The sequence below is a fragment of the Stenotrophomonas sp. STEN018 genome (genome assembly GCF_056760235.1).
On the sequence record NZ_JBRREK010000024.1, the window covers coordinates 1 to 56,800 of the forward strand.

Genomic DNA, 56,800 nt, shown 5'->3' on the forward strand with positions numbered 1-56,800 from the left:
CACTCGATGTGGCAAAAGCCGATGTGTTTGAATACATTGAGCGGTTCCACAACCGCCGGATGCGACGGAGGACCGCCAAGCGCGATCTGAAGTTCTCAACCCTTTCATAACCGTCCGTGATTTCGGGGGTGAACCCCCGGATACGGGCAGGCGGTAAAGGACTTCGCGGTAGCGAACGGAGTGCTAACGCTAACGGCACTAGTGGCTGGTCCTGGGGACGGGACGTGTTGTCCGTCGTTAGAGCAGGTTCGGCGCCTTGCACTTGTAGAAGGAGAGTGGAAGGAAGTCAGTCCGCCAATGTGAATCCGTCCTAGAGAGCCACTGGATAGATTCATGCGCTTGCTGCTGTAAATCTCTACGCTGAGATGCATAAGGTATGAGAGAAGGCAAGTTGCACAGAGTGTTCAAAGTGATCCCAGCTGGTAGTGACGAAGTGGCTAGTAGTAGGGGGGGAATGCAGAACGCGCACTTACCGTTTCTCAAAAGCAGCTATCTAAGCGGCTATCAAGCCAAACCATAGAGGCTAGTGACTGAAGTCACTGGCCTTTTTCTTTTCCGAAACTGAGGTCAACCATGGCAATCTTCCATCTACAGCTCAAATCTGGTTCCAAAGGCAAAGCGGCTGGGCATGGTGCTTACATTCGCCGAGATGGCAAGCACGGGTACCGGGAAGACCTCGTCGATACGGGGTACGGAAACTTGCCCGACTGGGCGGAGGACGACATAGGAAGATTCTGGTCAGCGGCAGACGAAAATGAGCGCATAAATGGAGCCGCGTACAGGGAGTTCATCGTTGCGCTCCCAAATGAGCTTATCGAGTCCAGATCAAGAGACCTGGTGAAGGATCTCATTCGTTTCTTGGCAGGTGCTAAGCCCTTTGAGTTCGCAATCCATGCACCTGTCGCATCACTCGAAGGAGGAGTGAACTTGCACCTGCACTTGATGGTGTCAGATCGCTTGCCCGATGGAATCAACCGATCAGCATCGCAGATGTTCCGCAGGTACAACTCCGCTAGGCCTGAAGCGGGCGGGTGCAGAAAGGACGCATGCGGAAGAACGAGCGTGCAGGTACGTGAAAGTTTGATCGAGACACGGCATATGGTTGCTAGCGTCATTAACGAGCACCTGCAGCGCAATGGTATCGCAGATCGTGTTGATCATCGGAGACTAGAGGAACAGGGCATTGGACGCAGGCCGGAGCGACACTTGGGGGCGTTTCGTATCCAGGAGATGGCACAACGCGAAAGAACTGCCTATGTTGATGCAAGGCGATCAATGCGATCCAGGGATTGGCTTTGAACGATTGGTTGGTCGGGGACAGGAGAAAGCATGGATTTTTTCCCGGTTGCTTTGTGTACGAGTTGCGTTGAAGGTCACCACAACAATTGGACAACGATGGATCACTGCTGAAGCAAGAGCTTCGGGAATCTGGAGCGAGGGAAGAGGGAGGCTTGGCGCATCCTTGGTCTTGCTCATTAGGGTAGATCGCCTTCCCTGCAACGAGGGGGGCGGCTACTGGGAGAGTGATGCTCCGCTGCCCCCCCTCTCTAGATTGTGCTAATGGTGCAAACCCTTTGCACCATTAGCACGTTTACGCCCCCCCCTCTCTCCTGTCGATCCTACTGGGGCGGCGGGGTGAGGAGGCGGATCTTCTCGGCTGTCTGGCCACGGCCAGCTGGACAGAAGTGGACCGAAATCAATTCCTTGCGAACCAGAATGGCAAGCAGTGGATGGATTTTCTGGCCGCGCATCCGTCGAAACGGTACGTACTGAGACGCAGTGCTTACGTACTCAAAATCGCACTGCCGTGCGACCCGGCCACCCTCTCGAGCTGGCTCGCTGCGGAGCTTCTCCTCCAACCAAGCATGCAAAAGCATCGCATCAGCCTCGTCCGGGTCAACCTGAGTGAACGTTTCCGCATAGTCTTTCGATGATTCGTCCCACATCAAGATGGAGGTCATCAGACACTCCATGCCGATCTCATCACCTTCGAACCGCTCCGTCACGTGAAATGCCGCGGCCATTCGTGCAACGTTGTCAGGCAGCTTGTTCGCGAAGTCGCCAATCTTGTAATAGCGACCGTCGACGCCTCGTTGCTCTTCCACGTAGTTGTAGTACAGCTTCCACATGTGATTGGCCTCATCATTGAACCGCAGTACCTTGCGCTGACAATCAGTGGCGCGCATGGCAGTGACGCCCTCCAGAAGCAGCTCCCTGATGTTGCGGTTGAACACGTCGCGATGATTGCTTCCGACGGATGTGCTATCCACTTCAAGATCCAGGAAGCGAGTACCCTGAGTGGTTCCTGCATTGCAGAAAAACGTTCGGCCGAAATACCCTGAGTCCATTGCGCCCTTACCATTCTTAGATTTCAAGATCGGCTTCAATGTTTCCGGCTGAATCATAAGGAGGCAGGCGAGGCGCGGTTGCTCGCAGTAGTAGCTAGCAACCGTGATGCGCGGGTCATCAATTTTTTCGCCACTCCAGGTGTCACAGAACATGGTGTCGTTGGGCAGGATCACATCGCGCAAGTAGGTCGCGCAGTCACCCGAGATGATTGAAATGCACGGAAAGTTGCTCATTGCACGCTTGAGGGGTGCCATTCCTGGCTCCTTCAGTGAGGCACGCATTTCAACTGGGGCAACTGGCTTGCGCATATCGTGATCATCCATTTGCTGAAGCACCCCGTCCTTGTCGGGATCTTTTGCCGACTTCAGCTCGTAAGCGAGTGCTTTTTCAATGCGGTGCCAGCTGCGCAGGTGAGCGTCGTACTCGGTACTTTCCCGTGCGAACTGAGCCTTGAGCTCAATGTCGATCTGGTCGAAAGCACCAAAAAGGTCGCGCCGGACATCTGTCTTACGCTCACCAGAGGCTGCAGTGATCAAGGTATACACGTTGGTGCCGACAGTTCCCCCCTCAGGTTTGGTGACGTCCACCAGCGCCTGCGCTGCTGCGCAGCACGCTGCTGCTGCGGTGAAATAGGCCAGTTTGCAAGGCACTTGACGAGCAATAGTGCACTCTTCCGCTGCCGCATCGAAGCGGCGCAACGGTAGTTTCCGGGGCTTAGGCAGCAGGTGGAATGGGAAATGGTGTTTGAAGTTGGTCATTGAATTTCTTCCGCATATATGTGCCCCCGGCCCTGAGGCCGAGGGATTGAGGTAGTTGGACTTTGGACAGGCGCGAAGTGCGCGTCCGTTGGCACTTGCGCCGGATCGGGCGACTAGCGATGCGTGAGAGCCATAGACGATGCTTCCGAAGCCACTTCGTCACTGCGAGCAGCGTCTGCAGATTTGCCGATGCTGCTGGAGCGGGTGGACGCTGTAAGTGACAGACTCTGGCCACAGAGCTTGCAACGGGGCTGCTCTTCGTTATGCTCCATCGCCTTCATCAGCTTCTCGAAGAGGCCTGGGTAAAGCTTCATACCGCCGTCTGCCAAGATCTTGATGATCTGCTTGGTCTTCATTCCTTTCTGGCGAGCGACTACTACTGCCGGATAGAACGCATGGAATTCCTGCAGTTTCGCTTGGAAGGGGGCAACGGCAGTCGTTTCAAGCAGGCGGATCACACGCTCTACGCGCGTCTCGCGGGTTTCAGTACCCTTTGGGGTGATCTTTTCGTTCTTCATGGATTCCCCCTCAGGCGCTTGCTGCATTCGATTCGCACAGCTGCAGCCAAGCGACAAGAGCGCCCAGCTTCCAGCGACGCGGACCAGTTCCCTTGGTGGAGGACGGGATCGGGCGAGGAAACAGCGGGTCGTAGTTGGGGTCTTTCGGGTTCTGGCGTGCGTAGAAAGTGCTGCGGCTTTCATCCAGGAATTCCCAAGTGTGGCGTGCGCTCAGGCGCTTCTCCATGCACGGGTCTTGGGTATCAACTTGCATGCTAGTGGTGCCAAGACCCTCTGCGTAAACGAGGGCCTTGACCTTTTCGCCTGCCTTACGGCGGGTGCCGTTTGCAGTCTCGGAGGACGAAATGAAATTAGTGCGGTAGTTCATTGCTCTTGCTCCTGAATTGAAAGGGCGTTGCGAGTGCGTTTGCAACCCTGACGATTCTTCGGATTCGGAGCATTTCTGCATTGGTTAGCGCATTAACGCTTGATTTTTCTTGTGGCGTGCGGTAGGTGCGACGATCTCCGCCTATGGACGATCACGCCGCATGGACGCATGGAGTCTCTCGTGGAACGTTGCCAACTGTGCCCCTGTCTTCAGCTCTGCTTTGCGGGGGCGGTTCTTTGGCTGAGTTGATATGGCGTCTTCCGGGCGTATCAACGTTGCTGCGCTGCTAGCATTGTTGCCTGTAGTTAGCCCCATTGTCCGCAGAAAGTGGATGACGTCTTCTCGTTGAGGATCGGTTGCTTGGGTGTATCCCCTTGCTAGGTGTGGCGACCAAAACAGCTTCGCTGCTGCGAGCAAGACTAGAAGCTCAGGAGTGGCGGTGTTGTGGTCGATCTGCCGTCTTTTCGAGTCAGTCATCAGCGACGGGTCGCATACATCCAACGCGAGTTCTAACAATGACTTCTTTTTTGATTTCTTATCGCAAGCCTGCAAAAATGCTCCCTTCAGGAACTCGTTGACTTCGTTGCGCCGATCGATCCTTTGGAGGATATCTAGCTTCTGGTAGTTGGACCAAAACCTTCTATTGGCTTCTGCAACTTGGGCGAGTTTGATTGAGATGTAGGCAGGAAAGTTGTTAGTGATTTCGTCATTCGAAGATAGTTCACCCAAGAAGTGAGTGGTTGTGAGGCTTCGGAGAAACAGTGTGATGTCTCTGCTGCGAACACGCAGGGTTGATGGGTTAATTCTTACGTCGAGAGGAGTGCGAAAGTAGTCGTAGTCGTCTTCTCTCTGTGCGGAATTTTGATACGCGGCAATGAACCATTCACCCATTTCGAGGGGGTTGACGAATTTTCTGGGTAGCGGATACACCGTCTGCGTCCAGCTCGGGGTCCAGTCAGCGTCCCACTGGATTAATGAACAAAACAGGGATCGTTTGATCTCCTCGCCTGAAGCCAGTCGATCTATGTCGTCATTGGATACCGCTAAACCGGCAACCTCGCCAAGCTGCATAAGTCCGGGTAATAGATCGGGTGATGTTGGCTGATGTTCTTCGAAGAAATGATTGTGCACGGCGTAGTATGTGATGCCACGATGCGGCGGCATCACGTAAAGCGGGAGATGGCCTTGTGAGCTGTGGTGAAGCAACGTTCTTACTGGGATGCGTAACTCTCTCGATACTTTTGCCAGTGATTTAACTTCCTCGGCGCGCTCCATGGTGCCTCAACGATATGCTGGAAAATGGGAAGATATTTTAACTGCTTGCATTGGCTTTGAATCCGTGGATGAAGTTCACGGGGAGGCGACATCGCGATCTCTTAGAAGGACGCGAGCAGGAGAAAAATTGCAGGACATCAAGAAGCTGCTAAGCTTGCTCAGGAGGGCTTGGCGCTTCGCTCGAATCGCTTTTTACCCTAGTTCTTTTGCTATTGCTTCGATCGTCGGTCGAACTCGTCGAGGCTGCGCACGTATCGGCGAGTAAAAAATTTTAAGCGCCGATGTCCCTACGGAAAACGGCGCCAATACCTCGGCCAACCGACCAACCGACCAGCATCCAGATCCCCCTGGACATGCCACACAGGCTTGTAACAGAGCCCCCAACCTTGCAGGCACCAGCGTCTGACTAGCTCGCCGCTGTTTGCGATTCTTCGTCCAGTTACCCGGACTGTGTAGGCTTCGCCGTCGACACGGAAGGGGCACGTGCGATCGCTATTGAGGCCAAATCGCATTGCGGTGCAGTCATTTTGCGATAGATCATCACGTTGCTTTGGTGTGCTATTGCACTTCAGATAGTCCGGAGAAGCGCAGACTACACGGTGATTCATGCCAATTGACTTGGCTTTGAGGCTGCTGTCAGCAAGTGGCCGATAGCGGACATGTGGTAGGGCAGGAGTTTAACCCGCGTAATCAAGGGTAGTTTAGGTGCGGGATGCTTGACCGGACCATCAGCGTCCAGCTTTCGTTTACGTTGATGTCGCTGGTTGCAACGCCTCAAGCACCCGACAGTCGGCGACGCGACCTCCAGGGCAGTTCCCGAGCATGCGTTGCAGCTCGGTCTGCAGTGCAAGCAAGTCGACTACCTTCCGTTTGATCTCGGCGATGTGTTCCTTCACCACATCGTCCACGGAACTGCACTCGTGTTCGCGTTGCTCGCCAAAGGTGATCAACTCTCGAATCTGCTCGATCGAGAAGCCAAGCTCACGCGCACGACGGACGAACGACAGTCTGCGCCGTGCCTGCTCTCCATAGTGCCGGTAGTTGCCTTCCGATCGCTGCGGCTCCTCCAGTAGCCCGATTTTCTCGTAGTACCGGATCGTCTCCGCCTTGGTTCCCGTATGCCGGGCCAATTGGCCAATGGTAAAAAATTCATTCATGACTTGACCTTGTAGTAGCTACAGGGTTCATAAAGGCGCCTGATTCGTTTTTCAAGTCCGGGCAGGCCCCGGCGGAGGCCCCCGTGGATCATTGTTGCGGAAACAAGCGCCAAGAATTGGAAAGTCTCGCCCTGCATAGCGCTCAACGGAGGGTGCTGATCGCGGTTCTGATCATCAATCTGGCGATGTTCTTCATTGAGTTCGGGGCTGGCCTCATTGCCCGGTCCAGCGCACTGCAGGCGGACGCGGTCGATATGCTCGGCGATGCCATTGTCTATGGGCTGAGCCTATGGGCGGTCAAACGGGGCGCTCGTTGGGAAGCTGGTGCCGCGCTCGCCAAGGGCTTGCTGATCCTTGGCTTCTTCGTATTCATCGTGATCGAGGTCATCAACAAGCTGATCAACGGCGTGCCGCCGTCGAGCTCACTGATGCTCATCTTCGGTGCAGTCGCCCTTGTCGCAAACCTCAGTTGCCTTGCGCTGCTGTGGCGGTTCCGCAAGCTGAACATCAACATGAAAAGCACCTTCGAATGCTCGCGCAACGATGTCGCGGCAAATCTGGGGGTCCTGGTCGCTGCGGGCGGCGTTGCGCTGACGGGCCAGGGTTGGCCGGATGTGCTTGCCGGCGTGGTCATCGGCCTGCTGTTCCTGCGATCGGCCATCAGCGTGATCGCTGAAGCATGGCCTGCCTGGAAGGCCTCGCGCATTCCCTGATCTCCCACTTTCTCACTGGATCTACCGGCATGAAGCCTCGTCTAACCTCGCTTTTCCTTTGCCTGGGACTCGTCTGTGCGCCAGCGTGGGCGGAAAACAACCAGCAATTAACGCTGGACGCAGCCATCGAACGCGTCGCTCAGGGGCATCCAGAACTCCGCCTTATTGAAGGCCAGCGGCGTGTGCTGGATGCCCGCGCCGAGATCGCCGCCCAACGCCCGCAGATGACCGCGGCATTGGAACTGGAGAACGTCCTTGGCAGCGGAAGCTACAAGGGGGCCGATCAAGCCGAACTGAGCGTCAGCCTGGCGGGTACGCTGGAGCGTGGTGGGAAGCTGGATGCTCGCCGAGTTTTGGCGAGTGCAAATATCGACCACCTTGCTCCCCAGCGCGAGATGGCGCGATTGGATCTACTGGCAGAGACGGCACGCCGCTATCTCGTTATCGCCGGGGCTGTGCAGCAGCAACGCATCGCCGCGCTGGACATCACCCAGCGCCAACGTGCGGTGGATGCAGCGCGGCGTAGACACCAGGCGGGTGGTGCGCCGGAGTCGGTCGTGCTGACTGCGCAATCTTCGTTGGCCGAAGCAGAACTTGACCGTGATAGTGCAGCTCAAGCCGAACGGGCCGCGCGTCAAAGCCTCTCAGCCTTGTGGAACAGCACCTCACCTGCTGCGGGAGACGTGACCGGTGATCCGCTGGTATTACCGGCAGCAGGCGAGTTCGCAGCTTTCTCCGAGCAACTCACCCGATCCCCTGAACTGGCGCTCCTGCAGGGAGAGGCAAGGGTACGAGAGTCCGAATTGCGGCTGGCCCGCACTGCGTCCCGCGCGGACGTCGGCTGGCAGCTCGGTGCACGCCGGTTTCAGGACAGTGACGACACCGCCTTGTTTGCCGGCATTTCATTGGGGCTTGGAAGCAGTGCTCGCGCGGCTCCGGGCATTCGCGCCGCGGAAGCAGAGCTGGCTTTGATCCCGTTGCAGCGTGAGGCATTGCAAGTCCGCTTGCACGCTGCCGCAGCACAGGCATTTGGCGAGTACCAGACATCGCGGTTGGAAGCTGCGCGTTTGGGTAGCGATGTGTTGCCGCGCCTGGCGCGCGCAGAGAAGTCTGCAGCGGCAGCTTGGGCAGCGGGTGCAACCAGTTACCTGGAGTGGGCGCAACTGCAGGACCAGCAGGCACAAGCCATGCGCCGGCAGCTACAAGCTGCGCTGGCGGCACAGAGTGCACTGATCGAACTGCAGCGTCTGACCGGCCAACCAATCCTTGATTCCACGAAATCTCCTTCATCCGCACAGGACCCGACCTCGCCATGACCCTCCTTATGACGCATGCTCCCCGCTGGCTGCTGCTTGCGACGCTGGCCTCCGCGATGGCTGGCTGTGGTGGCAAACAGGCAGGCGAGGACAGTCAGCAGCCAACCGATCCCCATGGTCATGCGGAAGGAGAAGACTCCGGCAGCCACGAGGAGGGACACACGGACGCTCATGCTGACGATCATGAAGATGGTGCACTTGAAAGCACCACCATCTCCGCGCAGGACGCCAAGGACAACGGCGTTGAGGTTGCGGCTGTTGCGCCCGGCGCAATTCGCACCCAACTCGAAGTGCAGGGGATGATCACCGCTGGCGACAGCGCCCAGTCGCAGGTCACGGCACGGTTTCCCGGCACGGTGCGAGCGCTGATGGCCAACGTGGGCGACAACGTAAAGGCGGGTCAGGTGCTGGCGACGGTCGACAGCAACCTGAGCTTGAGTGCCTACAGCATCAACGCACCGCGTAGTGGGGTGGTGGTGACACGCGCGGCTCAGGTGGGTGGGGGCGCTGCGGAAGGGCAGGTGCTGTTCGAGATAGCCGATCTTTCACAGGTGTGGGTCGATGTGCACGTATTCGGTGCAGAAGCCGCATCACTGCGGCCTGGAGATGAGATCGAAGTGGCCGACCTCTATGGCGGTGAGCCTTCGGTTGGCCGCTTGCAGCGCATTCTCCCCGGGACAGCAATTGCCAGCCAGAGTGTGGTGGGGAGGGCGGTCCTGGAGAACCCGGCCAGCAACTGGCGCCCCGGTGCGGGAGTTAACGTCAGGATCACCACTGCAAGTGAGAACGCCGACCTGGTCGTTCCGCAATCTGCAGTGCAAAGCATGGATGGACGCGACGCTGTCTTTGTTCGCACTGGAGATACCTACACCTCTCATCCGGTGACGCTGGGCAAGCGCGACGCGACGCATGTACAGGTACTCGAAGGTGTTGCTGCCGGTGACGAGGTCGTGGTGGAACAGAGTTACCTGATCAAGGCAGATATCGAGAAGTCGGCGGCTGGCCATGACCACTGAGGATTCCCGAATGCTGGAACGTTTGATCCGGGCCTCCATCAGCCACCGCTGGCTGGTCATGGCATTGACACTTGTACTCGTTGCCGTGGGGGTCTGGAGTTTCCGCCACCTGCCCATCGACGTAACGCCCGACATCACCAATGTCCAGGTGCAGATCAACACTGCTGCTCCTGGCTATTCCCCGCTGGAGGTTGAGCAACGCATAACCTTCCCGGTCGAAACGGCGATGGCCGGCCTGCCGAAGATGGAGTCGTTCCGCTCGTTCTCACGCTACGGTCTTTCCCAGATCACGGTGGTTTTCAAGGACGGCACCGACATCTACTTCGCCCGCCAGCAGGTGGCTGAGCGCTTGCAGCAAGCCAAGTCGCAGATTCCCCAGGGAATGGAGCCCATGCTCGGGCCTATCGCCACGGGAATGGGGGAGATCTTTTCATACACGATCGACGCTGACCCCAAAGCGCGCAAGCCCGATGGTAGTCCTTACAACGCCACGGACCTGCGAACCCTGCAGGACTGGGTGATCCGTCCCCAGCTGCGAAATGTTCCCGGTGTTGCCGAGGTGAACACCCTAGGTGGCTTCAAGCGTGAGTTCCACGTCACGCCTGATCCCGCTCGTCTGCGTGCGTTGAATCTGACGCTGGAAGACGTGGTTCGTTCTCTGCAGGCAGCCAACCAGAACATAGGTGCCGGCTACATTGAACGCAGCGGTCAGCAGTATCTGGTACGGGTCCCGGCTCAGGCAGATCCCGGGCAGATCGGCGACATCCTGGTTACGCGTCGCGAGGGGGTTTCGATCCGGGTCCGCGATGTGGCCACAGTCGGTGAAGGGCAGGAGCTGCGCAGTGGTGCGGCTTCACAGAATGGCCATGAAGTGGTGCTGGGCACCGCCATCATGCTGATGGGCTCGAACAGCCGTGAGGTCTCGCAAGCGGTCGCCAAACGGTTGGAGGAGGCCTCCCGTAGCCTGCCTGCAGGCGTCACGGTGACACCTGTCTATGACCGGACCTTGCTGGTGGACCGGACCATCACGACGGTTGCCAAGAACCTGACGGAAGGCGCACTGCTTGTCATCGTCATCCTCTTCCTGTTGCTTGGGAACTTCCGTGCAGCGCTCATCACGGCGCTGGTCATCCCGCTTGCCATGCTGTTCACGCTGACCGGCATGGCGCGTGGCGGCGTCTCAGCCAATCTGATGAGCTTGGGCGCATTGGACTTCGGTTTGATCGTGGACGGTGCGGTAATCATCATCGAGAACTGCCTGCGCCGTTTCGCCGAACGTCAGCACGAGCTCGGCAGGACGCTTTCGCTTGAAGAGCGCTTCGAGTTGACTGCCGCTGCTACCGCGGAAGTTATCCGTCCAAGCCTGTTCGGGCTCGGCATCATCACTGCTGTCTACCTTCCAATCTTTGCCCTCACCGGCGTCGAAGGGAAGATGTTCCACCCGATGGCAATTACCGTTGTTCTGGCGCTGACCGGTGCAATGGTGCTGGCGCTCACCTTCGTGCCCGCAGCCATCGCACTCATGCTCGGAGGACGCGTCCAGGAAAAAGAGAATCGCCTGATGTCCTGGATGCGCAGGCGTTATGAACCGCTTCTTGATACCAGCTTCCGACATGCGCGGATTGTAGGTGGCTTGGCTATCCTGCTGGTTGCAGGTAGCGGTGTGATCGCATCGCGGATGGGCAGCGAGTTCGTCCCCAGTCTGGATGAAGGCGACATCACGATCGGAACCATGCGCATTCCCGGCACCAGTCTTACGCAATCCGTGCAGATGCAGAAAATTCTGGAGACGCGACTTCTCGAAGTTCCGGAGGTCGAGCGGGTCTTCTCAAAGGTGGGCACTGCGGAGGTAGCATCAGACCCGATGCCGCCGTCTGTGGCTGACACGCTTGTGATGATCAAGCCGCGTTCGCAATGGCCTGATCCACGTAAGACCAAGACAGTGCTTGTAGAGGATATTGAAGCGGTCGTTGCACGCGTGCCTGGCAACAACTACGAGTTCACCCAGCCGATCCAGATGCGGATGAACGAGCTCATCTCCGGTGTTCGTGCAGATGTGGCAATCAATCTGTACGGCGATGACCTGGAGGTACTGGCGCGTACCGGCAAATCCATCGAGGCCGTGGTCAAGACAGTGCAGGGTGCCTCTGATGTGCGGATGGAGCAGGCGAGCGGGTTGCCGTTCCTGTCCGTCATCCCTGACCGTGCCGCCCTGAATCGCCTGGGTCTTACCCCAGAGGATGTCCAACGGGTTGTCGCAACGGCAGTTGGGGGTGAAGTTGCGGGGCAGATATTCGAGGGTGATCGACGGTTCGACATCGTGGTTCGTCTGCCCGAACCTCTACGGCAGGATCCAGATGCATTGGCGCGGTTGCCAATTGCACTCCCTATCGACGCGGAGGCAGGTGCAGGTAAGTCTCCCAGCGCGGCCCGAAGCGTACCGTTGTCGGCAGTCGCACGCATCGAGATGAGCGAGGGCGCCAATCAGATCAATCGCGAGAACGGAAAGCGTCGTATGGTCGTGACCGCCAACGTTCGTGATCGCGATCTGGGGAGCTTCGTGGACGAGCTTCGCACCTCGCTCGATGCACAGGTAAAGGTGCCGACGGGCTACTGGATCGAGTTTGGCGGAAGCTTCGAGCAACTCGCGTCGGCCAGTCAGCGCCTCGCGATCGTAGTGCCGGTCACCTTGCTGTTGATCGTTGCACTGCTGTATTGGGCCATTGGGTCCTTCAAGGACGCCATGGTTGTGTTCAGTGGAGTGCCGTTGGCACTGACCGGCGGCGTGCTGCTGCTTGTGCTGCGCAATATCCCGCTTTCGATCTCCGCAGGCATCGGATTTATTGCTCTGTCAGGCGTAGCCGTCTTGAATGGACTGGTAATGATCAGCTTCATCCGTGATCTTCGCCAGCGCGGGGTGGGCGTCGATCAGGCCGTGCGGCAAGGCGCGCTCAGCAGACTGCGTCCGGTGCTGATGACGGCATTGGTGGCGTCATTGGGCTTTGTTCCAATGGCACTCAATGTCGGACCAGGGTCGGAGGTGCAAAGGCCGTTGGCAACCGTGGTGATCGGCGGCATTGTGTCGTCCACGTTGCTGACCTTGATGGTTCTGCCAGTGCTCTATCGCTGGGTTCATCGAGGACGCGATTGATCGACGAACTGTATCGACGAACTGTATAGAAGTGTGGAAGCCTGCCTCGAAGGAGGCTTCCACAGCTGGTTACGGTAGATCATCGTCTTATCACAGGACCTGGGAGACTGCTGCGGCATTCCGTCCCACTATCCCGAGGCGGTGCTTGATCCGTTTGGTCTACACGAACCTCGCGTATCCACTTCACACGCGGCAGCACTATGCCGACTCTGCAACGGCCGTGCGTCTCTGCCTCAATCCAAGCCAGCTGAGCGCAGCGACGGCCATGAGCAACCAGGGAAGCAGAACAAGATTCATTTTCTGCCAGCCCATTGCGTCGAGCAGCCCACCGGCACTGAACGAGCACGCCAGCCCTACGAAGAAGATCGTCATGTCATTGACGGCCTGCGCTCGCGCTTTTTCGGCGACTGTGTAGGTGTTGGTCAGCAGGGTGGTGCCTCCGACGTACATGAAGTTCCAACCGACGCCGAGGAGGACTAGTGCGGTCGCAAAGGAACCGAAACTCGTTCCTGTCAACGTCGTGAGGACATGGCCAATGAAAATTACCGCGCCGGCGAGCATGATCGGAATTGCACCGAATCGGGCGATCAGTGAGCCTGTAAAGAAGGAGGGGAGGAACATGCCCAACGTATGTAACTGGATAACGGTAGCTGCATTCGCCAGCTCATGATGGTGGTGGATCATTGCAATGGGCGTAGCTGTCATTGCCAGGATCATGATGCCGTAGCCAGTCGCCGCACCAAACAAGGCCACAAGATAGGTAGGCTGCAGCACGATCTCACGCAAGGGCCGTCTATTCTCTGGCTCCACGAGGTGGCCCACAGCAGGGGGAATCCTCAAGCCGAGCAGGACGCCGCTCGCTACCACGGATACAACCGCCAGAATCAGGAACGATCCCAGGTACTCGGGCGCCAAGAGTGGTCCGCCAGCACGAGCGAGCGTCGGTCCTACCAAAGCTGCGACGATGCCGCCGGCCAGTACCAAAGATATCGCGCGCGGTCGAAATGCATCGTCAGCCACTTCGCCGGCGGCGAAACGATAGAACTGCGCAAAGGCTTGATAGGCACCAATGAAGAAGGTGCCGAACACCAGAATCGGCAACGATTGCTTCCATATGCCGAAAGCCGCGATGAGACCTCCAACGAGGCCCATCGCAGTGCCGCACAGAAAGCCGGTTCTGCGTCCGACGCGAGCCATCCACATCGAAGCGGGAAAGGTCACGAGGGCCGTGCCGAGGAACATGGTGGCGATCGGAAGCGTCGCCCACTTGGGCGAATCAGCCAATTGTGCGCCGGCCAGCCCACCGATCGTCATCACCATCACGGAAACGATCTGGAACAAGGCCTGGGCACTAGCCAGGATCAGCACTTGGCGGTGTGCGTGGTTCTTCATGTGTGCGTACTTATGCTCGTGCAAAATAGACGGATTCGGATGTCAAAGCGTGGCGATTTATCGTTGCTTCAACGGGATAGGCAGCTGACGTGGTGGCGTCGTAATCGAGATGCATCTGAGACACGTCAGAACACCAAGACCTTGTCTGCGGCAAGGGTGACGGTTGTCAGTTCCTCCATCGTGCTGCGTCGAGCGCCTTGCATGACTTCATTGTCAGTGATCCCCCTGGCATCCATGCATGTACCGCAAAGCAGAACCTCACCACGTGCCAACACAATCTGGCGGACCATGCGCTCGATGTTGTAGTACCCGTTAGGCGTCTTCTGCCCCGCTTTCGCTCCAAGTACGGCATCGGCCATCAGGAACACATTCACTATGGTTTTTCCACTCTTCAGGATTGACCCGGCGAGTCGAAGGGCGTTGTACATGCGCTCTGTGCCGTAGGGCGGATCATTGATGATGAAAAGAACACTCATGGCTCACCCGTAGTTATGGATGTAACAGTTTCACGGCCAGCAGAGTTTTCGCGCATTGCGAAAGCCACCACCAGGCCAGACAGGAAGGTCAACACTGCAATTGAGTAGATCGCTGTCGCGAAACCAAAACGATCAGCAATGAGTCCTGCCGACAGCGCGCCGATCGCGTAGCCCATGTCACGCCAGAAGCGATAGACACTAAGCGATCGCGCCCTCCAGGAGGGGGCAGAGGCATCGGATACTGCTGCAATCAGGCTCGGGTAGACCATGGCCGTGCCAAGGCCCAGTAGCACGCTGGCGACGAACCACCACCGAAATTGCCCGGTAGCGGCCGTCAGCACCAGACCTACTGCCTGCACCCACATGCCGGCTACGATCAGACCCTTGCGTCCCCAGCGATCACTCAGTGGCCCAGTCACAACCTGGCCTGCGCCCCAGACGATTGGATAAATAGCCTTCAGAAGCCCGATACGCTCCACACCCAAACCCAGTGTGGTGAAGAAAAGCGGGAATATGCCCCAGCTCATGCCATCGTTGAGGTTGTTCACCAGTCCGGCTTGCGATGCGGCGAACAGGTTCCGATCCTTGAACGACGTAAGCGCGAATACCTGCCGAAAGCTCAATGTTGGCGAGTTGGTCTCAGTGGCGGCCGCTTCCGCATGTACGTGACCGCGAGTGTCTCGAACAACGAGAATCGACAGCAACGTGCCTGCGATCGCATAGATGACACCGAGGTAGATTGGCGCCGGACGCAGGCCATAGCGGCTGGCGAGATAGCCAGTGAGGAAGGCGGTAATGCCAACGGCGAGATAGCCTGCGAACTCGTTCAAGCCAACCGCCAGTCCGCGTCCCTTCGGCCCAACAAGGTCGATCTTCATGATCACCGTCATAGACCATGCAAATCCTTGGCTCAAGCCAAGAAACACGTTCGCGGCAATAATCCATTCCCAGGTGGGTGCAGCGATGATCATGAAGGGCACAGGCAAGCCCAATAGCCAACCAAGAACCAGAACGCGTTTGCGACCCCAAGTGTCCGCAAGGTGACCGGAGATCAGGTTGGCGAACGCCTTGACCAGGCCAAAGCTGACGATGAAGGAGGTGACCAGCGTTGTCGACGCGACGCGGAATTCTTCTGTGCCAATCAAAGGCACGACGGTGCGCTCGATACCAACCATGCCACCAACAAACGCATTGATAAGTACAAGCAAAGAAAACTGCCGCCAGTTCTCCTTGAGGCCAAGCCGAACGGGAGCCGCCACCGACGTCGCACTCATATCGTTTCGGCTTCCGGATGACCGGCGTTACCGGCACTGGTAGCCATGCGGTAATGCCTTTCGAAACCGGGCGCGGACAGGCGCTTGCCGTGCAAGCGACGCGCCGGGTTTGCTTGCAGGTGCTGTCCAAGGACCATGGCTTGCCACCCTCTTTATGCAATGGCATCATTCAATCAATGAATTGAATGATTGTTTGGAGGGGTAGGGAATGTCAAGCACTCCGAAGCACGCGATCTACGAGCATTTGGCCGAAGTGGCTCAGGCACTCGGGCACGCCAATCGTCTCGAACTGCTCGAGCACCTTGCCCAAGGCCACCGTAGTGTCGACCTTCTAGCGGAATTGACGGGCATGAGTGTTGCCAACACGTCCCGCCATTTGCAGCTGCTACGCCGTGCCCGTTTGGTGGACGCCGAGCGTCGAGGTAAGCAGGTCTTCTATCGTTTGGCCGGCGATGCTGAAGTAGTGGCCGTCCTTCAAACGCTGCGCCATCTCGCTGAACGCAATGTCGCGGAAGTTGACCGAATCGTTCGTGACTATTTCGACGCGCGCGACGCGCTGGAGCCGGTGTCTCGGGAGGAGCTCATCACGAGGATGCATAGCGGGATGGTCACCGTGCTTGACGTGCGTCCAGAAGCTGAATTCGCGCTCGGCCATCTACCTGGAGCCGTCAGCATGCCTATCGAGGCGCTGGAGGACCGCCTGGCGGAGCTGCCCAAGGATCAGGAGATCATCGCCTATTGCCGAGGCCCGTACTGCGTCATGTCCTTCGAGGTCGTGTCCGCATTGCGGATGAAGGGTTACCGCATTCGTCGTTTGGAGGAGGGGTTTCCCGAGTGGAAGGCAGCGGGACTCGAGGTCGTCACAGGCTAGATCTGGCGTATCGGCCCCCCCCCAGGCCTGATAGACGCGAGGTAGTCTGCCGCACGATGTTACTGAAATATGCTGTAGAGAGGTGTTTTGATGATCACGGTCAACAGCTTACCGGTTCCTTACCAATCAGAAGTCAGCAACGAGACTCAGGTTATTGTCTGCGATGCACCCGCCGCGAAAGGTGGACGCGGAACTGGATTCGGCGCCCATCAGTTGCTGGAGGCAGCCTTCGCCACCTGCATCAACATGGCAATCCGGATGTACGCCGATCAGCATTCGATAGCAGTTGAACACGTTTCCACAACGGTGTGGATCAGCAAGCCTGATCAGACGAGAACATGCTTCAACTACGAAATCGAAATTGTCGGTGACATCAGTGACGCAGAGCGCATTAAGTTGGAGGCTGTTGCTGATAGCTGCCCAGTGCGCGAGACCCTCTCTCGAGATCTAGAGTTCGCACGACAGCGGTAGCAAATCCCTCTGGGCATATGCCGGCCGCTAGCTTATTCCAACTGCCTGAAGTCGCTAGCCATCCAAGACGTAAGCGCTATGTGGCACCGGCGTGCGTTCATCATGATGGCCATCGACGGTGCAGTTCATCGATGACGAATCGATGTGAATGCGTCTTTTCGTTCCCGTCCAGATTCGTCAAATGTGGGTGTTCGCCTGGTAGATCATCGTGACGATGTTCTATCTCATCAGGATCAAGTTGCGGCCACGAATACCAGGCAGCGATCAGCCCGGAAACAGCCAGGCCGGTCAGCGCGCTGATCGCCACGGGGATTCCCCAGCGAGCTCCAACCATGCCAGCAAGTGGATATGCGATTAGCCAGCAAACATGAGACAGCGAAAACTGCGCAGCGAACAAAAATGGTAGATCAGCAGAATCAGCGGAACGGCGAAGCAAGCGACCTCCGGGGGTGACAAGTCCTGCATAAGCCATCCCGAGAAGTACCCAGCCTGGAATGACTACGGCCCAGGTGACGACTCCGTTCAATCCAATCCAGGTGCCGAGCAGGCCCGCTAGTACTGTGCACATCAGGCCAGCTGCTGCGAGCATGACCAGTCGGTCCGAGATTTTTCCCAGGATTTTCGGTAGAAGCATGGCGATCGTCATCGATCCGATACCGAACGCAGCCAGGGCCCAGGCCACTTCACGCTCACCGCCATGAAGGACGCTGCGCACCACAACCACGGTATTGACGAATACCAGCGATCCGCCCGCAGCAGCGACCAAGTTTAGCGCCAGCAAACCACGCAGACGCGGTGTGTGCAGGTAGATGCGCATTCCTCGAATGGCTCGCGTGTACGGTCCCTCATTTCCTCGCTTGTCCGCGATCAAGGGAAAGACGGTTGAGAAAACTAGTATCGCGGAGAGTACGAAGCCAACAGAAGTCCCGGCAAATAACCCATGGAAACTGATCATAGTAAGCAACGCCGCAGCCAACGCAGGGCTCAACAGACTTTCAAGGTCATACGCCAAGCGGGAGAGCGATAGTGCCTTGGTGTAGTCCTTCTCATCCTTGAGAATCTCTGGAATGAGTGACTGGAAAAGGGGAGTGAAACATGCGGAGGCGGATTGCAACAGTGCAATCAGGATGTAGACCTGCCAGATTTCGGTGACGAACGGCAGGGTAAGAGCAGCCGCGGCTCGGGCCAGGTCAAGTGCGATCAAGACGGTCTTTCGCAATGCTGGAGGTACTACGGCCGCTGAGACTGGGGCGAGTGTCACATAGACGATCATCTTGATCGCCAGTGCTGTCCCCAGCACGGCGCCAGCTTCGGCACCGGCCAGGTCGTAGGCCAACAAGGCCAATGCAACCGTCGCCAGACCTGTGCCCACCAGAGCTACGACCTGGGCGGCAAACAGGTTCCGGAAGCTTGAGTTCTTCAGAACGTCGATCATGGAAGGAATCTCGAGAAGTGCATGCAAGGAGATAGAGCGGGACCAGTTGGGTCCCGCTCGCTCTTTCAAACAGATTACTTCTTCGCCGCACCCGCCTTCTGAGCATCACAGGAGGTCTTCAGCGCCTTGGTGGCCGAGTCATTGTGATTGACGTCATACTTGGATGCATCAGCCAACTGCTCGCAGGTGGTGGGCTTGGGCTTCTTCACTACCGCTGCGGGAGCCGGGGTGGGCTCATGCAGGGCAGGGTCATGCGCGACTGCAGCTCCGGAGGTGGAGGCTGCTGCGAGGAAGCAAGCTACGAGAACATTGCGGATCTTCATGGGTAACACTCCGGAAAATGCGGTGTACACACCGCGGGTTGAAATCAAGTGTGGGGAGATCAAGGGCGATACAGGTCAGCTTGGAAACCGACGACTTCGACCGAAACGTCCACCGGTGTGGTGCCACGGTTCTGCCAGTACCAGCCGTGCGTCCCATCGAAGGGGGCAATGAAAGTGCCTTCGGCTTGGGTCTGCGCGGCCTCGACTGAATAACTGGTCCAAGCGCCCTTCACCTCCGGGCGCTCACCGTGCATATCCACCGCCACGTCGCCGGTAGCTTTCCAGCGGTAGATAGCGCCGGCACCCTGCTTAAGATGTGCTTTTACTTCAGCGCCCTTGCCCGGCTCCAATGTCACGGTAAGTGCGTCTGTACGCATTGGACCTGCGGTAAGTGAGTTTGCAGCGGCATCCAACGTCTGCCCCTTGTTCTCACCAAAAGCGGCTTTGGCTTTTTCGGCCAAGGTCTGGTTGGCCTGGTTGTTGGAACCCGTGACCGGAGCCGCGGCATCTGGCGCATTGTCCTCAGTAGTCTCGGCCAGCTTGGTCAGGCCCAACGCCCGACCGACACCGGTCGGGTCAATGCCGTACTCGGCAGGCATGACGGTAGTGACCAGCAGCACAGATGCTACGGCTGCGGCGATGAAGGTGGCGCGGACCAGGCGGCCGGTGCTGGGAAGAGGCTGATTTGCAGTAATGGACATTGAATTATCTCGATCAGGAAACGAAGTAGCCGGTGAGCTGGTAGCCGATGAGCAGGAAACCAGCGGTCATCAACACGGCGTTGGCACCAAAGGCTTGGCGGGCAAACATCGGCGAGCGGCGCCAGAAGCCCATGACGATCAGGATGAGCGCCAGAGCAAGGATCTGGCCGATCTCCACGCCAACGTTGAACGCCAACATGTTGGCGACGAGACCTTCCGGGGACAGTGAAAAGTCCTGCAGCTTGGTGGCAAGGCCGAGGCCGTGGAACAGACCAAAAATCATCACTGCAGCCTTCGTGTTGGGCTGAAAGCCGAACCAACGCCGGAAAGCACCCATGTTGTCTAACGCCTTGTAGACAACAGAAAAGCCGATGAGGGCGTCCACAATGTATGGATTGACGTGGAAGCCGCCCAACACGCCGAGCAGCAGCGTGATGCTGTGCCCTATGGCAAAGAGCGTGACGTAGATGCCCACATCCTTCATGCGGTACAGGAAGAACACCACCCCCAGCAGGAACAGGATGTGGTCGTATCCGGTGAACATGTGCTTGGCACCCAGATAGGTGAATGCCAGCAGATTGCGGCCGGAACTTTCTTCGAGGAAGGCGGCGTCCCCCTCGCTGACGCCATGGGCCACCGCAGCTGCTGTTGTGGTCAGCAGCGCAAGGCCTGCGAGTGCGGCCGCAGGTAGCTTGATGTTGCGCAAGAAACTCTCCTTTACTTTCGGAATTGAAGGAGCGCTCATGCGCGCTCCGTGTTGTTGAGGTTCCCATCGCGATGGATGAGGCGATAGAGCGCCGGTAGCACCAGCAGGGTCAGCAAAGTGGATGACACGATTCCGCCAATAACGACTGTGGCCAGCGGGCGCTGCACTTCTGCGCCAGCGCCGACGTTCAGGGCCATGGGCAGGAATCCAAGGCTAGCCACCAGCGCCGTCATCAGCACCGGCCGCAAGCGGGTAATCGCCCCCTTATGGACGGCGTGTTCCAGAGAGGCGCCGTCCTCGCGCAACTTTTTGATGAAGCTGATCATCACCAAGCCGTTGAGCACCGCGACGCCGGATAGAGCGATGAAGCCAACGCCCGCTGAGATGGATAGCGGGATTCCCCGCATTGCCAGTGCCAGTACGCCGCCTGTGAGTGCCAATGGCACACCGCTGAAGACGATCGCGGCATCCTTGCCCGAGCCGAAGGCCATGAACAGCAGGCCAAAGATGAGCACCAGCACGACCGGCACCACGACCGAAAGGCGCTTGCTGGCAGAGATCAGCTGCTCGAACGTGCCGCCATACTCCACCCAGTAGCCCTCCGGCATCGCCACCTCCGTATCCACGCGTTCGCGCAGCTCCTCCACGAACGAGCCAAGATCCCGACCGCGAACATTGCTGGTGATGACCACCCGTCGTTTGCCGTTCTCCCGGCTGACCTGATTCGGACCTGGGGCGACTTCCACCTTGGCCAGTTGGCCCAGCGGCACATAGCCACGTGCCGCTTCCTCACTAACTGGCAACGCGACGGGTAGTGACGCCAAGGTCCTCGGGTTTTCGCGCATGCTCTCTGGCAGGCGAACCACGATGTCGAAGCGGCGATCCCCCTCGAACACTTGGCCGGCTGTTTCGCCACCCAATGCCATGGAGATCGTTTTCTGCACGGCGTCGATCGATACGCCATAGCGGGCCAAGGCATCCAGATCGGGCGTGATGGTCATCAGGGGCAGGCCGGTGACTTGTTCCAGCTTCACGTCGGCATTGCCCTCGATGCTACTGGCAACCTTCTCGATCTGCCCACCGATGGCTGCCAGCTGGTCCAGGTCATCGCCATACAGCTTGATCGCCACCTCGGCGCGAACACCCGCGATGAGCTCGTTCATGCGCATCTGAACCGGCTGGGTGAACTCATAGTTGTTGCCGGGAATGGCGCGCACGGCCTTTTCCAGCTCGGCAATGAGTTCAGCCTTGGGTTTACGTGGGTTTGGCCATTCGCTGCGGTCCTTCAACATGATGAAGGTGTCAGCCACCGAAGGCGGCATCGGATCGGTGGCCACCTCGGCGGTACCGATCTTGGCTACAACTTCATCCACCTCCGGGAACTCCTTGATCCGAGCTTCCAGTTGCCGCTGCATGCCAATCGCTTGGGTCAGGCTCGTGCCTGGAATACGCAGGGCATGCAGAGCGATATCACCCTCATCCAGGTTCGGGATGAACTCAGTGCCCAGACGGGTCGCTAGTGTGCCTGAGAGAACAATGAGAACAACTGCAGCCGCCACCACCAACTTGCGTGCAGACATGACCTTGTCCAGCAAGGGACCGTAGAAACGGCTTACCTCACGCATCGCTCGGGTTTCCTTCTCCGAGACCTTCCCGGTCACGAACTGGGCCACTGCCGCCGGCACGAACGTCAGCGATAGCGCCATCGCTCCGGTTAACGCGATGATCACCGTCAACGCCATCGGGTGGAACATCTTTCCTTCCACCCCGGACAGGGCGAAGATCGGGATGTAGACGGCGGCGATGATGAACAAGCCGAACAAGCTTGGCTTGATCACTTCAGCGCTCGCACTAGCAGCAAGCTCAAATCGCTCTTGACGGGTGAGAAGGCGTCCCAATGCATGCTGTTGCTCGCCGAAACGACGCAGGCAGTTCTCCACGATGATTACTGCACCATCAACGATCAGGCCGAAGTCCAACGCACCCAGGCTCATCAGGTTCGCCGAGACGCGGTTCTGCACCATTCCACTGATCGTCAACAACATGGTCAACGGGATCACCGCGGCGGTGATCAACGCTGCGCGCAAGTTCCCTAGCAGCAGGAACAGCACAGCGATGACGAGCAGGGCACCTTCCAGCAGGTTCTTGCGAACGGTTTCGATGGTGCGGTCAACCAGTTCAGTGCGGTCGTATACAGCGTGTACACGAACCCCCTCAGGCAGTGTCTTGTCAATTTCCATGAGCTTCGCAGCGCTTCGCTGTGCGACTTCCCGGCTGTTTTCCCCGATCAGCATGAACACGGTGCCAAGCACCACTTCCTTGCCATCCTTGGTAGCGGCACCCGTACGGAGTTCGCTGCCCTCAAGCACTTCGGCAACATCGCCTACGCGCAACGGAAGTCCGTCGCGTGTGGCCACCACAATTTTCCGAAGCCCGGCGATGTCCGCCACCTGGCCGGGCACACGGATCAGGTACTGCTCGCCTGATCGTTCGATATAGCCGGCACCGACGTTGGCATTGCTGCGATCTACTGCATCAAGAACGTCCTGCATGGTCAGACCGTAGGCCTGAAGCTTCGAGGGGTCAGGGGTGACGTGGAATTGGCGAACATACCCGCCAACGGTGTTGACCTCGGTGACTCCCTTGAGGTGGCGCATCTGCGGGCGCACGACCCAGTCCTGCAGTGTGCGTAGTGCCATGGGTGTCCAGGTGTCTTCTGCACCGGGCTCCGCTTCGACCGTGTACATGAAGATTTCGCCCAGGCCGGTGGCAACCGGTCCCAGCGAAGGTTTCAAGCCAGAGGGCAGGGCAGAGGCCGCCTGTTGCAGGCGTTCTGCGACCTGCTGACGGGCGAAGTAGATATCGGTTCCATCCTCAAACACCACCGTGACCTGGGAAAGACCGTAGCGGGAAACCGAACGGGTGTACTCAAGCTTGGCCAGGCCGGCCAATGCTGTTTCGACAGGGAACGTGACGCGCTGTTCTGCCTCCAATGGCGAGTAGCCGGGTGCTTCGGTGTTGACCTGCACCTGGACGTTGGTGATGTCTGGCACAGCATCGATGGGGAGCCGGTTGTAGTTCCAGATGCCAAGGCCACACAGCCCAAGCACTAGGAGTAGCACCAGCCATCTGTGAGCGATCGACGCTCGTATGATTCGTTCGAGCATGGCCGTTCCTTAGTGGTCGTGGCTGGCGCCGGACTTTTCGATGTCTGCGCGGATCAAGTAGCTTTGCTCTGCGACGTAGGGTGTCCCGGGCTTCAGCCCGCCCAGTACCTCGACGTACTCGCCGTCCCTGCGACCCAGCTCAAGCATGCGTACCTCGTAGGTGTCCTTCACCTGCGCAAACACGACGGTGAAATCGCGAAATCGCTGCAGGCCGGACTCCTTCACCGCAAGCGGCACTTCTTCGGAAGACAACGTCACTTCGGCTGCGACCGTCATTCCAGGCCGCCAACGGCCATCCGGGTTGGGCAGACTCAAGCGGGCGACCACGCTCTGCCCGCTAGATGCCACTGGCAACAGCGAGGCAATGGTGGATTCCACGGTGGTCTCGCCGGTCGCCGAGCGAACCAGTACAGCCTGGCCGACCGCCAAGCGCTCGGCGTCGGTGCCGATGGCCCGCAGATCCACCCATACCTCGCCCAGGTTGGCTATTTCGATCAAGGTGTTGTCGGCAGCCACATCGCCCACGTTGGTTGTACGCGTCAGCACGACGCCATCAAACGGGGCGGTCACGGCGTAGGTACGCATGCTCTCGTTGCCCTCGATCGTCGCCAGGGTTTGCCCGTGTGCAACGCGGTCGCCCACTTGAACCTGCACCGCACGAACGATTCCCGGGAACCTTGCTTTGATTGCAGCAAGACGGTTCTCATTCAGCGCGACCGTTCCCATCAATTGAACGGTGTCACGAATCGTTGCTGGACCTGAGGTCTCAATGACAACGCCGGCATCCTTTGCCGCTTCAGCATCAATGGTGGTTCGACCTTCATAGGACGCGTAGGTCCAGTTATGGGCTTTTCCGCCGAGCGTGGCATTGACCTTCACGTCGAACGAATGCGGCTCCACAACCTCGGCACTCGCGGCTAGATAGTCTTTCTCCACCTTGAAGGCGAAGGCGTTGACCTCGCCGTCGAGTCGCGCGACCTCCATACTGGCGGTTACCTCACCCGGGGCGATCGGTTTATCGTCCCGGTATGCATACAGGCGGAAGTGCGGCGGCGTGTTGGTTTCGTACACCGTCACCTCGATGGCGACGTTGCCATCGCGCAGCATTCGGCCACGATGAGGGCCGCGCTCATAGTCGGCGCCGGCAGCTACCGAGCCGTCCTCTGCAGCAGGTACAGCGTTCGGCTTGTCGCCACAGGCGGCGAGCATCAGCGGTAGCAGGATCAGGAATGCATAACGCTTCATTGGGAGGCATCCGGAAATTGAGCGGTCAGGCGTTCAACCTCGACCAGAAGGGTGTAATAGCGAGCGGCCGCTTCGACCTCGCGTTCGCGCAGGTCGAACAGGGTCTTCTCGGCTTGCGCAAGCGCGAGGAAAGAGAATCGACCGGCTTCAAAGCCACGGCGCGTCAGGCTGATCGCCTCCTGCGCTTTGGGTAGCATCCGGGCGCGAAGCGCTTCCACTTCCGAGCGGGCTTGCTGCATCAACTGATAGCGATCGAACAATTGCTGGCGTTGTTCCAAACCTGTGACTTGGGCGCGAGCATGCACAGCAGCCAGATCCGCATCGGCTTCAGCAACGGAGTAGGACGCGCGGCGTTGGCTTCCAAGTGGCAGGGAGAAGGACATCACCAGCCCCTGATCACCCGTAGCTTCCAAACGACGAACGCCAAGACTGACGTTCACATCAGGCTTTCCACTCGCAACTGCAATCCGACGACGAGCCGCAATAGACTCTGTTTCGAGCTGCGCAAGACGCTGTTGCGGTGTCTGCGGCAGGCGGCCGGCCAAGATTCCGAAATCCGCGAGTGGGGGCAGGGTGTCCAGATCCGCGATAACGGTATCGAAGTCCGGGGTGAGGGCTCCCCAGCTGGCAGCAAGGCGTGCCTTGGCTCCCTGAAGGGCTTGAAGCGCCAGCTCGTGCTTCAGTTCGGCATCGGCCAATGTAATCTCTGCGGCCCGAAGGTCGGTGTCCGGATTACGTGCTGCCTGCACCCACCTGGCAACTTCTCGACGCGTGCTGTTCGCGTGGCGAACCCGTTCTTCGGCGTTCTCCACGTGCTCCTGAGCGACAGCGGCCTGAATGAATCTCTGCGTAGTGCTATTGGTGATGTCGAGTTTGGCCACGCCTTCAGCGCCTCGCTGAAGGTTGATCTCTGCATCACCCAATGCGGCGCGGGCATCACGCTTCCCACCCAACTCAAGGACGCGTCCAATGCGCAAGGTGGTTTCAGCTGAGTCAACACCGCTCAGCCCGCCGGTACCGGCAACGTTTTCGAAATCGGCTCCCACTACATAGGGAGCGGGAAGGGCCTCTCGGTTTGCACGATTACGTACCGCCTCCAGGCGGGCGACTTCGACTTGGATTGTGGGATTCGCCAGGAGAGCGCGGGCAACGGCTTCCTCCAGGCGCAAAGGTTCAGCAGCGAAGCCGCACGGGGCAACGCTGCAGGTACCGACCAAAGTCAGTACCCACATGCAACGCAAATTCACGGGATCTTCTCCGATTGTTCGACGAATAGCGCAGCCGGCCGCAAATTGCGACCAGCACTGTCAGGCCGCTATAAGGCGGCCGGATTCGTCAAACGATTGGAGGTCTGAAGGGTGTAGAGGGTTGTTGCGAAGGACGCCAATAGACGTCTAGAGGCGGGACCGTGGTATCTGGAACACCTGATGGAGTCCAGTGACTGTGGTTGCAGAGGTTGATTGCACCATTGGCGTCAACCGAGTGGAGCAGGGCATGCGGCCCCTTGGCATGCTCAGGATCGGAATCCGAATCAGGTTCGCCAGGGTGGTGATGGCCATGCTCAGCGGCTTCAACGATCGCGTGATCTGTGGAGTGTAGGTCACCCATCAGGTTCAACATCGGACGCACCAACGAAACTATGGCCAGCAGCGCAAAGAGGCTGACACGAAGCAGATCGGAAGTGGCCGACGTACGGTACATTCCATTAGGGTAAATGGCTTTCTAGGCTTTTGTCGATATAGGCGCGAGCAACAGGAGAATCCTCACGGAGGACGTCCAATGCCTTTGTGAAAGACTCGGAATCCCTCGCGGGTATGGACGACTACCTGTTGGCTCTAGCCAACGTTTCCCCGCCACATGCGTTTTCTTGCGGGGGATCTAGGAGAAACAGCGTTGCTTCAGGCGCAGTGCCACGTTCACCAAGATGATCAGAACCGGCACTTCTATCAGCGGGCCTATGACGGCTGCGAATGCGACCGGCGAACTGATGCCGAACGCAGCCACTGCCACCGCGATAGCCAGTTCGAAGTTGTTGCCGGCAGCGGTGAAGGCGATGGCGGTTGTGCGCGGGTAGTCTTTAGCGATCAGCTTGCCCATGAAGAAGCTGATTATGAACTGGACCAAAAAGTAGATCGTCAGTGGAACGGCTATCCGCAAAACATCCCGGGGGAGTTTGACCACATCGCCCCCCTTCATTGCGAACATCACCACGATCGTAAACAACAGGGCCACTAGCGTTATCGGGCCGATCGCAGGTAGAAACCGGTGCTCGTACCAGTGAAGTCCTTTTGATTTGGTCAACGATCGACGTACCAGGTAACCGGCAGCGAATGGGATGCCGAGATAGATCAGGACAGCTTCCGCAACTGGCCAGAATCCAATGTTGAGCACCACGCCTTGCAGGCCCAATGCCGTCGGCAACACGGAGAGAAACAGCCAGGCATAGACGCTGAACAACGCGATCTGGAAGATTGAATTGAACGCCACCAAGCCGGCAACGTACTGGTTGTCGCCTTTCGCAAGCTGGTTCCATACCAGGACCATTGCGATGCAGCGGGCCAGCCCTATCAGGATCACCCCGGTCATATAACCCGGCTGATCGCGTAGAAATATCACTGCCAGGGCGAACATCAGAACTGGGCCAATCACCCAGTTCTGAACCAGCGATAGCGCCAATACCCGCTTATCCCTGAACACCACGCCCAGCTGCGCGTAGTCAACCTTGGCGAGTGGGGGGAACATCATCAAGATCAGCCCGATAGCGATTGGCACGTTCGTAGTGCCGATGGTCAACGCGTCTACCTGGTGCTGCAGGCCAGGGAAAATGATGCCCAGCCCCACGCCAACCGCCATGGCCAGGAAAATCCAGACGGTCAGGAAGCGATCCAGAAATGACATGCGCTCAGGGCGCATCTCAGCCACGTCGTTCATCAGCAGCAGCCGGGCGTGCTGCTGGACTGATCGCCAGCACAACAGTTTTCTGTCAGGTACTCGACCAGACTTGTCATGGCATCAAAGTTTGCACGGTAGCAGATGGTTCGACCGAGTTGCTCGGAAGTGACAAGGCCCGCAGCAGCCAGCTCTTTCAGGTGAAAGGACAGCGTGGCACCGGGGAGGGCAAGTGCCTCGGCGATCTCACCGGCCAGCTTGCCGCCGCGACCTGCTTCGACAAGTAAACGGTAGATCGACAGCCTTGTGCCATGACCGAGGGCTGCTAGAGCTCGCGTTGCAGTTTTATGTTCCATAGATCTAGAATAATGGAAATAAAGAGAAGGAACAAGTTATGCCCAATCTCCCGAACATCCATGCCGAGTCCCTGCAGTCGCCTTCGTGCTCAGACCTTGATGTGGCTGATCCGAGCAAGCATCGACCGCGCATCCTGATTCTCTATGGTTCGTTGCGTCCACAGTCCTTCAGCCGGAAGCTCGCTTTGGAGGCACAGCGCCTACTGGAACACTTCGGCGCGGATACTCGGCTGTTTGATCCACACGAACTGCCGATGCTGGACGCGGTACCGGCCGATCACCCCAAAGTGATCGAGCTGCGTGAAGTCTCCACGTGGTCAGAAGGTCAGGTCTGGATCAGTCCGGAACGTCACGGGACGATGACCGCCGTGTTCAAGAATCAGATCGACTGGTTGCCGCTGGAGGACGCTGGCATTCGCCCAACCCAGGGCCGCACACTCGCAGTGATGCAGGTCAGCGGAGGCTCACAATCTTTCAATGTGGTGAACGCGTTGCGCGTGCTGGGCCGTTGGATGCGCATGATCACCATCCCGAACCAATCGTCAGTACCCAAGGCTTGGCAGGAATTTGACGAGCGAGGTCGAATGAAGCCATCTCCGTACTACGACCGGGTTGTGGATGTAATGGAAGAGCTGGTGAAATTCACGTTGCTGGTCAGAGATCGCAGTGACTATCTGGTTGATCGCTACAGCGAGCGCAAAGGTGACGCAGCCGCCGCCGCTCTGGCGACAGCGTCCGGAGCCAAATCCTCTGCAACAGCGGGAGCCGCAGCATGAAGGCAACGATCTACCACAATCCCAACTGCGGAACCTCCAGGAACGTTCTTGCCCTGATCAGACATGCGGGCATCGAACCGGTGATCGTCGACTACTTGATCGAAACCCCAACCAAGACACGCTTGGCCTACCTGATCGGCCAGGCCGGATTGAGCGCACGCGAGGCGATCAGGCAGAAGGGCACTCCTTACGAAGCGCTCGGTCTGGCCGATCCAGCTTTAAGCGACGATCAATTGCTTGATGTCATGCTGGCTCATCCGATCCTGATCAATCGACCATTTGTGGAAACCGATCTGGGCGTGCGACTTGCTCGCCCCTCTGAAGTCGTCCTTGAGATATTGCCAGCAATAGCTGCTCCATTTATGAAAGAAGACGGTGAAGTTGTCATCGATGAGCACGGCAATCGTCCTGAATCCTGATCAACGCCAGATGGCCAAACCCATGCAGGACACGCAATGACTACTTTCGCGCCTGTTGCCTTGAACGCCACGGTCGTGTCCATGCTGGTGGACGCCGGTTTGCCAGTGAGTGACCTGGAAGGCGGCGGACGCAAGATCTTTGGTGGGCTCCACGAGAAGGGTGAACTCATTGGTGTTGTCGGTATCGAGCTGTACCTGCCTGCCGGCTTGCTGCGCTCCCTTGCAGTCGTCCAGAGTCACCGAGGACTGGGCTACAGTTCGGTGCTGGTGAGCCATGCAGAACAAATGGCAGCCAAGGAGGGGGTCACAGAACTGTTCCTACAGACGGGCACTGCAGCACCTCTATTCGAACGTTGCGGATACAGACATACGTCACGGGTCGAAGCGCCTGAATCGATCAGTCGATCGCAGCAGTTCGCAAACATATGTCCGGGGACCGCAGCATTCATGGTTAAGCACTTGTAGTCATCGTGGCCGGAGGAATTGCTCAGCAGGGCAGGGAATTGGGATTTTTTCGGAGCTTGCATTGACTACCGCTTGTGACCGAAGCGGACACGTCTGGACTTCGATGCCGTAAAGCCTTTTCCGGGTTGAGCTAACCCTCGCTAATAACTGCAGGAGACCATGCCTAGTGTCGTCGCTCGATCCCACAACAAAGGAAAGCGCTTGGCGCGTCTTCCTGGCGTTCCTGCGACTAGGCCTGACCTCGTTCGGCGGTCCGATCGCACACTTGAGCTACTTCCGTCTTGAGTTCGTCGAGCGCCGCCGTTGGCTGACCGACCGCAGCTACTCCGATCTGGTGGCCCTTTGCCAATTACTGCCAGGTCCCGCCAGCAGCCAAGTAGGAATGGCGTTGGGCTTGTGCCGCGCAAGCTGGCCCGGTCTGCTAGCCGCTTGGGCGGGCTTTACCCTGCCATCGGCCGTGCTGATGATTCTGTTTGCCTTGGGAGTTGCCGGATACCAAGGCATCGTTGAATCCGGCTGGCTGCATGGCCTGAAGATCGTAGCAGTTGCCGTGGTAGCGCAAGCCGTATGGGGAATGGCCCGATCCCTGTGTACGGACCGTTTGCGAGTAGGGATGGCGTTCTTCGCCGCCGTGGCGACGTCGGTATTGCCCTCGGTCGTCGGCCAGATGGCAGTGATCATTTTCAGTGGGCTACTCGGTCGCTGGGCGCTAAAAATCGAACCGGCATCCGATCAGTCCCCATGCAGCTATCCCGTCTCGCGAAGAACTGGCACGGTGGCACTGACATTGTTCGTGCTGCTACTTGCTCTGCTGCCGATGTGGGCGGCTACGAGCAATTCCCCCCTGGCTGTTCTGCTGGAGGGCGTATACCGCGCCGGCGCTCTGGTCTTTGGCGGCGGCCATGTTGTTTTGCCCTTGTTGCAAACTGCGGTCGTGCAGAGCGGCACCGTAAGCACTGCGGATCTGCTTGCCGGGTACAGTGCGGTACAGGCTGTGCCAGGTCCTCTATTCACTCTTGCAGCGTACTTAGGGGCAATGGCCGACGGACCGCTAGGTGGCTGGGTAGGTGGCTTTGCGATGTTGGCAGTCATTTTCCTGCCCGCCGTACTCATCCTCGTGGGGGTCCTGCCGTTCTGGGAGTCTTTGCGCTACCGCAAGGATTTGCAGGCTTCGATTGCCGGCGTCAACGCCGGGGTGGTCGGAATCCTGCTGGCTGCGTTGTACGATCCGGTGTGGACAAGCGCAATCCATAATCGATGGGATGTTGCGGTGACGTTGGTGGCATTCGGGCTACTGGTCGTCGTGCGTACACCTCCGGTCCTGGTCGTGTTGCTAGTTGGCATGGCGGGTTGGGCGATGGCGCGATAAAACCACTAGATCGGACAGTCACGACAGCGGAAAGTTCTAGCGTTCGCCTCGCTTACGCTATGCGCTGGAAATTTCAGTGGGGACCAAAAGCAGGTGCGCGGTAACGCACGCGATGGACGCCAGTAGTTCCGTTGCCTACTCCGCACAGCTCCATGGCTAGCAGTCTCGTTGCAATGGGAGCATTGGCACCCCGCACATACATCGCGACAAACCCCGACGTCGCCATGAATGCAAAGGAAAGATGCATCGCGAGCACACGTCGCTCTTAGCCAAAGATAGCCGTTGTCTAACCACACCCAGCCCAAAGCCTGCGCGCGTAAGCGGTGCGCGGAACATCGATCGGTGGTCAGATCGAAAGGCAGGACGAAGAAAGCCGAGCCGCCTCCGGTAGATAAGCTCGCCACGCACGCAATGAGTGCCCACCTTGCAAGGTGGGATGGCGGATCCAGCGATCGCGAACGAGGACTAGGGGATTTCGGGATTCAGGGTGTCTATCGGGGGGGATGTCTGCTTTTGGCCGATCAGAAAGGGTCTTGGCTAGGTTTTGGCATTAAATCTCGTTCTTACTAAGCCAATCCCGGCAATAAAGTTTTGCGAGACTGTTTTCTGCCCGGCACATGGAAGTCCTCTGGCATCGACCTATGCTTCGTTCGATGACGTGTGCGTCGAATCCTTAAGGAGAACAAAGATACTCATCCTCCGCGTCCGGGGTGTGACAGGGGGCAGCTCGACCTTGACCGGCAGTAGCTCGCGGTTGTCCAGCGAGAGGCGGTATCACTTGGGGCCCCCAATGAGGTCGTGGTGCAACAAGAGTAGCATCCTCATCGTCTCCGCTGCACTGGCCGCGTTCTCCTTCGTGACTTGCCGCCGCGCCGTGTTCTTACAGAAGGGTCACTGCGAGATCGAATAAGGTGCTTGCTGCACCACTCTTTAGCCGTCGCTTCCCCTGTTATGAATCGAACGAGCGATCGCAACATGGGTGAGAAGGACAGAGAGGGATCACGTAATGCCGCAACCCAGTATGTCGATACGAAGACCGCGGAAATACCGCAAGCAAGAATGGATGCGGCGAACCAACCTTCGCTTAATGCCCCCGCCTCTGGAGGGTTAGATGCTGAAAGAAATGCGGAAAATGCAAAAGCAATCGAATGCATCACCATTACGGAAGTTGATGCGGTTATGCGCGCTTTGTATCGGACGGACGCACAAACGGATGTTGTTGATGCGATCAGTACGAGAACAAATGCAGCACATAGCACCACAAGTTCAAACACCTCTCTCATTCGTGCCGTCGAGGTCATGACGGCAAGCAATGCCAGCGCAGCTATCATGACGCCACTCCCCGGGAACAACCATGCACGTGCGGCGGAGCTAATCTGAGAAGCCGCCGCCAGGTCAGCAACAACTGCAGCGACCCACGCCATGACCAGGCCCCCGCCGGCGACAGTGGCAGGAATCCACATCATCGATTCGTGCGGATTGGGTGCAAGCGGCTGCATTGCCAGCATGCCCCACACAGATGCGGCGACGAATGCAGCCAGTGGCACGACCGCTCGGTATCTACCCTTCATGACTGACCTCGAGTGCGAACAGCTGGCGACTGGATCCACCTTCAGAGGTGACGAGAATCCGCTTATTCACTTCGACTGAGCCCCTCCAGCAGTACCGCTCGTGCCTCGATTGAGGATTGGATAGAGAGCCTGTAGCCAAAACGCGGCAACGTATGGATCAACTTCTCTTCGCATGGCCCGTCAACAATCTTACGCAGACTGGATATCTGCGAACGGAGCAGGTCATGGTCAGGCGCCTGATGCCCCCAGACTGCGCGTTCAAGTTGCTCCCGAGACACAGCTCCTGGACTCTCCCGCATCAGAACTTGCAGAAGCTTCCAGGATGCAGGGTAGAGATGAAGTCGCCTCCCTGCACGGAACACCTCCAGCGTCGTCAGGTCCATGGTCAAGTTGCCCACCGTGAGTTGACGCATTCCAACCCTTCCGCGAGAGCGGGCGACTAATGCCTCCAAGCGAACCTCAAGCTCAAGCAGTTCGAAGGGTTTGGTGAGGTAGTCATCCGTACCTGAGCGAAATGCATTGATCTTGCTAGCGAGATCCGCCTTAGTCGCCAGCATGAGTACCGGAACAGACGCGTTATGATCCCTCCGCAGGCTTCTCACCAAGTCCAGCCCGCTGATGCGAGGGAGTTCCCACCCCACGACGACGACGTCGTAGTGGTTGGACACGGCCAAGTGCAGGCCTGTTACACCATCCAGCGCAACGTCCACGCTGTGATGCTTGGTTTCGATCTCGCCAAGTACGTTCCGGACGACTTGCCGGTCGCTGTCAATCAGCAGAATTTCCACGATTAGGATTCCCGGAATCCAAGCAACCTCAGTGCATTGACCACCACCAACAGCGTGGTCCCCTCATGCACCGCCACGGCGGGGCCTATGCCCAAACCCATGACGGTGGCAGGCACGAGCAAGGCAACCACGCCGAGGCTCACGTAAAGATTCTGGCGAATAACACTTTTGGTACGTCGACTGAGCGCCACGGAAAAAGCGACCTGCCGCAGGTCCTCTGACATGAGCGCAACATCCGCCGTTTCCAAGGCGACATCGGATGAAGCCGCACCCATCGCGATACCCACGTTGGCGCTGGCCATGGCGGGCGCGTCATTGACGCCATCGCCAACCATTGCAATCCTTTGGCTTGCCTTGATCTCCCGTATGGCGGAGACCTTGTCGTCCGGCATGAGGTTGCCCCACGCTTGATCTACCCCGACGTCTCTGCCTACGGATTGCGCGACGAGTTGGTGATCACCGGAGATCATGATCATCTGACTCACGCCCAGTCCACGCAACTTGTCCAGCGCTTGGCGTGCCTCTGCCCGCGGGGTGTCCATCAAGCCGATGACGCCCAGATCCCTATCGCCCAGCCGCACCGCCATCGTCGTTCGCCCGCGACTGCGTAGCACATCGATGCCTTCTTTGGCGGACGGGCCCAAAGCCGGAACCCCGTCAGCCCCGAACATTTCCGCCTTCCCGATCCAGGCAGTCTGCCCACCAACATCCGCACGCACTCCTCGTCCGGCGAGATTCTCGAATTCATTGGCCACCAACGTGACCGGCCCGGAAAGGCGCGTCTTCCCATCAGCAACGATGGCGGCCGCCAACGGATGGTCACTCAGCGCCTCCACGGCGACGCTGACCTCTAGCAACTCTTTCTCGGTTACGCCCTCCGTCACAAAAATGTCGGTCACGCGGGGCTTGCCCTCGGTCAGGGTGCCGGTCTTGTCGAAGGCGATTGTCGTCACCATGCCAAGCTCCTCAAGCGGCGCACCGCCCTTGATCAGCACCCCGCTACGTGCAGCGCGTGCGATGCCGGCTAGAACAGCACTGGGGGTGGCAATGGCCAGTGCGCACGGGCTGGCAGCAACCAGTACGGCCATGGACCGGTAGAAGCTGTCACGGAACGGCTCGTCTATCACCACCCAGGAAAACAGTAGAACGCTGGCAAGCACCAGAACGCAGGGAACGAAGATGCGCTCAAACTTGTCTGTAAGACGTTGGGTGGGTGATTTTCGTGTCTCGGCCTCGCTGACCATCTTGACCACGCGTGCAAGCGCGGATTCCGTAGAGCGCCGGGTAACCTCCACCTCCAACGCTCCGGAGCCGTTGATGGTGCCGGCAAACGCTCTCGACGCCATGTCGACTGCATCGGGACGGCGCCTCGCTTCTTCGGCGTCAGGCACCGGATGTTTGTCCACCGGGATGCTCTCACCTGTCACCGGTGCCTGGTTGACGTTGCTGGATCCCTTGACCACGAAGCCATCAGCCGGCAACCGATCATTCGCTCTTACCAGCACGATGTCACCAAGCTGCAGCGCGGCGACCGGCACTTCCACAGGTCCGCCCTCCTTCACCACCAGGGCAGTCTCCGGTGCCAGTTTGGCGAGGGCCTCGATGGCGCGCTTGGCGCGCCCCATGGCGTAGTTCTCCAGCGAATGACCCAGGCTGAAGAGGAACAGCAGCAATGCGCCCTCTGCCCAGGCTCCAAGGGTGGCGGCGCCTGCTGCTGCCACCAACATGAGCGTATCGATCTCGAAACGCTTCTGTCGAATGTTCTCAATTGCTTCGCGCAGGGTGAACCATCCACCGAACACGTAGGCAAGCATGTACAACGCCGTAGGCAACCATGCGATCCTGAACGCACCCGATTTCTCAATTATGAAGCCGGTCACGAGCAGTAGCCCGCAGATTATGGCGAACATCAGCTCTGCATTGGCTCCAAGCAGGCCGTCATGGGAATGGGCGTCTCCCTTATTCGGGGATGCGCCGCTTTCTGTTGCTTGGCTCATCTCTATTCTCCGATTGTGATCTGAGCATTCAAGGCTCGGGCGCAGCAGATTCTGCGCCCGAGCGCGGTGTCAGCTAATCAGTGATCTTTGTCCTTTCCTACGGCAGCGGTGCTTGGCTTAGCCATGCGGCCAGCAAAGGTGGGAAGCACCAGCAACGTGAGAATGGTCGCGGTAAGCAAGCCACCAATAACGACGGTAGCGAGCGGCTTTTGGACCTCTGCACCCGAACCGCTGGCGATGGCCATGGGAATGAAGCCGACAATGGCCACCAGCGCAGTGGTGAGGACGGCGCGGATACGACTCGCTGCGCCGTTGAGAGACGCCACCAGCGGTGCATCACCTGCATCAAGCCGTTCTCGGATGGCCTGCATCAGCACCAGGCCGTTCAGCGTGGCAACGCCAGACACCGCAATGAACCCCACGGCGGCAGACACCGAGAACGGCATCCCCCTCAGCAACAAAGCCAGGATGCCGCCCACCAGCGCCAGCGGTACGCAGCTGAACACGAGAATGGCTTCCTTGGCGCTACGGAGCGCCATGAACAGCAGTGCACCAATCAACAGGAACACAACCGGAACCACCGCCGCCAGTCGCTTCTCTGCCCGCTGCAGGTTTTCGAACTGCCCGCCCCAAGTGAGATAGGAACCTGCAGGCAGCTTCACGTCCGCTACCGCCGTCTGCGCTTCGCCAACAAACCCGCCTAGGTCACGCCCACGGACGTTTGCTTGCACCACGATGCGACGGCTGCCGTTGTTGCGACTGATCTGATTGGGTCCTTCGCTTATGGTGATCCGGGCGACTGACGAAAGCGGTATTACCGCACCGGAGGGTGTGGCAATGGGCAACGAGCTGAGCTGATCCGGATTGTTGCGGGCGGCATCATCCAAGCGCACCACCACGTCAAAGCGGCGATCACCCTCGAAGATCTTTCCCGCAGCAGTGCCGCCGATGCCAGTCGACAGAGCGTCGCTCACATCGGCCGCGGTCAACCCGTACTGCGCAGCTGCAAGATGGTCGATCTTGACGTTCAGGGTTGGCAGGCCGGAGATCTGCTCGACCCGTACATCCGCCGAGCCTTGGACGCTACGCAGCTTGAGCGCCACCTGGTCTGCAACCTTCTGCAGATCACCGAAGTCATCACCGTAAATCATCACGGCAAGATCGGTGCGCACACCGGAGATGAGCTCGTTGAAGCGCAGTTCAATGGGTTGGCTGAACTCGAAGCTGTTGCCGAGCTGCTTCGAGGCCACGGACTCGAACCGACCGACGAGCTCATCCTTCGAAAGTTTCGGATCCGGCCATGCGCTTCTGGGCTTCAGCACGATCACGCTGTCGGATATGTTGGTGGGCATCGGGTCGATGGCCGCCTCCGCGGTACCTGTCCGGGAGAACACCGTCTCCACTTCCGGCTCCTTGGCAATGGCTTTCTCCAGTGCCAACTGCATGGCCAGTGACTGCTCCAACGAGGTCGAAGGAACTCTCAGCGCCTGCATGGCCAGGTTGCCCTCATCCAGCGTAGGCATGAACTCACGGCCCAACATCATGAAGGAGGTCACACCCACAGCCAGGGTGAGCACCGCGCCACCCAGCACCACGCGCGGCATGGCGACAGCCCGCTCAATCACAGGCTCGATCCGGGTGCGCAGCACCTTGATGAGTTTGGTCTCGTGCTCGCCGTGATGGAGCTCCTCGCCCGGCTTCATCTTCGGCTCCCGCACCCAGAGGGCGGTCAGTGCCGGCACCAGGGTAAAGGAGAAAATGAACGCGCCCATCAGCGCCAGCATGAAGGTAGCCGCCATTGGCTGGAAGGTTTTTCCTTCGACACCTTCCAACGTCATGATCGGCAGGAAGACCAGCAGAATAATTAACTGGCCGAAAGCCGCAGGGCGCGCCATTTTTTTGGCCGATTCCGTGGCCACCTTCATCCGCTCCGTGGCAGTCAGTGGCCTGCCCAGTTCGACGCGGCGCTGACCCAGCATCAACAGCGTGGATTCAATGACAATGACCGCGCCGTCCACGAGGATGCCGAAGTCCAACGCACCTAGGCTCATCAGGTTTCCGCTGATCCCGAACCGGTTCATGCCGATCACGGCAAACAGGAACGACAGCGGAATCACCAGTGCCGTAATGGTCGCGGCACGTAGGTTGCCCAGCAGCAGGAACAACACCACCACGACCAGCAGTGCGCCTTCGGTCAGGTTCTTGGCAACCGTCTTGATGGTGGAGTTGACGAGCTGGCTTCGGTCCAGCACGGGCACGGCAAAGATGTTTGGCGGAAGCGACTTGTTCACCTCTACCAGCCGGTCCGCAGCGGACTGAGCGACGGTGCGGCTGTTGCCGCCAGCGATCATCAGCGCCGTACCCAGCACGGCCTCGTGTCCGTTGCGGCTGGCTGCACCGAGACGCGGAGCGCGACTGAGCTCGACATCGGCAACGTCGGCGACACGGATCACCACGCCGTCCTTGGTAGCCACCGGGGCCTGCGCCAGGTCGCCTGTGGTCAAAGCTAGACCGTCGGCGCGAACCACGAGGCCCTCGCCAGCGCGTTGGACAAAGCCTGCGCCAGCTTGCACGTTCGACCGCTCAAGCGCTTGGACGAGGTCGGACAATCCCAGTCCGTATGCCGCCAAACGTGCGCTATCCGGATGGACGCCATACTCCTTCACATAGCCGCCCACCGTATCCACGCCGGCAAGGCCTGGGCTGGAGCGCATTTGGGGAGCGATTATCCAATCCTGCACGGTGCGCAGGTATGTGGCACGCTCTTCTGCGGTTGTGAGTCGGTTGCCTTCTGGCGTTAGGTAAACCTCGCCCTCCTGCCAGCCGGCTTGCCCCTTCGGTGCCAGGTTCTTCGGGTCGTAGTCGGTGAAGTCGACCGTCCACATCAGCACCTCGCCCAGACCGGTAGTCACCGGTGAAAGGACCGGGGATACACCTTCCGGCAAGTCTTCCGCTGCTTCGCGCATGCGCTCGGCAACCTGTTGTCGCGCGAAATAGATGTCGGTCTGGTCGGTGAAGATCGCCGTGACCTGCGAGAAACCGTTGCGCGACAACGAGCGGGTGGTGTTCAGGCCCGGGATGCCGGCCAATGCCGTCTCAAGTGGATACGTCACCTGACGCTCGATCTGCTCCGGTGTCAGTGCGGGCGCGATCGAATTGATTTGCACCTGTCTGTTGGTGATGTCCGGGACCGCGTCAATGGGCAGCTTGCTCAGCTGGAAGAGACCCCAGCTGGCCACCATTGCGGCGAGGAACACCACCAACCAGCGGAAGCGGACCGCTGATTCAATGATGATAGTGAACATGTATGGTTTCCTTAGTGGCCGTGCTCGGCTTCACCCTTAGCCAGTTCGGCCTTGAGCAGAAAGGCATTGGTGCCTACGATGCGCTCGTCGCCTTTGAGGCCGTTGACGATCTCGACGCTGCCGCCGGCACGACGTCCCACCATCACTGGCGTGGCTTTGAAGCCTTCCGGGGTTTCGATAAATACCACGCTGGCACCGTTCACTGTCTGCACGGCATCGGCCGGTACGCTGAGCGAATCGGCGTCTCCGTCGGCCACCACCAGCGCCGAAATCGGCGAGCCTGCAGGCGGCAAGGTTGCGGTCAGTGGCTTCGCACGAATCACCGTGGTGCCACCCTGCTGACGGATGTCGGCGGCCACACCGGTGACCTCTGCCTGGAATGCGCCCGTCGGAGCGGTCACCTCCAGCTTCATACCGGCGGCGACCTGTGAGGCCAGTGCAGGTGGTGCGGTGAAGACCAGCTCGTTCATGTCCGGGTTCGAAACGTCGGCGACCACACTGCCCGCTGATACCACCCCGCCCGGCGTAACCTGCACGTTGCCGACGACGCCCGACACCGGGCTGGTAATGCTCACGCGGCCGGAACTGTCGGGCGAGCCATTGGCCGCCGCCTGGGCACGTGCCGCCGCAGCCGCCGCTTCCGCGGCGATCGAGCGCGCACGCGAGGTCTCCATCTCCTGGCGGGCAACGACGCCTTGCTCCACCAGCGCCTTATCGCGCCCATACACCAATCGGGCGACTTCGGCCTCGGCTCCCGCCGAGACCGCAGCTGCACGGAATGTAGCCGCGTCACCGCTGACCACGACAGCAAGCGTCTGGTTGGCCTTCACCTGGGAGCCCGGTGCCACGAGGACACGTTCAACGCGACCGGTGACGGTTGCCGCGACCGATGCACGCGCACCAATGGAGGGCTCCACGCGTCCTGCAATGCGCGTGGAAGCACCACCGCCCCGTCCTACGGCCATCACGCCCACGCCGGACGCCTTGATCTGGTCTGCGGTGAGCTTGACCACGCCCTCTGGGGCCTCTTCCTCTGCATGTGCGCCAGCTTCCTCGCCGACATGGTCGTCGGCGGGCTTGGTATTGCCCTCACCTTCGCCTTTACCTTCCTGGTGGCCATGGCCGTCATCTTTTCCCGATGCTTCCTTTTCGGTCGCGGGGGCTTCGCTGGAACCCTTGCAGCCGGTCAATCCACCAGTGAGAACCAGGGCCGACAGCAGCAGCGCGCCTACGAGAATGGGGTTACGGGGCTTGTTCATTTCTGCTCCAGAAAGGGGACGCGTCCTTCGAGACGGGCAAGTTCAATTTCGGCGGCGACGCGTGCCAGTCTTGCGTCTACGGCAGAGGCGCGCGCAGCGATCAGGGTCGAGCGGGTGCTGCGTAGCTCCAACTGGGAGATGCGGCCTGTTTCAAACCCGATGCGGGCGAGTCGGTAGGCCTCCTCGCCGGCCGTGACGCTATCGTCCGCAGCCCGCGTTCTGCTGTTGGAAGCCTTCAGTGATGCGATCGCGGAAAGGCGGTTGGCTTCACTCTCGCGCTTCTGCTGCTCAAGCCGAGCATCGGCAGCACGCTGCTCGGCATATGCTGCGCGAATCCCGCCGCTGTTCCGGTCGAAGAGCGGGATCGAGAGACTCACTCCGATGTTGTAGGCACGCTCGTTTTCGAGGCGGAAGTTTGTCTGTGCCACGGTTGCGCTCAGGTCGGGAAGCGCGCGCTTGCGTTCCACGTCCACGAGCCTGCCCGCCGTCGCCGCCTCAGCCTCGGCGATCCGGACTGCCAATGCTGCACGGGTATCGCCCATGGGCAGCGGGGGCGCACGATCCAGCAGGCTTTCACTGATGGCGTTTACGGATGCATCCAGCTGCGCTGCTCCTGCCAGTCGCGCAAAGGCCGCATCCCGGGATGCCAAGGCTTCGTCGAGCGCGGCCTTTGCATTGGACACTTCACTCTGCGCCTGCAAGGCACGGAGCTGGGGCTCCCGCCCCTGTTGGACCATGGCACTGGTGGCGTCGGCGTCGTCCTGGATGAGCTGGAGTGCTTCATTAGCGAGCTCATAGCGTCTCAGTGCGCTCTCGGCCTGTGCATAGGTCGTTGCCAGGAGCGCGGCCACTTCGCTCCGGCTCAATTCGCTACGCAGCCCTGCGGCCTGGGCTTCGCTCTGCGCTGCACGCACACGCGCACCTCGCTGACCGAATAGCTCCAGCGGTTGGGACAAGGTGATGATCGAATCGGCGTTGCTAGTGCCGCGATACGCGCCGGTGCCCTGCGCGTTCTCAAGGTCGTAGGAGAGCGTCGGATTCTTGAGTGCACGTGCCTGTTGAACACGGGCATCGGCGGCTTCAGACAATGCAACGCCTTGAATGGTGCCCGACAGCTGATCAAGACGAACTAGCAGGTCTTCATAGGAGGGCGAAGCTTGCGCTGACGCAGGCCCCGCAGGCGCGAGCGCCAGCAGGACAGCCACGAACAGCCCGGCCGCCTGAAGCGGCCGACGTGTGGAGGTCGACATTTAGATTTTTCCAGAGGTGAAAAGAAACGAGATCCCGCACTACGCGGGTCAAGCTCTGATCAGCCCTGGGGCGGACGCGTCAACCCATCAAGTACAACGGCATAGGCGTTGATGCCAGTAAACGCGTCCCATGCTGCCGACACCACCTGCGGCGGCGGGCTCACAGCTTCCAAAGGAAGACTGGCATTGGAATGATGGCAGTGGCCATGACTGCAACCGGCTGCCGGGACCTCGTGGTCTGCCTTCCCATCCGGGTCACTCGCAACATCCTGTGCAGCACTCGCCGTTGCGTGCGACTCAAGCGCGCAAGCCAGTGTGTCGGAAATGGGCACGACCACAAACGCCGCCATCAGCAGCATCATCAGGTAGAGCCCAATTTTCCGGGAAGTTTCACGCATTCGGGAAGGCTATCAATGACTTGGGCATGGATACAATAACAATAGAGGCCGTTGCGACACGGGTTCGGATCTAAGCACCCGTTGGACAGCTACAGAACCCACCAGCCACGAGCTAGGGTAATGATTGGAACATGCACTTCACATGAGCCCGATAACACCCCATGCCAACACCGCATTGACGAGCATCATGAACACAGCGGCCGAGCCCATGTCCTTGGCCCGTCCGGCCAGTTCGTGGCGTTCAGGCCCGTACCTCTCTATAACCGTCTCAACAGCGGAATTGAGCGGTTCCGCCGCCAAGACCAGCAGCAGCGAGCCCAGCAGCACGAACTCGACCGGAGTTTCGACTATCCAGAAGGCTGTGGGGGCAAGCAGCAACAGCACAACCGCCTCGAGGTGGAATGAGGAGTCGTGCAGCCAGGCCGCACGACTCCCCAGCATGGACCATCGAAATGCCTTCAGCACGCCGCGCGGGCCGCGAGGTCGGTGTCCATAGGTGTCAGCCACGTCTATTCCTTGTTCTTCCGTCATGTGTGAACGTTGCAGCCAGTGGGAATCTCTTCCCACTCATCTCTCGGCGCGGTCAAGCGACTTCTCGCATCGGCCAAACAGATTCAATGCTTCGTCCTTGGATCTGGTCTGCACTTGCATGAGCCCGAGCACCGAATGAAACAGGTTGTCGTGACTCAGGGGTTTGGTTGCCTGTTCCCGAAGGCATGCAGCATCGATTCCACGGCTCTTCTGGAGGCCGTCCGACAGCCACACAACCATCGGCACCTTGACCTGTGTGGATGGGGCGATCGCATAGGGAAGTCCGTGGAGGTAGAGGTTTGCTTCCCCGAGCGACTCGCCGTGATCCGACAGGTAGATCATGGCGGTGTCGTGCGACGAATCCGCCGCTAGCATGTCAACGGTTTTTGCGAGAAAGTCGTCAGTTGCGACAATTGCGTTGTCGTAGGCGTTGACGATCTCCTCTCGAGCGCACTTTCCAAGATCAGCGCTGCGGCAGTCCGGCACGAACGTCCTAAACTCTTCACCGTAGCGTTTGAAGTAGGCTGGACCGTGATTTCCAAGCTGATGTAGAACCACCACGACGTCTCCAGGATTGTCGTCAATGGCATCGTGCAGTCCGCTGAGCATCACTTCGTCTCGGCAGGACTGGTCCGTACACAGCGGATGCGTGGGAGGTTCCCTGTAGGATTCAAACGCAAGGTCTGCGCAGACGCCTTTGCATCCAGACTGGTTGTCGCGCCATAGCGTCTTGACGCCCGCACGCTCCAGCACATGCAGCAGCGACTCAGAGCGCCTGATCCTATCCCGGTCATAATTTCGCCTTCCATACACGGAGAACATGCAGGGCACGGAGACCTCTGTGTTAGATCCACAAGCGGTCACGTCTCCGTAGTTGACCACATTGCGCCTAGCCAGCTGCGGCGTTGTCTGCCGCGCGTAGCCGTTCAGCCCCCAGTTCTGCGCGCGGACGGTCTCACCTACCACGATCACCAGAAGATGAGGCTTCGAACCTACCGGATGCATCTCGATCCGTGCATCCTCGGCCACCTTGGCCAGGGGGCCGGGCTGAGCGCGACGATCCTGTTGGAGCACGCGGATGCTGGATACGATGTAGTTCTCGGGTGTGATCAGGTAGCGCGCGAATTTGTTGTTGCGCATGAGCGAGGACAGATCATCGAACTGTAAGAGGGCCGCACCGCCGCTGATGCCCACGGTTATGATCAGCAGCAGCAGACGCGCGGCCACCAATCGCTTCAGACTTCGGCTAGGACGAATGCGAACCCATAGCAGCGCAAGCAACGGGGGCGCACTCTTTAGGAGGATCGTGCCCGCAAAGCCTAGCGTCATCAGCTCACTGGCTTCCGCCGTGTCCGTTCTGAACACGTTGCGCAGCATGCTGGCGTCAAAAACGATGCCGTAGTTGTCAGCGTAGTAGGCCGCCGCGGCGGACGCAGGCACCAATACGAAAAGGATAGGCTTCAGCGACCAGCGCCAACCGATCAAGGCGAACAGCACCACATGAATGCCGGTGATGAAGATCAGGGCCGCACCCAGTACCAGTGCCTGCGCAACTCCCTCTTGGTTTGTCGTACCGATGACGAATCGAGCGAATGCGTTGTTGAACACCGCCGTGAAGTAGAGCGACGAAATGAGAATCAGCGCTATCTGACCGACTTCCGGACGATTGCGCCACCGCGGTAAGCCGGTCATGCCAAGACTCGCCGTGGTGGAACTGCAGAAATCAGAAAAACAGATATGGTGGCCCGGAGCACGTAATGCGCCCAAAGCAGGAAGATGGCCATGGTTCTACCCAGGAGGAAAGCGCGCGAGGGGGGGGGCGGCAAGCACACGCGGGTCCGCTTCCGCAGCTCCCCATCACAGCGACGTGAATCGCTGCGCTGTGTCATTCGCACAGTTTGGGGAACTACCGAGGGTGCAGCGGTGATGCAGCCGTTTAGTCGCTCAGCAGGCGAGCGACGCCGGTTCTGTCAGCCCCTAGGAGGCCGGATCAAGCCGTCGCGCCTGTCCGATGGGAGGTTGCCTGCGGCGACCAGGGCAAGGGATTCAGATGCGGTCGCAACCTCTTCCAGAGTCAACGCAACGGGCACCTGGCACACGCCACCGTGATGACAGTGTCCGTGCGTGGAAACATGATCTTTTCTTGGGTCCGATAGCTTCGACGATTCCTGCAATGCATGCACGTCCCCCTGATCACCACACACCATGGCTTCGACCGATGGCACGGCAATAAACACCGCCAGAAGTAGTGCGAGCAGAAGCCGGATGGCGGGGGAGGTGCCTCGATGCATTGAGTGAGATGACCAGATGCTGGCGGAAAACGAACGCTGCCCCAGAGGGGCGTTCGTGGCTACATTGTCCACGATAAAAATGGGAAAAACACCTAAATTCAGGGCGAATTTAGTTGATGCAACTGCCCTCATCGCCGCGTTCCGACATTCCTCAGACGTGTGCTTTTCCGCGATGCGTTTGGACGCGGGGTGATGCAGGATCAAATGCAACATTTTTCCGACAATCTAGCATCGACACGCGGAATTGGTCACGCAGCTCGATACCGCTGCGCGCAGCGCGGTGGGTGATAGTGCCATCAGCGACTTCCCGTTGATGTAGAACGTTGCTGTACCCCAGATGGCAGCCACCTTGGCGTCTGCATAGTCCTGGGCGATGAGCATCTCGACAGGCTTGTCCTGTAGGAACTTCAGCGCCATTCCAACGTCCAGCTCGGCACAGCACGCAACCAACGAGATCAGATCAGACGATCTGACGATGTCAGAGGAAGTGCGTTTGACACCAATTTTGCGCGTGGATACCCTTATATTTAATCATTACATGAATAGTTGAAATGAATGAGGCGGAAGCGCTGCGAGGATTTGGCGCAATTGCACATCAAGACCGTCTGCGCATCATACGAATGCTCGTGGTGGCCGGGGCGGCTGGAATGTCCGCCGGATCTATTTCGCACGAGTTGGGAAATGCAAGCCCGTCTAGGGTGTCCTTTCATCTCAAAGAGCTGGAGCATGGCGGCCTTGTTGCGGGCCGCCGTGCGGGCAGGTCAATCATCTACAGTGCTAGCTTCGCAGCCCTGTCCGACCTAGTTGCGTTCCTGATGCGTGACTGCTGCAACGGCCACTGCATCCACTGCGATAGAGCGATCAAACTCTTTGCCCAGTGCACTGGCCGGCCTGCTCGATCAGTCGTTGATCCGTGAGAAAACGCAGTGAAAACGCGGCCCGCAAGAGTAAAGCGTGCAAGAACCCACGCTTCTGCCCGAGCTGGGAAACGGATAAAGCGATGACGGCGAGATGCTCAGGTGTGGCCGAATGACTGAACGATCTGGGGTTTATAAGTGAAGCTGCATCACCTGCGCGAGCAAATGGAAAGGCACCAGACGGCGATCTACTTCGCCGCCATGGCCATGGGTTTTCTTCTGGCTCTCAAGGTCCCTGGGACGGGACGGCTGGAGGTGCTCATCACGCCGGCCTTGGGGGCGATGCTCTTCGTGACGTTCCTGCAGGTGCCGCTGTCATCTATAGCAGCGTCCTTGAGGAATTTGCGATTCGTCGCTGCCTTGCTAGTCACCAATTTCATAGCAATCCCGTTGCTAGTTGCATTGATGGTACCGATGTTCCCGGAGCAGCCGCTGATCGCCATCGCCATGCTCTTTGTACTTCTATGTCCGTGCATCGACTATGTGGTTACTTTCTCGCATCTTGGCAAGTCGGACGCTCCACTGTTGCTGGCAACAACTCCAATCCTCTTGATTGTCCAGATGATTCTGCTGCCACTCTACCTTAAGATCTTTCTTGGACAGGCTGCCGCAGATCTGGTTCGGCCAGGTCCATTCCTGCATGCCTTTGGCTTTCTTATCGTCATCCCAATATTGCTGGCTGCTACTCTGCAGGGATTGGGCCGAAGATCCGTCTGTATGGAAGAGGTCGAGCGAATTGCTGGCGCCCTTCCGGTACCAGCCACAGCTGCAGTCCTGTTGATCGTCATAGCCGCGGTAACTCCTCAGCTGGAGGCTGCACTGCAAGCCGTGGCTGCGGCGCTTCCGGTCTATCTCATTTACGCAGCTATCGCCCCCCTAGTCGGCCTGGCCGTAGCAAGAAGTTTCAACATACCAGCCGCTGCCCAGAGGGCCATCGCGTTCTCGGCAGCTACCCGCAACTCGCTGGTGGTGTTGCCTCTGGCTCTAGTTGTGCCCGGAGCTTTGCCAATTATTCCCGCCGTGATTGTTACTCAGACCTTGGTAGAGCTTGTCGCCACGTTGGTTTACATCCCTTTGATCCCGCGACTGGCGAAAGCGCCATGATGTAGGTCAACGCTTCAACAACCCAATCTTGCAGTTGCACCTAGGTAGAACAAGACTCCGCCAAGCGTACCTTCTGCGAAGTCCGCGCTCATCCTCTATCCGCGCGAGGGTCTCGGTTTGAGCGGAGATAAAGCGGATTGGCAGTAGATCATGGATGTTTATTGAGGGCTGCCGGATGTCCGCTTCTGGCCGGCAGCGGAAGTCACCCGTGACTCCGGGCGACAGTTCCATGTAGCAGGAAATCTACAACTAAGGTGAGCGTCGACAAACGGCACTGCTGTCCAGGTAAGTCCGACCGCATCCAACCAATCAAGGGGTACAAATGGGGGTATTTTGAATGTGATATTTATTTTTATTGTATTTAAAACATATGGTTGTATCGACTATTTGGGTCAGATAAGCGGCACCATCGCCTGATCCAATGGCGTCCAGGCAAGTCCGGAGTTCATAAAAATCCCGCAGAAATGCGGGTTTTTTTGTGCGTCTTGGTCCGAGATTGTCCATGTACATCCAGCGGCTTTGGCGGTTCCGGCGTTGGATTCTTTGAGAAGTAGTGCGCTCACTGTCCGGAGGAACCGGGAAACTCTCCATGCCCTACGGTCTATCTGGCATTCAACTTGAATTGCCTCCGATCCCTTGCAAACGAGCCTGGATGAACTCCAGCAACGCCCGAACCCGTGCGGTGACCGAATGACGGTGACTGTAGGCGCCAAGCAACTGCAGCGGTGCAGGGCTCAGATCCAGCTGCACTTCCTTCAATCGGCCCGCGGCAAGATCTTCCTGGCATGGGTAGGCGGCAACGATTGCGAAGCCGAGGCCCTGGCGCGCTGCCGCCACTGCAAGTTCCCCACTGTTGACGCGATAGCGGCTACGCACAGGCACCTTCACGATTTCGCCCGCAGTACCGAGAAACTGCCATGGCTGGCCCTTTAGTGCGCTCAACGTGGTGATGCAAGGCAGGGATTTGAGTTCGCGCACGTGGCGCGGCATCCCGGTCTGCGCAAGTAATGCGGGCGCTGCAACCACAATGCTGGGCAATGTCGCGAGTTCGCGGGTGATAAACGCACTGTCATCCTGGCGCCCTCGGTGGAAGACGATGGAGAGGTCCATGTCTTCCCGCATTACTTCCAGGCCAGTTGGACGTGTGTCGCATTCCAATTCAATGCCGGGATGAAGACTGCAGAATTCGGCAAGGATAGGAGCCAGCAGCCGTGGCGCTTCATTTGGCATGCACATCCTGAGAGGCCCCTTCAGTTCGCGCTGGACTGCGCCGAGTTCCTCCTCCGTGGCCATCAAAGTGTCGAGTAGAGGTTTGGCGCGCTCGTAAAGCAGCCTCCCGGCTTCGGTCACGCGCAGATGGCGGGTGCTGCGTTCCAGCAAGCGAACTCCCAGCCTGCGTTCCAGCGAGGCGACGTGACGGCTGACGTTGGAGGATGGCAGGGCCAGTAGGCGCGCCGCGCCGGAAAAGCTCTGCTCGTCTACTACGGCCACGTAGACGCGGACGGTATTCAGGTCGAGGCTGCTGCGCATGATTATCCCGTTGTGGGTATCAAAGTTGCTCACGCAGGCATGCTAGTTCGTAAAATTGGCAGGGTCTAGGATGCACTCCCGTCCGATGGACGCCCTTCAACGGCGTGTCTGGGCGAATTGAACGAGAGAGCATTGGAATGGACATCGGAATACTTGGTGGCGGAATCGCAGGCTTGAGCGTGGCGCTCGCTCTGCACAAGCAGGGTCACGCCCTCCGCGTATATGAGCGGCGGTCCGGGCCGGCGACGATGGGAGCTGGGGTGACACTTTGGCCCAACGCTGGCTTTGTGCTGCAGGAGTTGGGACTGCTGGAGGATGTCGGGGCGGTAGGCGGCCGGCCATTGTCGGTGCAACGCAAAGACTCCGCGGGTGACTCGTTGGGCGGCTTGGACATCACGCTGCTGGATCAGATGATGGGATACCCGACCCATACGATCCTGCGGCGGGATTTGCAGGCGGTACTGCTGGAGCATGTCGCGCGGGCAGGTATCCCGGTGGAATTTGGGTATCGAGCGGCGGCGATTGAGCTGGATGCCAGTGGCAAGGCCGTGGCGCGGTTCGAGAACGGAAAGAGCATCCGCCCAGATCTGCTGATCGGCGCCGATGGCCGCATGGACTCGGTGGCGCGCAGGTTTGTTGCAGGCGACAACGCGCCAATCTATCAAGGGTTTGTGAACTGGATCGGCGTTGCGCAGGGGAATAAGGCGCTGGTGAGCGACATCGGGATCCAGGATTACTGGGGCTCTGGTGATCGTTTCGGTTGCGTCGCGATCCGGAAAGATCTGGTGTACTGGGCGGCCGCTCAGGCGCGGCCATTGCCTCAGGCGACGCCCGCAGCGGATATGCGCAAAGAGATCAAGGATATTTTTGCAGGATGGCCCGCGCCTGTTGCCCGCCTCATCGAGGCCACGCCGGCGCACTCCATCCAACTGATCGCTGTGCACGACCTTGAGCCGCTGCAGACATGGAGCCGGGCAAATGTGCTGCTTGTCGGAGATGCGGCGCACGCACCGCTGCCGACTTCGGGCCAGGGCGCCTGTCAGGCATTGGAAGACGCTTGGCATCTGGCGCGGTGCCTGGAAGGGGCCGACGGTCCCCTTGATGAAGCATTGCTGCGCTTCGCTGCGGTCCGCGGACCCAAGACCAAGAAGTTGGCAGAGCAGGGCCGGATGTTCGCGCGAGGCCTTTTCGCACAAGACCCCGAGGCCTGTCGCATTCGCAATGAACGCGCCAAGGCGTCGGATGCAGTGCGTGATGCGCAGGCAATGGCGGCAGGATGGTCGCAGGGTTTGCCGATGGCGAGCTGCGCTGACGGGGTGCCAGTGAACGGCGTTGATAGTCTGTATCGCCTGTGAGGGTGAACCACCCCGGGAAACCGGGGCAGAGTTCAAGCGTGGTGCGGTTGATCAGGCAAGCCGTCCGGGTGTGAGCTGCGCCCAGACAGTGCGGGAATTTTTGTTTCCGGCGTCACGGTTAAGCAATTGCTCTTTAAGGCGCTTGCTGATGAAAGCCCCTGCGTGATCACCGCACCGACTGGGGCACCCGCCGCAGCTTGCTTACGTCGTAGCCCATCGCCTTGATGCTCTCCACCGCACGTTGGTAGTCCGCCGCCGAGACCTGCGGGGTGCGCGCCATGTACCAGACATAGTCGAGCTTGCTGCGGGCGACGATGGTCTGGCTGTAGCCCTCGTCTACCCAGGCGATGATGTATTCGGCCTGGATCGGCCAGATGAACTGCATGCCCCAGACTGCGCCCTTGCCTTCGGCTTCGACCTTGCCGATGGGGTGCATTGATTTCAGCGGCGCCTGGAAGCTGCCCTTGCGGTAGCTGAAAGTAGTCTGGATACGTCCGTCGGGCCGCGGGGCATAACTTTCCACGGCATCGAAGGCTTCGCGCTCGGGTCGCGACGGAATATGCGCGATCACGTACCAGTCGCCCATGAAGCGCGGTATATCGACCGATGCCGGGCGCGGGATCGGTCGGGTGTCCAGGTTGCTGCAACCAGCGCCGAACAAGGCGATGGACAGCATCGACAGCATCGGAAGGGTTCGCATGGTCGGGCCTGCCTTCAGCGGGGACGGAACAGGTAATGCGCCACCAGCCATTGCTGGCCGTCGTCGTAACCAAACAGCTCTGCGCAAGCCATCCAGAACATGCGCCAGCGCTGCCACCAGATGCGTGCGGCGGCGTCGCTGCCGTAGGTCTGCACCAGCAGCGGCATGACCTGCCCGCGTGCGGCGTCCTGCCGTTGCAGCCAATGGTTGGCGGTGCGCTGGTAATGGCGGCCATCCAGCAACCAACGCTGCTGCAGCTGCATATCGCGCTGGAAATGCAGCAGGGTATCGGCGGCCGGCATCAGCCCGCCGGTGAAGAAGTGGCGACCCATCCAGTTGTCCTCGCCCATCGTGTCGAACGGATACATATGCGTGCGGTGGGCAAAGATATGCACGAACAACGCGCCCTCCGGCTTCAACCAGCGGGAAATGCGACCAAGCAGGCGCTCGTAGTTGCGTATGTGCTCGAACATCTCCACCGATACGCAGCGGTCGAAGGTGGCGCTCGGCAGCTGCAGTTGGTTGACGTCGATGGTCAGCACTTCGACGTTGGCGAAGCCGCGCGTCTTGCACTGGGCCTGGATGTGCTGGCGTTGGCTGTGTGAGTTGGAGACTGCGGTGATGTGCGCGTCAGGGTAGCGCTCGGCCATCCACAAGGTCAGCGAGCCCCAGCCACAACCAAGCTCAAGGATGTGCTGGCCATTGGCGAGCCCGGCACGTTGACCGTACAGCTCCAGCATCGCGTCCTCGGCCTGGTCCAGGGTTTCGGCACCGGTGCGGTAGTAGCAGCTGCTGTACTTCATGCGATGGCCAAGGCAGGCCTGGAAGAATGCAGCGGGTACCTCGTAGTGCTGGCGATTGGCGGCATCCACATGCAGGGCCAGCGGGCTGCTCGACAATTCGGCAATGCGCCGGCTGAAACGCTCCGATTGTGCTTGCAGGCCTTCTTCCGATTCCTCCTCCAGTCGCTGCGCGCACAGCCGGCGCATACCCCAGCGCAGGGCGGCATCCGGCAGCCAGCCGCGCTCGGCCCAGCCGGTCAGCCCGGGCTCGGCTTGGATGACAGAATCCAGTTGCGTGGCTGCGGTCATGGCGATTGCTCCTTGGCAGTGCGGGGAAACCACGGGAAGAACATCGGCGTGCTGCGCTGGTACGCGCGGTAGTCCTCGCCGCGGCTGCGTAGCGCCTGTTTCTCTGTGAACGGAACGCCGCTCAGATAGCGCAGGAACAGGTACATCAGCACCGGCCCGGTCCATGCCAGCCACCACAGCGGCGAACCAACGGCCAGCAGCACGTAGCTGAACCAGTGCAGCCATTCGAAGAAATAGTTGGGGTGTCGCGAGTAGCGCCACAGACCCTGCCGACAGGTGCGACCTTTGTTGCCTGACTCAGCACGGAAACGCGCGAGCTGGCGGTCCGCCACTGATTCGCCGAGCACGCTCAACAACCACACCAAAGCCGCTGCGACTACCCAGCCATAGCCATCGGTGCGCGGGTTGCTGGCCACCGCGACAAACGGCAGCGCGAACAGGACTATCAACAGCGCCTGGGCAATGAAGAAGCCGAAGATCTTGCCTTGATGGCCTTGCCAATGTTCGCGCAGATACTTGTAGCGACCGTCCTCGGACTCGTGTCGCACGCGCTGCCACAGATGCAGGGCGAGACGACTTCCCCACAGCCCGCCGAGCACGGCCAAGCTGATGCGCGGCAACGCTGCACCGTCGCCCAGCCATGCGAGCAATAGAGCGGCAGCGGCCAGACCTTTGGCCCAGAGCACATCGACGATGCCGATGTTGCGATGGCGGCGCTGCCACGCCCAGCCCCAGAGCATGATCGCTACGGCGTACAACAGTACCCAGCCTAGATTGTTCATGTGGAAGCGCCTGTCAGTGGAGCTTGGGTTGGGCTGCGGGACCAGCGGCGCGCGCTCGTGACCAGCAGCGTCAGTGCGACGCTCCAGCCGATGCCAAGCAACAGCAATCCCTGCCAAGCGGGTGCAGCAAAATGTATGACGTCAAAGCCGCGTGCGGCGGACAGATAGGCCAGCGGTGCCAACAGCAGCCCGAACGTCACCGGCAGCAGCCAATGCCGTTGCAGGAAGGCCGTCGAGGAGGTCAGGGTCATTGCAAACGCGGCCCACAGCGCCATGATCCACGGCGGCGGTGCCCAGCCGAACGGCGCTGCGGCATAGTCGACGCGGCCGCTTGCCGCCGCCAGTCCGTCAACCAGCCAGGCGCAGACCAGCGCGAGCAGCAGCAAGCGCAGCTCGGTTCGCGGCTGGGCGGCGCCGTAAAGCTGGCTGACGATGTAGAGCGCCGAAGCCAGCAGGGCAGGCCACTGCCAGCCACGCCCGGCACCGGCCACGGCGCATAGCCAGACCAGTTGGTTGCCCAGTAGATTGAGCAGGGTCCGGCGCATGTCAGCGGATCTGCCCGGCGTTGGCTGCGGGTTGATAGCCGGGCCGCGCCAGCAACAGGTGCGATACGCCGATCGAGCGTTCCAGAAAGCCACCCTCGCAGTAGGCGAGATAGAACTCCCAGAGCCGGCAGAAACGCGCGTCGAAGCCCTGTGCGTGCACTGCAGGCAGCTGTGCCATGAAACGCTGGCGCCAGGCGCGCAGGGTCAGGGCATAGGAGTAGCCGAAGTCCTGCTGTGCAACCAGCTGCAGATCGCTGGCGCGCGTCTTCGCCGTCATGATGGCGTTGATCGAGGGGATGAAGCTGCCGGGGAATACGAAGCGCTTGATGTAATCCACGCTGCGCCGGGCTTGCTCGTAGCGATGGTCTTCGATGGTGATCGCCTGCAGCAACGCAACGCCATCGGGCTTGAGCAGCCGCTGCAGAGTAGCCATGTAGGTGTCCAGGTATTCGGCACCAATGGCCTCGATCATCTCGATCGAGACCAGCTTGTCGTATTGGCCTTCAAGATCACGGTAGTCCTGCATCAGCAGAGTGATCCGATCCTGCAGCCCGGCTTCATTCACGCGCTGCGCAGCCAGTGCGTGCTGCTCCGCGGAAATCGTGGTGGTAGTGACATGGCAGCCGTAATGCCGCGCCGCGTGCACGGCGAAACCACCCCAACCGGTGCCGATCTCGATCACGCGGTCGCCGGGCTGCAACTGCAGTTGCTGGCAGATGCGGTCCAGCTTGCGCTGCGAGGCTTGCTCAAGCGATGTGTTTTCGTCGGCAAACAACGCGGACGAGTACATCAGGTCCGGCGACAGGAACAACGAGAAGAAATCGTTGCCGAGGTCATAGTGCGCGGCGATGTTGCGACGGCTGCCTTCGCGGCTGTTGCGGCGCAGCCGGTTGCAGCCACGCAGAAGCCAGCCGCCAATACGTGCAGGGCCGCGTTCCATGCCATCAAGCAGGTCGCGGTTGCGCACCAGGATGCGCACCAGCGTGACCAGCTCATCGCAGCGCCAGTCGCCATTGATATAGCTTTCGCCGGCACCGACGCTGCCTTGTGCGGCCACCTTGCGATAGAACGCAGGGTCGTCAATGGTCACCGTGGTTTGCATCTGCGCTGAAGCATCGCCGAGCACTACTTCGCCGAGCGCATCGCGCACGCGCAGGCAACCATCGCGCAGTGGTGCGAGTTCGGCCAGCAGCCGGCGCCGCAGCAGCGCATCCAGCGCACCGGGTTGCGGCAGGGCCACCGAGGAAGTCATCTGGTTCATCGCGTTTTCTCGGCGAGGGAAGGGTGGTCGTGGACCGGGTTGCGCTTCAGCCACAGCCGCAGTGCCTGCCAGTGGATGGCGGCGACAACCTGCAGCGTCATCAGCGGGTAGCAGGCCAGTACCCGTGCCAAGCCGGCGCCATTGAGCGGGTGGCGCTGCATGGACTGGGTGGCGTCGAATTGGCGCAGGCCTTCGCGCCAGACCTGCATATGTATCTGCAGGTCTTCGCCAGGCGCGGTCAGACGCCAGTCGTAGCGGCAATCCATCGCCATGAACGGCGAAACGTGGAAGCACTTGTCGAACTGCCAGCGCAACGCGCGACCGCTGTGCTGCGCGGTTGCAGTCGGCAGCACGTAGGCGTGGCGTTCTTTCCACGGCGTGTTGGTTATCTCCGCCACGACGCAATCCAGAGTGACGCCATCGGCCTGGTAGCAGTAGTAAAAGCTGACTGGATTGAATACGTGGCCGGCAACACGTAGATGGGTAAGCAGCCGCACCGGTCCCTGTGGCCGATGACCGAGCACGGGCGCGGCATGGTCCCGCACCGCGTCTGCCAGCGGCTTCGCCGGGTCGCCGAAATAGTCACTACGACGGAACTCGGCCAGGTTGCGACGGTTCATCGACCACAGCCAGCGCCCGGAAAATATCTGCTCCAGTTCGTCCAGATCCAGTAACAGCTGGGCGATTGGGTAGCGGAACGCATGCGGGTGCGGCAGGTGGCGGCGATGCACCACCTGGCCGATGTAGATGGCGCTGGCGCTCATGTTGTCAGCTCCGCATGTGGCTGCCGGGTAGCTTTCGGCCTGCGCTCAGTCAGCGCATCAATCACGCGGCGGGCACTGCGGATGCCGTCCTCATGGAAGCCCCAACCCCAGTAGGCACCCACGAACCAGGTGCGGCGTCGGCCCTGCAGTTCGGCCCAGCGCTGTTGCGCGGCGATGGCGGCATGGTTGTGCACCGGGTGCGCGTACTGCATGCGGCGCAGCACCTTGTCCGGATCGATCTGTGCGCTGTTGTTCAGTGTCACCACCAGTGGCGTGTCGCCGGGCAGGCCCTGCAGCAGGTTCATGCAGTAGCTGACCGTACATGGCGCGCCGGTGTCCTGCGGCACATACGCGTTCCATGCTGCCCATGCCTTGCGGTTGCGCGGCAGCAGTGATGCATCGGTATGCAGCACCACTTCATTGCGCTGGTAGCCGATGGCGTCCAGTACATCATGTTCAAGCGGACTGGCATCGCCGAGCAACTTCAGCGCCTGGTCGCTGTGGCAGGCCATGATCACTTCATCGAAGCTCTCAATGCCCGCGGTGCTGTGAACCCGTACTTCCCAAGGTGTGCGCTCAACCTTCAATACCGGGCATGCAAGCCGCTCACGTACCTGCCAGCGCGCACGCAAGGCATCGACATAGCGCGCCGAACCGCCCTTCACAACTCGCCACGGCGCACGTCCCGTCATCTGCAGCATCTGGTGGTTTGCCATGAACTGGACCAGATAGCGCGCCGGGAAATCACGCACGGTGGCCGTCGGTGATGACCATAGCGCCGACGCCATCGGCAGCAGGTGTTCCTCGATGAAGGCTTCGCCGTAGTGATGGCTGTGCAGGTACTCGCCGAGCGTGGGGCCTGTGTCGCCTTCGAGCAGCGCCGGTACCTCACGGTAGAAGCGGCGCAGGTCGCGCAACATGCCCCAGAAGCGTGGCGACAGCAGGTTGCGGCGCTGGCAGAACAGGCCATCGAGCGACGTCGCGTTGTACTCCACGCCGCTGCGCTCGCTGCGCATGGAAAAGCTCATCGTGGTGGGTTGCGAGGCGACTCCCAGTTCCTCGAACAGCCCGCTCAGCAGTGGATAGTGTTGCTGGTTGAAGACGATGAAGCCGGTGTCCACCGCCATCCGCACTCCGTCCACCTGCAGATCATGGGTGTGGGTATGCCCGCCGAAGTAGTTGTTTGCCTCGAACAGGGTGACGTCATGCTCACCATCCAGCCACCAGGCGCTGGCCAGCCCGGCAATGCCCGAGCCGATGATCGCGATGCGCATGTTAGTTCCTCGCCTTGGCCAGCACCCAGGCCGGGATCGGCTTGAGCTCCTTGACCAGGCCGAGCATCGCCATCACCCGCAGGCCATACCAGGTCAGGTCGATCTCCCACCAGCGGAATCCCTGTCGCACCGTGCCGGGGAAGAAGTGGTGGTTGTTGTGCCAGCCCTCGCCAAAGGTGATCAACGCCAACCACAGGTTGTTGCGGCTGTCGTCGCGGGTGTCGAAGCGACGCCGGCCAAAGCGGTGCGCCAGTGAGTTGATGGTGACCGTGGCGTGGAACAACACCACCGTGGAGATGAAGAATCCCCACACCAGCAATTGCATGCCGGAGGTCTGCAGGCCCGGTGCCCAGCGTTCAAGCGCGGAACCCAGTGCGTACAGGGCAATGGCGAGCAGCAGCGGCACCACGGTGTCGAAACGGTCCAGCCAGCGCAGTTCCGGGAAGCGGGCCAGATCCGGCACGCGCTGCAGGTCGGTGGCGAACGCTTCACGGGTCAGGAACCAGCCGACGTGGCTGCGCCAGAAGCCTTTCTGCTGCGGCGAATGCGGGTCCAGCGGCTGGTCGGCATGGCGGTGGTGATGCCGATGGTGCGCCGCCCACCACAGCGGCCCGCGCTGCACGCTGGAGGCGCCGACAAGGGCGAACACGAACTGCACCGCGCGCGATGCCTGGAAGGTGCGATGGGAAAAATAGCGGTGATAGAACGCGGTGATCGCGAACATCCGCACCGCGTACAGGGCCAGCGCGACGCCAACCGCCGTCCACGACACTCCTACCCAGATCACCCCCAGGCAGCCGATGTGCAACAGCGCGAAGGGCAGGGCGCGCATCCAATCGATGCGATCGCTTGGCTGTGCCTCGCCAGCGGCATCAGCGCTGCCGGCGGTGTCGAACCAGCGCTGGAGCGTACGCAGCAGGGCCACACGTCGGCGGGGAAGGGGCGCTGCGGATGCCATGGCGCGTATCTCTAGTGGTTTCCTACCCTCCTCTACGCAGCGCGGCAGTGATTGGATGCAGCGTAATGAAGATTCCACCGGGGTCACCCCGGCGCGGCGGCACAGCGCGCCACCAGTGCCTGCTGCAGCTCTGCCTGCCATTGGGCAAGGGGGCGTTCCACAGCCTTCTGCGCG

General features: G+C 59.6%; 53 protein-coding genes and 1 pseudogene (1 of these 54 cut by a window edge). 15 read left to right on the forward strand and 39 right to left on the reverse strand.

Going from position 1 to position 56,800, the window contains the following annotated elements; translation table 11 throughout:
- Window positions 1–573: 573 nt before the first annotated feature.
- Window positions 574–1,299, forward strand: coding sequence for a MobA/MobL family protein (locus ACVOMB_RS10830; RefSeq protein WP_481531180.1), 726 nt, complete (start codon window positions 574–576; stop codon window positions 1,297–1,299).
- A 320-nt stretch (window positions 1,300–1,619) separates the two neighbouring features.
- Here the strand turns inward: ACVOMB_RS10830 and ACVOMB_RS10835 are convergent, their stop codons facing one another.
- From ACVOMB_RS10835 to ACVOMB_RS10860, 6 genes and pseudogenes are all read right to left on the reverse strand, one after another.
- On the reverse strand, window positions 1,620–3,107 hold the full coding sequence (locus ACVOMB_RS10835; RefSeq protein ID WP_481531181.1) for a DUF3987 domain-containing protein: 1,488 nt from the start codon (window positions 3,105–3,107) through the stop codon (window positions 1,620–1,622).
- A gap of 113 nt (window positions 3,108–3,220) precedes the next feature.
- Window positions 3,221–3,625, reverse strand: coding sequence for a hypothetical protein (locus tag ACVOMB_RS10840; protein WP_481531182.1), 405 nt, complete (start codon window positions 3,623–3,625; stop codon window positions 3,221–3,223).
- 10 nt (window positions 3,626–3,635) lie between these two features.
- Window positions 3,636–3,992 carry a hypothetical protein gene (locus ACVOMB_RS10845; RefSeq protein WP_481531183.1) on the reverse strand — a complete coding sequence of 119 codons (357 nt, stop codon included), beginning with the start codon at window positions 3,990–3,992 and terminating at the stop codon, window positions 3,636–3,638.
- Window positions 3,993–4,133: 141 nt separating this feature from the next.
- A complete protein-coding gene (locus ACVOMB_RS10850) occupies window positions 4,134–5,267 on the reverse strand; it encodes a hypothetical protein (protein ID WP_481531184.1) in 1,134 nt (377 codons plus the stop codon).
- Between the two features lie 287 nt (window positions 5,268–5,554).
- Window positions 5,555–5,914 (reverse strand): annotated as a pseudogene (locus ACVOMB_RS10855) (LysR substrate-binding domain-containing protein); the annotation flags it as partial.
- A gap of 99 nt (window positions 5,915–6,013) precedes the next feature.
- Window positions 6,014–6,424: a MerR family transcriptional regulator gene (locus ACVOMB_RS10860; protein ID WP_481531185.1), complete on the reverse strand. Its 411-nt coding sequence runs from the start codon at window positions 6,422–6,424 to the stop codon at window positions 6,014–6,016.
- Window positions 6,425–6,540: 116 nt separating this feature from the next.
- Between ACVOMB_RS10860 and ACVOMB_RS10865 the strand changes: the two genes are divergently transcribed.
- Genes ACVOMB_RS10865 through ACVOMB_RS10880 form a run of 4 tightly spaced genes read left to right on the forward strand, consistent with a single transcriptional unit; the run spans window position 6,541 to window position 12,620 of the window.
- Complete coding sequence (locus tag ACVOMB_RS10865) at window positions 6,541–7,137, forward strand: cation diffusion facilitator family transporter (protein ID WP_481531186.1); 597 nt, start codon at window positions 6,541–6,543, stop codon at window positions 7,135–7,137.
- Between the two features lie 29 nt (window positions 7,138–7,166).
- The gene (locus ACVOMB_RS10870; protein ID WP_481531187.1) at window positions 7,167–8,453 is read left to right on the forward strand and encodes a TolC family protein; all 1,287 of its coding nucleotides are present in this window, start codon (window positions 7,167–7,169) and stop codon (window positions 8,451–8,453) included.
- Window positions 8,450–9,469, forward strand: a complete 1,020-nt coding sequence (locus ACVOMB_RS10875) for an efflux RND transporter periplasmic adaptor subunit (protein ID WP_481531188.1) — start codon at window positions 8,450–8,452, stop codon at window positions 9,467–9,469. The genes ACVOMB_RS10870 and ACVOMB_RS10875 overlap by 4 nt, the downstream gene beginning before the upstream one ends.
- Window positions 9,470–9,479: 10 nt before the next feature.
- A complete protein-coding gene (locus ACVOMB_RS10880) occupies window positions 9,480–12,620 on the forward strand; it encodes an efflux RND transporter permease subunit (RefSeq protein WP_481531189.1) in 3,141 nt (1,046 codons plus the stop codon).
- 198 nt (window positions 12,621–12,818) lie between these two features.
- On the opposite strand, the gene ACVOMB_RS10885 is transcribed toward ACVOMB_RS10880, so the two are convergent.
- The 4 genes from ACVOMB_RS10885 to ACVOMB_RS10900 form a co-directional block, all read right to left on the reverse strand.
- A complete protein-coding gene (locus ACVOMB_RS10885; protein ID WP_481531190.1) occupies window positions 12,819–14,012 on the reverse strand; it encodes an MFS transporter in 1,194 nt (397 codons plus the stop codon).
- 125 nt (window positions 14,013–14,137) lie between these two features.
- On the reverse strand, window positions 14,138–14,488 hold the full coding sequence (locus ACVOMB_RS10890) for a DsrE/DsrF/TusD sulfur relay family protein (protein ID WP_481531191.1): 351 nt from the start codon (window positions 14,486–14,488) through the stop codon (window positions 14,138–14,140).
- Window positions 14,485–15,762, reverse strand: a complete 1,278-nt coding sequence (locus ACVOMB_RS10895; RefSeq protein ID WP_481531192.1) for an MFS transporter — start codon at window positions 15,760–15,762, stop codon at window positions 14,485–14,487. The genes ACVOMB_RS10890 and ACVOMB_RS10895 overlap by 4 nt, the downstream gene beginning before the upstream one ends.
- Window positions 15,759–15,899 carry a hypothetical protein gene (locus tag ACVOMB_RS10900; protein ID WP_481531193.1) on the reverse strand — a complete coding sequence of 47 codons (141 nt, stop codon included), beginning with the start codon at window positions 15,897–15,899 and terminating at the stop codon, window positions 15,759–15,761. The genes ACVOMB_RS10895 and ACVOMB_RS10900 overlap by 4 nt, the downstream gene beginning before the upstream one ends.
- A 71-nt stretch (window positions 15,900–15,970) precedes the next feature.
- Between ACVOMB_RS10900 and ACVOMB_RS10905 the strand changes: the two genes are divergently transcribed.
- Together ACVOMB_RS10905 and ACVOMB_RS10910 are read left to right on the forward strand one after the other, a co-directional pair.
- Complete coding sequence (locus tag ACVOMB_RS10905; protein ID WP_481531194.1) at window positions 15,971–16,633, forward strand: ArsR/SmtB family transcription factor; 663 nt, start codon at window positions 15,971–15,973, stop codon at window positions 16,631–16,633.
- Window positions 16,634–16,723: 90 nt separating this feature from the next.
- Window positions 16,724–17,104: an OsmC family protein gene (locus ACVOMB_RS10910; protein WP_481531195.1), complete on the forward strand. Its 381-nt coding sequence runs from the start codon at window positions 16,724–16,726 to the stop codon at window positions 17,102–17,104.
- Between the two features lie 100 nt (window positions 17,105–17,204).
- On the opposite strand, the gene ACVOMB_RS10915 is transcribed toward ACVOMB_RS10910, so the two are convergent.
- The 9 genes from ACVOMB_RS10915 to ACVOMB_RS10955 all read right to left on the reverse strand — a co-directional run bounded on the left by ACVOMB_RS10915 (window position 17,205) and on the right by ACVOMB_RS10955 (window position 27,926).
- Window positions 17,205–18,539, reverse strand: coding sequence for an MFS transporter (locus ACVOMB_RS10915; RefSeq protein WP_481531196.1), 1,335 nt, complete (start codon window positions 18,537–18,539; stop codon window positions 17,205–17,207).
- Window positions 18,540–18,613: 74 nt separating this feature from the next.
- Window positions 18,614–18,862, reverse strand: coding sequence for a hypothetical protein (locus ACVOMB_RS10920; protein WP_481531197.1), 249 nt, complete (start codon window positions 18,860–18,862; stop codon window positions 18,614–18,616).
- A 59-nt stretch (window positions 18,863–18,921) separates the two neighbouring features.
- Entirely contained in the window at window positions 18,922–19,563 is a 642-nt protein-coding gene (locus ACVOMB_RS10925) for a hypothetical protein (RefSeq protein WP_296247990.1), read from the reverse strand.
- A gap of 13 nt (window positions 19,564–19,576) precedes the next feature.
- The gene (locus ACVOMB_RS10930; RefSeq protein WP_481513629.1) at window positions 19,577–20,260 is read right to left on the reverse strand and encodes a HupE/UreJ family protein; all 684 of its coding nucleotides are present in this window, start codon (window positions 20,258–20,260) and stop codon (window positions 19,577–19,579) included.
- 44 nt (window positions 20,261–20,304) lie between these two features.
- On the reverse strand, window positions 20,305–23,436 hold the full coding sequence (locus ACVOMB_RS10935) for an efflux RND transporter permease subunit (RefSeq protein ID WP_481531198.1): 3,132 nt from the start codon (window positions 23,434–23,436) through the stop codon (window positions 20,305–20,307).
- A gap of 9 nt (window positions 23,437–23,445) precedes the next feature.
- On the reverse strand, window positions 23,446–24,681 hold the full coding sequence (locus ACVOMB_RS10940; RefSeq protein WP_481531199.1) for an efflux RND transporter periplasmic adaptor subunit: 1,236 nt from the start codon (window positions 24,679–24,681) through the stop codon (window positions 23,446–23,448).
- Window positions 24,678–25,913 carry a TolC family protein gene (locus ACVOMB_RS10945; RefSeq protein WP_481531200.1) on the reverse strand — a complete coding sequence of 412 codons (1,236 nt, stop codon included), beginning with the start codon at window positions 25,911–25,913 and terminating at the stop codon, window positions 24,678–24,680. Before ACVOMB_RS10945 ends, ACVOMB_RS10940 begins: the two co-directional genes overlap by 4 nt.
- A 646-nt stretch (window positions 25,914–26,559) precedes the next feature.
- Entirely contained in the window at window positions 26,560–27,612 is a 1,053-nt protein-coding gene (arsB, locus tag ACVOMB_RS10950; protein ID WP_481531201.1) for an ACR3 family arsenite efflux transporter, read from the reverse strand.
- A complete protein-coding gene (locus ACVOMB_RS10955; protein WP_481513625.1) occupies window positions 27,612–27,926 on the reverse strand; it encodes an ArsR/SmtB family transcription factor in 315 nt (104 codons plus the stop codon). Before ACVOMB_RS10955 ends, arsB begins: the two co-directional genes overlap by 1 nt.
- 38 nt (window positions 27,927–27,964) lie before the next feature.
- On the opposite strand from ACVOMB_RS10955, the gene arsH reads away from it, so the two are divergent.
- From arsH to ACVOMB_RS10980, 5 genes are all read left to right on the forward strand, one after another.
- A complete protein-coding gene (gene arsH / locus ACVOMB_RS10960; RefSeq protein ID WP_481531202.1) occupies window positions 27,965–28,702 on the forward strand; it encodes an arsenical resistance protein ArsH in 738 nt (245 codons plus the stop codon).
- Window positions 28,699–29,121: an arsenate reductase (glutaredoxin) gene (arsC, locus tag ACVOMB_RS10965; RefSeq protein ID WP_481531203.1), complete on the forward strand. Its 423-nt coding sequence runs from the start codon at window positions 28,699–28,701 to the stop codon at window positions 29,119–29,121. Before arsH ends, arsC begins: the two co-directional genes overlap by 4 nt.
- 36 nt (window positions 29,122–29,157) lie before the next feature.
- Window positions 29,158–29,586 (forward strand): arsenic resistance N-acetyltransferase ArsN2, encoded by a 429-nt coding sequence (arsN2, locus tag ACVOMB_RS10970; RefSeq protein ID WP_481531204.1) that lies wholly within the window; start codon window positions 29,158–29,160, stop codon window positions 29,584–29,586.
- Window positions 29,587–29,752: 166 nt separating this feature from the next.
- Window positions 29,753–30,955, forward strand: a complete 1,203-nt coding sequence (chrA, locus tag ACVOMB_RS10975) for a chromate efflux transporter (protein WP_481531205.1) — start codon at window positions 29,753–29,755, stop codon at window positions 30,953–30,955.
- A 975-nt stretch (window positions 30,956–31,930) separates the two neighbouring features.
- On the forward strand, window positions 31,931–32,335 hold the full coding sequence (locus ACVOMB_RS10980) for a hypothetical protein (protein WP_481531206.1): 405 nt from the start codon (window positions 31,931–31,933) through the stop codon (window positions 32,333–32,335).
- A gap of 253 nt (window positions 32,336–32,588) precedes the next feature.
- Here the strand turns inward: ACVOMB_RS10980 and ACVOMB_RS10985 are convergent, their stop codons facing one another.
- The 10 genes from ACVOMB_RS10985 to ACVOMB_RS11030 form a co-directional block, all read right to left on the reverse strand.
- Window positions 32,589–33,314 carry a response regulator transcription factor gene (locus tag ACVOMB_RS10985; RefSeq protein ID WP_481531207.1) on the reverse strand — a complete coding sequence of 242 codons (726 nt, stop codon included), beginning with the start codon at window positions 33,312–33,314 and terminating at the stop codon, window positions 32,589–32,591.
- A gap of 2 nt (window positions 33,315–33,316) precedes the next feature.
- The gene (locus ACVOMB_RS10990; protein ID WP_481531208.1) at window positions 33,317–35,311 is read right to left on the reverse strand and encodes a heavy metal translocating P-type ATPase; all 1,995 of its coding nucleotides are present in this window, start codon (window positions 35,309–35,311) and stop codon (window positions 33,317–33,319) included.
- A 77-nt stretch (window positions 35,312–35,388) separates the two neighbouring features.
- A complete protein-coding gene (locus tag ACVOMB_RS10995; protein WP_481531209.1) occupies window positions 35,389–38,616 on the reverse strand; it encodes an efflux RND transporter permease subunit in 3,228 nt (1,075 codons plus the stop codon).
- An 11-nt stretch (window positions 38,617–38,627) separates the two neighbouring features.
- Entirely contained in the window at window positions 38,628–39,875 is a 1,248-nt protein-coding gene (locus ACVOMB_RS11000) for an efflux RND transporter periplasmic adaptor subunit (RefSeq protein ID WP_481531210.1), read from the reverse strand.
- On the reverse strand, window positions 39,872–41,125 hold the full coding sequence (locus ACVOMB_RS11005; RefSeq protein ID WP_481531211.1) for a TolC family protein: 1,254 nt from the start codon (window positions 41,123–41,125) through the stop codon (window positions 39,872–39,874). The genes ACVOMB_RS11000 and ACVOMB_RS11005 overlap by 4 nt, the downstream gene beginning before the upstream one ends.
- A gap of 59 nt (window positions 41,126–41,184) precedes the next feature.
- Entirely contained in the window at window positions 41,185–41,523 is a 339-nt protein-coding gene (locus ACVOMB_RS11010; protein WP_481531212.1) for a hypothetical protein, read from the reverse strand.
- 138 nt (window positions 41,524–41,661) lie between these two features.
- On the reverse strand, window positions 41,662–42,030 hold the full coding sequence (locus ACVOMB_RS11015) for a diacylglycerol kinase (RefSeq protein WP_481531245.1): 369 nt from the start codon (window positions 42,028–42,030) through the stop codon (window positions 41,662–41,664).
- A 60-nt stretch (window positions 42,031–42,090) separates the two neighbouring features.
- Window positions 42,091–43,746, reverse strand: coding sequence for a phosphoethanolamine transferase (locus ACVOMB_RS11020; protein WP_481531213.1), 1,656 nt, complete (start codon window positions 43,744–43,746; stop codon window positions 42,091–42,093).
- A gap of 278 nt (window positions 43,747–44,024) precedes the next feature.
- Window positions 44,025–44,555, reverse strand: coding sequence for a hypothetical protein (locus ACVOMB_RS11025; protein ID WP_481531214.1), 531 nt, complete (start codon window positions 44,553–44,555; stop codon window positions 44,025–44,027).
- Between the two features lie 15 nt (window positions 44,556–44,570).
- Entirely contained in the window at window positions 44,571–44,762 is a 192-nt protein-coding gene (locus tag ACVOMB_RS11030; RefSeq protein WP_481531215.1) for a hypothetical protein, read from the reverse strand.
- Window positions 44,763–44,896: 134 nt separating this feature from the next.
- Here ACVOMB_RS11030 and ACVOMB_RS11035 point away from each other — a divergent pair, with 134 nt between their 5' ends.
- Both ACVOMB_RS11035 and ACVOMB_RS11040 read left to right on the forward strand, forming a co-directional pair.
- Window positions 44,897–45,262: an ArsR/SmtB family transcription factor gene (locus tag ACVOMB_RS11035; RefSeq protein ID WP_481531216.1), complete on the forward strand. Its 366-nt coding sequence runs from the start codon at window positions 44,897–44,899 to the stop codon at window positions 45,260–45,262.
- A 138-nt stretch (window positions 45,263–45,400) separates the two neighbouring features.
- A complete protein-coding gene (locus ACVOMB_RS11040) occupies window positions 45,401–46,366 on the forward strand; it encodes an arsenic resistance protein (RefSeq protein WP_296248033.1) in 966 nt (321 codons plus the stop codon).
- A 612-nt stretch (window positions 46,367–46,978) separates the two neighbouring features.
- On the opposite strand, the gene ACVOMB_RS11045 is transcribed toward ACVOMB_RS11040, so the two are convergent.
- Window positions 46,979–47,929, reverse strand: a complete 951-nt coding sequence (locus ACVOMB_RS11045; RefSeq protein ID WP_481531217.1) for a LysR family transcriptional regulator — start codon at window positions 47,927–47,929, stop codon at window positions 46,979–46,981.
- Window positions 47,930–48,033: 104 nt separating this feature from the next.
- On the opposite strand from ACVOMB_RS11045, the gene ACVOMB_RS11050 reads away from it, so the two are divergent.
- On the forward strand, window positions 48,034–49,251 hold the full coding sequence (locus ACVOMB_RS11050) for an FAD-dependent monooxygenase (protein WP_481531218.1): 1,218 nt from the start codon (window positions 48,034–48,036) through the stop codon (window positions 49,249–49,251).
- A gap of 166 nt (window positions 49,252–49,417) precedes the next feature.
- Here ACVOMB_RS11050 and ACVOMB_RS11055 read toward each other — a convergent pair whose 3' ends face one another.
- From ACVOMB_RS11055 to ACVOMB_RS11095, 9 genes are all read right to left on the reverse strand, one after another.
- Window positions 49,418–49,927, reverse strand: coding sequence for a lipocalin family protein (locus tag ACVOMB_RS11055; protein WP_481531246.1), 510 nt, complete (start codon window positions 49,925–49,927; stop codon window positions 49,418–49,420).
- 38 nt (window positions 49,928–49,965) lie between these two features.
- Window positions 49,966–51,042 carry an SAM-dependent methyltransferase gene (locus ACVOMB_RS11060; protein ID WP_481531219.1) on the reverse strand — a complete coding sequence of 359 codons (1,077 nt, stop codon included), beginning with the start codon at window positions 51,040–51,042 and terminating at the stop codon, window positions 49,966–49,968.
- A complete protein-coding gene (locus tag ACVOMB_RS11065; protein ID WP_481531220.1) occupies window positions 51,039–51,824 on the reverse strand; it encodes a DUF1295 domain-containing protein in 786 nt (261 codons plus the stop codon). The genes ACVOMB_RS11060 and ACVOMB_RS11065 overlap by 4 nt, the downstream gene beginning before the upstream one ends.
- A complete protein-coding gene (locus tag ACVOMB_RS11070) occupies window positions 51,821–52,369 on the reverse strand; it encodes a DUF2878 domain-containing protein (protein WP_481531221.1) in 549 nt (182 codons plus the stop codon). Before ACVOMB_RS11070 ends, ACVOMB_RS11065 begins: the two co-directional genes overlap by 4 nt.
- 1 nt (window position 52,370) lies before the next feature.
- Entirely contained in the window at window positions 52,371–53,630 is a 1,260-nt protein-coding gene (locus ACVOMB_RS11075) for a class I SAM-dependent methyltransferase (protein WP_481531222.1), read from the reverse strand.
- Entirely contained in the window at window positions 53,627–54,394 is a 768-nt protein-coding gene (locus ACVOMB_RS11080) for a DUF1365 domain-containing protein (RefSeq protein WP_481531223.1), read from the reverse strand. The genes ACVOMB_RS11075 and ACVOMB_RS11080 overlap by 4 nt, the downstream gene beginning before the upstream one ends.
- Window positions 54,391–55,668, reverse strand: coding sequence for an NAD(P)/FAD-dependent oxidoreductase (locus ACVOMB_RS11085; protein WP_481531224.1), 1,278 nt, complete (start codon window positions 55,666–55,668; stop codon window positions 54,391–54,393). The genes ACVOMB_RS11080 and ACVOMB_RS11085 overlap by 4 nt, the downstream gene beginning before the upstream one ends.
- Before the next feature lies 1 nt (window position 55,669).
- A complete protein-coding gene (locus ACVOMB_RS11090) occupies window positions 55,670–56,626 on the reverse strand; it encodes an acyl-CoA desaturase (protein ID WP_481531225.1) in 957 nt (318 codons plus the stop codon).
- Between the two features lie 83 nt (window positions 56,627–56,709).
- On the reverse strand, window positions 56,710–56,800 hold the 3' portion of the coding sequence (locus ACVOMB_RS11095; RefSeq protein WP_481531226.1) for a hypothetical protein. Its footprint extends 677 nt past the window's final position; only the last 91 of its 768 coding nucleotides appear in the window; its start codon lies beyond the right edge, outside the window — the gene reads right to left on this strand; its stop codon occupies window positions 56,710–56,712.

Bases quoted from the DNA above. Each gene is read 5' to 3' on its own strand.
- ACVOMB_RS10830 (WP_481531180.1), top strand. From the start codon at position 574: ATGGCAATCTTCCATCTACAGCTCAAATCTGGTTCCAAAGGCAAAGCG.
- ACVOMB_RS10835 (WP_481531181.1), bottom strand. From the start codon at position 3,107: ATGACCAACTTCAAACACCATTTCCCATTCCACCTGCTGCCTAAGCCC.
- ACVOMB_RS10840 (WP_481531182.1), bottom strand. From the start codon at position 3,625: ATGAAGAACGAAAAGATCACCCCAAAGGGTACTGAAACCCGCGAGACG.
- ACVOMB_RS10845 (WP_481531183.1), bottom strand. From the start codon at position 3,992: ATGAACTACCGCACTAATTTCATTTCGTCCTCCGAGACTGCAAACGGC.
- ACVOMB_RS10850 (WP_481531184.1), bottom strand. From the start codon at position 5,267: ATGGAGCGCGCCGAGGAAGTTAAATCACTGGCAAAAGTATCGAGAGAG.
- ACVOMB_RS10860 (WP_481531185.1), bottom strand. From the start codon at position 6,424: ATGAATGAATTTTTTACCATTGGCCAATTGGCCCGGCATACGGGAACC.
- ACVOMB_RS10870 (WP_481531187.1), top strand. From the start codon at position 7,167: ATGAAGCCTCGTCTAACCTCGCTTTTCCTTTGCCTGGGACTCGTCTGT.
- ACVOMB_RS10875 (WP_481531188.1), top strand. From the start codon at position 8,450: ATGACCCTCCTTATGACGCATGCTCCCCGCTGGCTGCTGCTTGCGACG.
- ACVOMB_RS10880 (WP_481531189.1), top strand. From the start codon at position 9,480: ATGCTGGAACGTTTGATCCGGGCCTCCATCAGCCACCGCTGGCTGGTC.
- ACVOMB_RS10885 (WP_481531190.1), bottom strand. From the start codon at position 14,012: ATGAAGAACCACGCACACCGCCAAGTGCTGATCCTGGCTAGTGCCCAG.
- ACVOMB_RS10890 (WP_481531191.1), bottom strand. From the start codon at position 14,488: ATGAGTGTTCTTTTCATCATCAATGATCCGCCCTACGGCACAGAGCGC.
- ACVOMB_RS10895 (WP_481531192.1), bottom strand. From the start codon at position 15,762: ATGAGTGCGACGTCGGTGGCGGCTCCCGTTCGGCTTGGCCTCAAGGAG.
- ACVOMB_RS10900 (WP_481531193.1), bottom strand. From the start codon at position 15,899: ATGGTCCTTGGACAGCACCTGCAAGCAAACCCGGCGCGTCGCTTGCAC.
- ACVOMB_RS10905 (WP_481531194.1), top strand. From the start codon at position 15,971: ATGTCAAGCACTCCGAAGCACGCGATCTACGAGCATTTGGCCGAAGTG.
- ACVOMB_RS10910 (WP_481531195.1), top strand. From the start codon at position 16,724: ATGATCACGGTCAACAGCTTACCGGTTCCTTACCAATCAGAAGTCAGC.
- ACVOMB_RS10915 (WP_481531196.1), bottom strand. From the start codon at position 18,539: ATGATCGACGTTCTGAAGAACTCAAGCTTCCGGAACCTGTTTGCCGCC.
- ACVOMB_RS10920 (WP_481531197.1), bottom strand. From the start codon at position 18,862: ATGAAGATCCGCAATGTTCTCGTAGCTTGCTTCCTCGCAGCAGCCTCC.
- ACVOMB_RS10925 (WP_296247990.1), bottom strand. From the start codon at position 19,563: ATGTCCATTACTGCAAATCAGCCTCTTCCCAGCACCGGCCGCCTGGTC.
- ACVOMB_RS10935 (WP_481531198.1), bottom strand. From the start codon at position 23,436: ATGCTCGAACGAATCATACGAGCGTCGATCGCTCACAGATGGCTGGTG.
- ACVOMB_RS10940 (WP_481531199.1), bottom strand. From the start codon at position 24,681: ATGAAGCGTTATGCATTCCTGATCCTGCTACCGCTGATGCTCGCCGCC.
- ACVOMB_RS10945 (WP_481531200.1), bottom strand. From the start codon at position 25,913: ATGTGGGTACTGACTTTGGTCGGTACCTGCAGCGTTGCCCCGTGCGGC.
- arsB (WP_481531201.1), bottom strand. From the start codon at position 27,612: ATGAACGACGTGGCTGAGATGCGCCCTGAGCGCATGTCATTTCTGGAT.
- ACVOMB_RS10955 (WP_481513625.1), bottom strand. From the start codon at position 27,926: ATGGAACATAAAACTGCAACGCGAGCTCTAGCAGCCCTCGGTCATGGC.
- arsH (WP_481531202.1), top strand. From the start codon at position 27,965: ATGCCCAATCTCCCGAACATCCATGCCGAGTCCCTGCAGTCGCCTTCG.
- arsC (WP_481531203.1), top strand. From the start codon at position 28,699: ATGAAGGCAACGATCTACCACAATCCCAACTGCGGAACCTCCAGGAAC.
- arsN2 (WP_481531204.1), top strand. From the start codon at position 29,158: ATGACTACTTTCGCGCCTGTTGCCTTGAACGCCACGGTCGTGTCCATG.
- ACVOMB_RS10980 (WP_481531206.1), top strand. From the start codon at position 31,931: ATGGGTGAGAAGGACAGAGAGGGATCACGTAATGCCGCAACCCAGTAT.
- ACVOMB_RS10990 (WP_481531208.1), bottom strand. From the start codon at position 35,311: ATGAGCCAAGCAACAGAAAGCGGCGCATCCCCGAATAAGGGAGACGCC.
- ACVOMB_RS10995 (WP_481531209.1), bottom strand. From the start codon at position 38,616: ATGTTCACTATCATCATTGAATCAGCGGTCCGCTTCCGCTGGTTGGTG.
- ACVOMB_RS11000 (WP_481531210.1), bottom strand. From the start codon at position 39,875: ATGAACAAGCCCCGTAACCCCATTCTCGTAGGCGCGCTGCTGCTGTCG.
- ACVOMB_RS11005 (WP_481531211.1), bottom strand. From the start codon at position 41,125: ATGTCGACCTCCACACGTCGGCCGCTTCAGGCGGCCGGGCTGTTCGTG.
- ACVOMB_RS11010 (WP_481531212.1), bottom strand. From the start codon at position 41,523: ATGCGTGAAACTTCCCGGAAAATTGGGCTCTACCTGATGATGCTGCTG.
- ACVOMB_RS11020 (WP_481531213.1), bottom strand. From the start codon at position 43,746: ATGACCGGCTTACCGCGGTGGCGCAATCGTCCGGAAGTCGGTCAGATA.
- ACVOMB_RS11030 (WP_481531215.1), bottom strand. From the start codon at position 44,762: ATGGCGCTGAAGTTCCTACAGGACAAGCCTGTCGAGATGCTCATCGCC.
- ACVOMB_RS11035 (WP_481531216.1), top strand. From the start codon at position 44,897: ATGAATGAGGCGGAAGCGCTGCGAGGATTTGGCGCAATTGCACATCAA.
- ACVOMB_RS11050 (WP_481531218.1), top strand. From the start codon at position 48,034: ATGGACATCGGAATACTTGGTGGCGGAATCGCAGGCTTGAGCGTGGCG.
- ACVOMB_RS11055 (WP_481531246.1), bottom strand. From the start codon at position 49,927: ATGCTGTCCATCGCCTTGTTCGGCGCTGGTTGCAGCAACCTGGACACC.
- ACVOMB_RS11060 (WP_481531219.1), bottom strand. From the start codon at position 51,042: ATGACCGCAGCCACGCAACTGGATTCTGTCATCCAAGCCGAGCCCGGG.
- ACVOMB_RS11065 (WP_481531220.1), bottom strand. From the start codon at position 51,824: ATGAACAATCTAGGCTGGGTACTGTTGTACGCCGTAGCGATCATGCTC.
- ACVOMB_RS11070 (WP_481531221.1), bottom strand. From the start codon at position 52,369: ATGCGCCGGACCCTGCTCAATCTACTGGGCAACCAACTGGTCTGGCTA.
- ACVOMB_RS11075 (WP_481531222.1), bottom strand. From the start codon at position 53,630: ATGAACCAGATGACTTCCTCGGTGGCCCTGCCGCAACCCGGTGCGCTG.
- ACVOMB_RS11080 (WP_481531223.1), bottom strand. From the start codon at position 54,394: ATGAGCGCCAGCGCCATCTACATCGGCCAGGTGGTGCATCGCCGCCAC.
- ACVOMB_RS11085 (WP_481531224.1), bottom strand. From the start codon at position 55,668: ATGCGCATCGCGATCATCGGCTCGGGCATTGCCGGGCTGGCCAGCGCC.
- ACVOMB_RS11090 (WP_481531225.1), bottom strand. From the start codon at position 56,626: ATGGCATCCGCAGCGCCCCTTCCCCGCCGACGTGTGGCCCTGCTGCGT.